The 57,671-nt window shown below is 69.5% G+C and carries 47 protein-coding genes (1 of these 47 only partly in view); 36 read left to right on the plus strand and 11 right to left on the minus strand.

All coding sequences use genetic code 11. From position 1 onward, the window contains the following. Positions 1-328: 328 nt before the first annotated feature. Entirely contained in the window at positions 329-3,286 is a 2,958-nt protein-coding gene (locus IPK27_22805) for an EAL domain-containing protein (protein ID MBK8070333.1), read from the minus strand. Between the two features lie 191 nt (positions 3,287-3,477). Between IPK27_22805 and cysK the strand changes: the two genes are divergently transcribed. Then, positions 3,478-4,443, plus strand: coding sequence for a cysteine synthase A (cysK, locus tag IPK27_22810; protein MBK8070334.1), 966 nt, complete (start codon positions 3,478-3,480; stop codon positions 4,441-4,443). Positions 4,444-4,698: 255 nt separating this feature from the next. Here the strand turns inward: cysK and IPK27_22815 are convergent, their stop codons facing one another. From IPK27_22815 to IPK27_22825, 3 genes are all read right to left on the minus strand, one after another. After that, on the minus strand, positions 4,699-6,081 hold the full coding sequence (locus IPK27_22815) for a two-component sensor histidine kinase (protein ID MBK8070335.1): 1,383 nt from the start codon (positions 6,079-6,081) through the stop codon (positions 4,699-4,701). 208 nt (positions 6,082-6,289) lie between these two features. After that, a complete protein-coding gene (locus tag IPK27_22820; protein ID MBK8070336.1) occupies positions 6,290-6,970 on the minus strand; it encodes a response regulator transcription factor in 681 nt (226 codons plus the stop codon). A gap of 22 nt (positions 6,971-6,992) precedes the next feature. Continuing rightward, a complete protein-coding gene (locus IPK27_22825; protein MBK8070337.1) occupies positions 6,993-7,214 on the minus strand; it encodes a hypothetical protein in 222 nt (73 codons plus the stop codon). Between the two features lie 136 nt (positions 7,215-7,350). Here IPK27_22825 and IPK27_22830 point away from each other — a divergent pair, with 136 nt between their 5' ends. Next, positions 7,351-7,893, plus strand: coding sequence for a GNAT family N-acetyltransferase (locus IPK27_22830; protein MBK8070338.1), 543 nt, complete (start codon positions 7,351-7,353; stop codon positions 7,891-7,893). Here IPK27_22830 and IPK27_22835 read toward each other — a convergent pair. Beyond that, positions 7,887-8,525, minus strand: a complete 639-nt coding sequence (locus tag IPK27_22835; GenBank protein ID MBK8070339.1) for a rhomboid family intramembrane serine protease — start codon at positions 8,523-8,525, stop codon at positions 7,887-7,889. The two genes, IPK27_22830 and IPK27_22835, sit on opposite strands and share 7 nt — an antisense overlap. Then, a complete protein-coding gene (locus tag IPK27_22840) occupies positions 8,522-8,878 on the minus strand; it encodes an MGMT family protein (GenBank protein MBK8070340.1) in 357 nt (118 codons plus the stop codon). Before IPK27_22840 ends, IPK27_22835 begins: the two co-directional genes overlap by 4 nt. A gap of 63 nt (positions 8,879-8,941) precedes the next feature. Between IPK27_22840 and IPK27_22845 the strand changes: the two genes are divergently transcribed. After that, positions 8,942-9,346, plus strand: coding sequence for a hypothetical protein (locus IPK27_22845; protein ID MBK8070341.1), 405 nt, complete (start codon positions 8,942-8,944; stop codon positions 9,344-9,346). Between the two features lie 1,261 nt (positions 9,347-10,607). Continuing rightward, entirely contained in the window at positions 10,608-11,921 is a 1,314-nt protein-coding gene (locus IPK27_22850) for an HlyC/CorC family transporter (GenBank protein MBK8070342.1), read from the plus strand. A 16-nt stretch (positions 11,922-11,937) separates the two neighbouring features. On the opposite strand, the gene IPK27_22855 is transcribed toward IPK27_22850, so the two are convergent. Next, positions 11,938-13,008 carry an SAM-dependent methyltransferase gene (locus IPK27_22855; GenBank protein MBK8070343.1) on the minus strand — a complete coding sequence of 357 codons (1,071 nt, stop codon included), beginning with the start codon at positions 13,006-13,008 and terminating at the stop codon, positions 11,938-11,940. Between the two features lie 247 nt (positions 13,009-13,255). Here IPK27_22855 and IPK27_22860 point away from each other — a divergent pair, with 247 nt between their 5' ends. The 22 genes from IPK27_22860 to IPK27_22965 all read left to right on the plus strand — a co-directional run bounded on the left by IPK27_22860 (position 13,256) and on the right by IPK27_22965 (position 36,067). Beyond that, positions 13,256-14,053 carry a beta-ketoacyl synthase chain length factor gene (locus IPK27_22860; GenBank protein MBK8070344.1) on the plus strand — a complete coding sequence of 266 codons (798 nt, stop codon included), beginning with the start codon at positions 13,256-13,258 and terminating at the stop codon, positions 14,051-14,053. Between the two features lie 39 nt (positions 14,054-14,092). Further along, complete coding sequence (locus tag IPK27_22865) at positions 14,093-14,872, plus strand: 1-acyl-sn-glycerol-3-phosphate acyltransferase (GenBank protein MBK8070345.1); 780 nt, start codon at positions 14,093-14,095, stop codon at positions 14,870-14,872. After that, positions 14,859-15,134: an acyl carrier protein gene (locus IPK27_22870; GenBank protein MBK8070346.1), complete on the plus strand. Its 276-nt coding sequence runs from the start codon at positions 14,859-14,861 to the stop codon at positions 15,132-15,134. Before IPK27_22865 ends, IPK27_22870 begins: the two co-directional genes overlap by 14 nt. Next, positions 15,134-15,379, plus strand: a complete 246-nt coding sequence (locus tag IPK27_22875) for an acyl carrier protein (protein ID MBK8070347.1) — start codon at positions 15,134-15,136, stop codon at positions 15,377-15,379. The genes IPK27_22870 and IPK27_22875 overlap by 1 nt, the downstream gene beginning before the upstream one ends. Continuing rightward, entirely contained in the window at positions 15,376-15,936 is a 561-nt protein-coding gene (locus IPK27_22880) for a hypothetical protein (protein MBK8070348.1), read from the plus strand. Before IPK27_22875 ends, IPK27_22880 begins: the two co-directional genes overlap by 4 nt. Continuing rightward, positions 15,929-17,662, plus strand: coding sequence for an AMP-binding protein (locus IPK27_22885; protein ID MBK8070349.1), 1,734 nt, complete (start codon positions 15,929-15,931; stop codon positions 17,660-17,662). The genes IPK27_22880 and IPK27_22885 overlap by 8 nt, the downstream gene beginning before the upstream one ends. Before the next feature lie 192 nt (positions 17,663-17,854). Then, positions 17,855-18,598 carry a glycosyltransferase family 2 protein gene (locus IPK27_22890; protein MBK8070350.1) on the plus strand — a complete coding sequence of 248 codons (744 nt, stop codon included), beginning with the start codon at positions 17,855-17,857 and terminating at the stop codon, positions 18,596-18,598. Next, positions 18,595-19,641, plus strand: a complete 1,047-nt coding sequence (locus tag IPK27_22895; GenBank protein ID MBK8070351.1) for an acyltransferase — start codon at positions 18,595-18,597, stop codon at positions 19,639-19,641. Before IPK27_22890 ends, IPK27_22895 begins: the two co-directional genes overlap by 4 nt. Beyond that, positions 19,593-21,137 carry an aromatic amino acid lyase gene (locus IPK27_22900; protein MBK8070352.1) on the plus strand — a complete coding sequence of 515 codons (1,545 nt, stop codon included), beginning with the start codon at positions 19,593-19,595 and terminating at the stop codon, positions 21,135-21,137. The genes IPK27_22895 and IPK27_22900 overlap by 49 nt, the downstream gene beginning before the upstream one ends. Continuing rightward, complete coding sequence (locus IPK27_22905) at positions 21,130-21,552, plus strand: acyl-CoA thioesterase (GenBank protein ID MBK8070353.1); 423 nt, start codon at positions 21,130-21,132, stop codon at positions 21,550-21,552. Before IPK27_22900 ends, IPK27_22905 begins: the two co-directional genes overlap by 8 nt. A gap of 362 nt (positions 21,553-21,914) precedes the next feature. Then, positions 21,915-22,412, plus strand: a complete 498-nt coding sequence (locus tag IPK27_22910) for an outer membrane lipoprotein carrier protein LolA (protein ID MBK8070354.1) — start codon at positions 21,915-21,917, stop codon at positions 22,410-22,412. Then, positions 22,405-24,726 carry an MMPL family transporter gene (locus tag IPK27_22915; protein MBK8070355.1) on the plus strand — a complete coding sequence of 774 codons (2,322 nt, stop codon included), beginning with the start codon at positions 22,405-22,407 and terminating at the stop codon, positions 24,724-24,726. The genes IPK27_22910 and IPK27_22915 overlap by 8 nt, the downstream gene beginning before the upstream one ends. Before the next feature lie 69 nt (positions 24,727-24,795). Next, positions 24,796-26,028, plus strand: a complete 1,233-nt coding sequence (locus IPK27_22920; GenBank protein MBK8070356.1) for a tryptophan 7-halogenase — start codon at positions 24,796-24,798, stop codon at positions 26,026-26,028. Next, positions 26,025-26,567 carry a DUF3261 domain-containing protein gene (locus IPK27_22925; GenBank protein MBK8070357.1) on the plus strand — a complete coding sequence of 181 codons (543 nt, stop codon included), beginning with the start codon at positions 26,025-26,027 and terminating at the stop codon, positions 26,565-26,567. The genes IPK27_22920 and IPK27_22925 overlap by 4 nt, the downstream gene beginning before the upstream one ends. Beyond that, on the plus strand, positions 26,564-27,751 hold the full coding sequence (locus IPK27_22930; GenBank protein MBK8070358.1) for a beta-ketoacyl-ACP synthase: 1,188 nt from the start codon (positions 26,564-26,566) through the stop codon (positions 27,749-27,751). Before IPK27_22925 ends, IPK27_22930 begins: the two co-directional genes overlap by 4 nt. A 2-nt stretch (positions 27,752-27,753) precedes the next feature. Beyond that, positions 27,754-28,188: a hotdog family protein gene (locus tag IPK27_22935; GenBank protein MBK8070359.1), complete on the plus strand. Its 435-nt coding sequence runs from the start codon at positions 27,754-27,756 to the stop codon at positions 28,186-28,188. A 393-nt stretch (positions 28,189-28,581) separates the two neighbouring features. Beyond that, positions 28,582-29,316 (plus strand): 3-oxoacyl-ACP reductase FabG, encoded by a 735-nt coding sequence (gene fabG / locus IPK27_22940; protein ID MBK8070360.1) that lies wholly within the window; start codon positions 28,582-28,584, stop codon positions 29,314-29,316. Further along, positions 29,313-30,536 (plus strand): beta-ketoacyl-ACP synthase, encoded by a 1,224-nt coding sequence (locus IPK27_22945; protein ID MBK8070361.1) that lies wholly within the window; start codon positions 29,313-29,315, stop codon positions 30,534-30,536. Before fabG ends, IPK27_22945 begins: the two co-directional genes overlap by 4 nt. A 134-nt stretch (positions 30,537-30,670) precedes the next feature. Continuing rightward, a complete protein-coding gene (locus IPK27_22950; GenBank protein MBK8070362.1) occupies positions 30,671-31,105 on the plus strand; it encodes an excinuclease ABC subunit A in 435 nt (144 codons plus the stop codon). Positions 31,106-31,116: 11 nt separating this feature from the next. After that, positions 31,117-32,592 (plus strand): polyphosphate:AMP phosphotransferase, encoded by a 1,476-nt coding sequence (gene pap / locus IPK27_22955; GenBank protein ID MBK8070363.1) that lies wholly within the window; start codon positions 31,117-31,119, stop codon positions 32,590-32,592. A 66-nt stretch (positions 32,593-32,658) separates the two neighbouring features. Further along, complete coding sequence (locus tag IPK27_22960) at positions 32,659-35,133, plus strand: zinc-dependent metalloprotease (protein MBK8070364.1); 2,475 nt, start codon at positions 32,659-32,661, stop codon at positions 35,131-35,133. A 28-nt stretch (positions 35,134-35,161) separates the two neighbouring features. Further along, positions 35,162-36,067, plus strand: coding sequence for a haloalkane dehalogenase (locus tag IPK27_22965; GenBank protein ID MBK8070365.1), 906 nt, complete (start codon positions 35,162-35,164; stop codon positions 36,065-36,067). A gap of 55 nt (positions 36,068-36,122) precedes the next feature. Here IPK27_22965 and IPK27_22970 read toward each other — a convergent pair whose 3' ends face one another. After that, positions 36,123-36,788: a hypothetical protein gene (locus tag IPK27_22970; protein MBK8070366.1), complete on the minus strand. Its 666-nt coding sequence runs from the start codon at positions 36,786-36,788 to the stop codon at positions 36,123-36,125. 794 nt (positions 36,789-37,582) lie between these two features. Here IPK27_22970 and IPK27_22975 point away from each other — a divergent pair. From IPK27_22975 to IPK27_22990, 4 genes are all read left to right on the plus strand, one after another. Further along, positions 37,583-40,030 carry a right-handed parallel beta-helix repeat-containing protein gene (locus tag IPK27_22975; GenBank protein ID MBK8070367.1) on the plus strand — a complete coding sequence of 816 codons (2,448 nt, stop codon included), beginning with the start codon at positions 37,583-37,585 and terminating at the stop codon, positions 40,028-40,030. Between the two features lie 108 nt (positions 40,031-40,138). Beyond that, positions 40,139-41,662, plus strand: a complete 1,524-nt coding sequence (locus IPK27_22980) for an aminotransferase class V-fold PLP-dependent enzyme (GenBank protein ID MBK8070368.1) — start codon at positions 40,139-40,141, stop codon at positions 41,660-41,662. A gap of 204 nt (positions 41,663-41,866) precedes the next feature. Beyond that, positions 41,867-42,400 (plus strand): hypothetical protein, encoded by a 534-nt coding sequence (locus IPK27_22985; protein MBK8070369.1) that lies wholly within the window; start codon positions 41,867-41,869, stop codon positions 42,398-42,400. Positions 42,401-42,594: 194 nt separating this feature from the next. After that, a complete protein-coding gene (locus tag IPK27_22990; protein MBK8070370.1) occupies positions 42,595-43,905 on the plus strand; it encodes a M48 family metallopeptidase in 1,311 nt (436 codons plus the stop codon). A 17-nt stretch (positions 43,906-43,922) separates the two neighbouring features. Here IPK27_22990 and IPK27_22995 read toward each other — a convergent pair whose 3' ends face one another. Next, complete coding sequence (locus IPK27_22995; protein ID MBK8070371.1) at positions 43,923-44,771, minus strand: helix-turn-helix transcriptional regulator; 849 nt, start codon at positions 44,769-44,771, stop codon at positions 43,923-43,925. Between the two features lie 98 nt (positions 44,772-44,869). Between IPK27_22995 and IPK27_23000 the strand changes: the two genes are divergently transcribed. The 5 genes from IPK27_23000 (at position 44,870) to recD (ending at position 55,081) form a co-directional block, all read left to right on the plus strand. Next, a complete protein-coding gene (locus tag IPK27_23000) occupies positions 44,870-45,331 on the plus strand; it encodes a hypothetical protein (GenBank protein MBK8070372.1) in 462 nt (153 codons plus the stop codon). A 69-nt stretch (positions 45,332-45,400) separates the two neighbouring features. Continuing rightward, on the plus strand, positions 45,401-46,273 hold the full coding sequence (locus IPK27_23005; GenBank protein MBK8070373.1) for a zinc metallopeptidase: 873 nt from the start codon (positions 45,401-45,403) through the stop codon (positions 46,271-46,273). Positions 46,274-46,536: 263 nt separating this feature from the next. Continuing rightward, positions 46,537-49,878, plus strand: coding sequence for an exodeoxyribonuclease V subunit gamma (recC, locus tag IPK27_23010; GenBank protein ID MBK8070374.1), 3,342 nt, complete (start codon positions 46,537-46,539; stop codon positions 49,876-49,878). Next, complete coding sequence (locus IPK27_23015; GenBank protein ID MBK8070375.1) at positions 49,875-53,384, plus strand: UvrD-helicase domain-containing protein; 3,510 nt, start codon at positions 49,875-49,877, stop codon at positions 53,382-53,384. The genes recC and IPK27_23015 overlap by 4 nt, the downstream gene beginning before the upstream one ends. Then, complete coding sequence (gene recD, locus IPK27_23020) at positions 53,375-55,081, plus strand: exodeoxyribonuclease V subunit alpha (protein ID MBK8070376.1); 1,707 nt, start codon at positions 53,375-53,377, stop codon at positions 55,079-55,081. The genes IPK27_23015 and recD overlap by 10 nt, the downstream gene beginning before the upstream one ends. 300 nt (positions 55,082-55,381) lie before the next feature. Here the strand turns inward: recD and IPK27_23025 are convergent, their stop codons facing one another. Then, positions 55,382-56,512, minus strand: a complete 1,131-nt coding sequence (locus IPK27_23025; protein ID MBK8070377.1) for a hypothetical protein — start codon at positions 56,510-56,512, stop codon at positions 55,382-55,384. A gap of 152 nt (positions 56,513-56,664) precedes the next feature. Here IPK27_23025 and IPK27_23030 point away from each other — a divergent pair, with 152 nt between their 5' ends. Beyond that, positions 56,665-57,378: a MerR family transcriptional regulator gene (locus IPK27_23030; protein ID MBK8070378.1), complete on the plus strand. Its 714-nt coding sequence runs from the start codon at positions 56,665-56,667 to the stop codon at positions 57,376-57,378. Between the two features lie 40 nt (positions 57,379-57,418). On the opposite strand, the gene IPK27_23035 is transcribed toward IPK27_23030, so the two are convergent. After that, positions 57,419-57,671 carry the 3' end of an MFS transporter gene (locus IPK27_23035; protein MBK8070379.1) on the minus strand. 1,298 nt of this gene lie beyond the right edge of the window, so only the last 253 of its 1,551 coding nucleotides appear in the window; its start codon lies off the right edge, out of view — the gene reads right to left on this strand; the stop codon is at positions 57,419-57,421.

A 57,671-nucleotide genomic window follows, 5' to 3' on the forward strand; every position in this document is an offset into this window, starting at 1 on the left:
TGTTGCGGTGTTGCAACTAGTTCTTGATGCCAGTTGGCAGCTCAACCACAACATCTAGTGGTGCGACGGGCGCGAAGTTTGGAATCGCCGGGGCGGGACGTCAAGCGACTTCGTGCCGGAAGTGTGACCCATTGCTGCGCGAGCCGATGAGCGGATGGTTGTGGGTTGTGGGTTGTGGGTTGTGGGTTGTGGGTTGTGGGTTCTGGGTTCTGGGTTGTGGGTTCTGGGTTGTGGGTTCTGGGTTGTGGGCAGAAAAGCCGGCCGCCGACTGCATTCGCTTCGGCCTTTGCCGCCCACAACCCAGAACTCACAACCCCAGAACCGTGACTCAAACGATCTCCCCCACCGGCAGCGGCCGGCTGAACAAGAAGCCCTGACCGAGCTTGCAGCCGAGCTCGCGCAGGGCCTGGCACTGAATGTGGGTCTCGATGCCCTCGCCGATGACCTCGATGCCGAGCGAGTCGGACAGGGCATGGATCGCGCGCACGACGGCGGCGCTGCCGCCTTCCTGGCCGGGTTTCAGGTCGGAGACGAAGGAGCGGTCGATCTTCAGCGAGTGGATCGGAAAGCGGTGCAGGTAGGACAGCGAGGAGTACCCGGTGCCGAAATCGTCCAGTTGCACCCGTACGCCATCTTCGCGCAGGCGCTCCAGCAGGCGCCGCACGTGGTCCGGGTTCTCCAGCAGCGCGCCCTCGGTGACTTCCAGGCGCACGCGCTGCGGCGCCAGGCCGTGGGCATCGATCAGGCGCATCACCGAGCGGTCGAAGTCGCCCGCGCGCAACTGGCGCGCGGAAACATTGATGCTGACGTAGGCGTCCGGTTGCGGCAGGCGCTGGGCGTCGCGACAGGCGAGCGCGAACATCTGCCAGTCGATCTGCTCGATCGAGCCGTTGTCTTCGGCGACGTTGAGGAAATCCCCCGGCAGCAGCAGGCCGCGCTCGCCATGGCGCCAGCGCAGCAGCGCCTCGTAGCCGACCACCGCTGCGTCTTCCAGGCGCACGATCGCCTGGAAGTGCGGCTCGAACTCGCCGCGCGCCAGAGCGCGTCGCAGGTCGCCCTCGAGATCCAGCACGCGCAAGGCTTCGGCGCGCAGCTGCTCGTCGAACAGCTCGAAGCGCTGGCGCCCCTGAGCCTTGGCGCGGTACATCGCCACGTCGGCATCGCGCAGCAGTTCCTCGGCGCGGGTGTAGCGCGGATGCGAGAAGGCAATGCCGATGCTGGCCGAGGTGAACAGCTCCTTGCCGCCGATGCGCATCGGCTCGGCGAGGGCCGAAATGACGCGGTCGGCGATGAAGGTGGCGCGGTCCGGGTGGTGCAGGTCGTCGAGCAGGATGGCGAATTCGTCGCCGCCCAGACGCGCGACGGTATCCGGCTCGCGTACCGCCGCGGCGATCCGGGTGGCCGCTTGTTTCAGCAACTCATCGCCCACCAGGTGGCCGACACTGTCGTTGACCACCTTGAAGCGGTCGAGATCGAGGAACAGCACGGCGAAGCCGCGCGATTCGCCGCGGCGGAAACGGGTCAGCGCGCGCGCCAGGCGGTCGAGCAGGAAAGCGCGGTTGGGCAGCCCGGTCAGGGTGTCGTGCAGGGCCTGGTGCTTGAGGGTGTCCTCGACCCGCTCGCGCTCGACGATCTCATTGGTCAGTTCGCGGTTGGCGACGGCCAGTTCGTGCGTGCGGTCGGCCACGCGCCGTTCCAGATCGGCATAGGCCGCGCGCAGTCCATCCTGCGCGCGCTTGCGCTCCAGCCCGTTGGCGATGTGGTAGCCGACAAAAGTCAGCAGTTCCTGGTCGCGCTCGGTGAACGGGATGTCGGCCGAATAACTCTGCACCGCAACCACGCCGACGGTGCGTTCGTCGCAGATCAGCGGGACGCCGAGCCAGTAGACCGAGCGCGAACCGAAGCTCGCCACCTCTCCTGCGTGCGCCAGCGACTCGATGGCGTCGCGGTCGGCCAACAGCGCCTGCCCGGTGCGCAACACATATTCGGTCAGGCCCTTGGCCAGCTTGCGCCGCTGGCGCACCGGGTCGCGCTCGTCCACCGAATACGGAAACTCCAGCTCGCTGCCGTCATCGCTGACCAGCGCGATGTAGAAATTGCGCGCGTACAGCAGCTGGTCGACGATCCCGTGCACCGCCGCGTAGAACTCCTCCAGCGACTCGGCGGTGCTGGACTTCTCCGCGATCCGGTAGAGCGCCGCCTGCAGGCGTTCGCTGCGCTGGCGCTCCAGGACCTCCTGGCGCAGTTCGCGATTGGCCGCGGCCAGTTCGCGCGTGCGCTCGTCCACCCTACGCTCCATTTCCTCCTGCGCCTGCTTGCGATCCAGCGCGGTGAGGATGTGCTGCGCGACATAGGTCAGCAGGGTGCGGTCCTCGGCGCTGAATCGATGCTCCTCGCGGTAGCTCTGGACCACGATCGCGCCGCGAACCTCGCCCGCTCCGACCAGCGGCACGCCCAGCCAATCGACGCTGTCCGGGCCCAGGCTGTCGTCGCGCGCCACGCCCAGGCGCTCACGCAGCGTATCGGAAGGACCCATCTGCGCCTGGCCGCTCGCGAGCATCGCGAGCGTCAGGCTGTTCGGGATGCTGCTGACCGGGATCGCGGCGCCCGGGACCGGGCGGTCGGTGTCCTCGGTATCGGCGAAGTAGAGGAAGCGCAGGGAGTCGGGATCGTGCTCGCGCAGCACGATGAAGAAGTTCTCGGCGTACATCAGCTCGCCGACGACGCCGTGCACGCTCTGCATCATCTCCGGCATGTCCAGTTCGGAGCTGGCCATCTCGGCAATCGCATACAGCGCGCGCTGCAGGCGCTCGGCGCGCTCCAGTCGCAGCACGGCCTGGGTCAGCGTGTCGAGTTCGACCAACCGCCCCGCCACGGCGGCGATATCGTCGACGAAGCGCTGCCACTCGCTGTCTACCGGCTGCGCGTGCGCAGCTGGCCAGGCCAGCGCGGCACGGCCCATGACGCCGGAGACCAGTTCGCGACAGGCGAAGGGTCCGTCGCCGCGCGGTCCGGCGTTTCCCGCCCATTGCTCCAGCCAGGCGCGTTCTTCATTGCTGGCCGCGGCGGCAGGGGCCACCAGTTGCCTCGCCGGCTCGCCCGACAGTGCGCTGCGCGACCACCAGACCAGCATCAGTCGCGGTATGCCGAAGCGGCGGTGGGCCTCGCGCGCGGCGACATGCGCGAGGGTTTCCAGGTCAGAGGTCCGCAGCAATTCGCGCACGAATCCGCCATGTCCGCCGTTGCCGCCGGTGGTGGCCATCGCTTCGACTGCTTGCGGATTCATCGGCCTCCCTGCTCCGGCCCCGAGGATGCCCCAGCGGAGTCTCCGCCCGCTGCAAGTGTATGCCGATGCGCACCGTTTTTGCCGACCTCGCGCCGGCGACATGTCGATATGACGACGGCGACTGGTGTCGCCCCCGTCCGCTGGGGCACCATGCGGGTCCAATCTTCGATCGCACCGGTCCGGAGCGCGCCATGATCCACGCCAGCATCCTCGACACCATCGGCAACACGCCGATCGTCCGCATCAATCGCCTCGCGCCGCCGGGCGTCGAGATGTACGTCAAGGTCGAGGCCTTCAACCCGGGATCCTCGGTCAAGGACCGCCTGGCACTGGCGATCATCCAGGACGCCGAGGCGCGCGGAGAACTGAAACCGGGACAGACCGTGGTCGAAGCCACCAGCGGCAACACCGGCATCGCGCTGGCGATGGTCTGCGCCGCGCGCGGCTATCCCTTCGTCTCGGTGATGGTCGAGACCTTCTCGATCGAGCGGCGCAAGATCATGCGCGGCTACGGTGCCAAGGTGATCCTGACGCCGGCGGCCGAGCGCGGCTCGGGCATGGTGCGCCGCGCCGAGGAACTGGCGAAGAAGCACGGCTGGTTCCTCGCCCGCCAGTTCGAGAACGAGGCAAACCCGGCCTACCACCGCAGCACCACCGGCCCCGAGATCCTGCGCGACTTCGCCAACCGCCGGCTCGACTACTTCGTCAGCGGCTGGGGCACCGGCGGCACACTGACCGGCGTCGGCCAGATGCTCAAGCTCGCCCGCCCGGGCGTCCGGATCGTCACCACCGAACCCGCCGCGGCGCCGCTGCTGGCCGGCAAGCCCTGGTCGCCGCACAAGATCCAGGGCTGGACCCCGGATTTCGTGCCTGCAGTGCTGGACCGCACGGTGTTCGACGACAACATCGCCATCGACGATGTCACCGCGCGCGACACCGCGCGCCTGCTGGCGCACCAGGAGGGCGTCTTCGTCGGCATCTCCGCCGGCGCCACCTTCGCCGCCGCGCTCGAAGTGGCGCGCCAGGCCGCACCCGGCAGCGTCATCCTTGCCATGCTCCCCGACACCGGCGAGCGCTACCTGTCCACCTTCCTGTTCGAAGGCGTCTCCGAAGGCTCGGACGACGAGTGGCTCTCTGCTCTGGACGCAGCCAGTTGAACGCGACGGGGCCGGTTAAACGCGGAGACGCAGAGAGCACGGAGGAAAGCCGCAGAGAAGGAGCGAGAGTGTTTCCGGGGAGACTCGAGCCTGCAGCACCTGCCGCGAACCCCGCCCACGTCTCTTGCTCGTCTCTGCGTCCTCCGCGTCTCTGCGTTGAATGGCCCCCGGCACTCCCGAGCCAAAACCTGACGCTCCTCCGCGGCTTTTCTCCGCGTCCTCCGCGTCTCCGCGTTTGACCGGCCCGGCCGCGCCTCACCCGCCGAGCGGCGGGAGGCGGACTTCGAAGGACGCGCCACCCAGCGAAGATGAACGGCTGACCTTCATCTCGCCGCCATAAGACGCGACGATGTCGCCGATGATCGACAGGCCGATGCCGTGGCCCTGGACGCGCTCGTCGCCGCGCACACCGCGCTTGAGCACTTCGCTGATCTTGTCATCCGGGATTCCTGGGCCGTCGTCCTCGACGCGCAAGAGCAGGCCGGGGCGACGGGCTTTGGGCAAGCCGAGCGGTTCGGCGGTCAGCAGCACGCGGCCCTTGCACCACTTGAAGGCGTTGTCGAGCAGATTGCCCATCAGCTCCATCAGATCGCCCTTGTCGCCATGGAACATGCTGCGCGGGTCGACTTCGAACTCGGCCAGTGCGCCCTTGCGGGCATAGACCTTCTCCAGCGTCAGCGCAATCTCCTCGGCGTGCGGCTGGATCGCCAGCGGGGCGGCATAGGTCTGGTGCCCGCTCTTGGCCGCGCGCGCCAGCTGGTAGGCGACGATCTCGTCCATCCGCACGACCTGCTCCAGGCCGCCGGCGCGCATCTTTGCGGGGTCAGACTCGTTCTCGAACAGGCCGCGCATCACCGCCAGCGGCGTCTTCAGGCTGTGCGCCAGATCGCCCAGGGTATTGCGGTAGCGCCGCAGGTGCTCGCGCTCGCTCTTGATGAAGTCGTTGAGTCCACGGGTCAGCGCCGACAGTTCCAGCGGATAGTGCCCCGGGAGCTGTTCGGACTCGCCGCGCTCGACCAACGCCAGGTCGCGCGCGACCGCGCGCAGCGGGCGCAGGCTCCATACCAGCAGCAGCGCCTGGAACAGCAACAGCAGCAGGCCCAGACCACCGAGCACCACCCACATGGTTTCGCGGAAGGCGCGGATCTGGCGCCGCACCGAGGACTGGCGCTCGCCGACATTGATGGTCACGCGCACATCCTTGCCGGAGGGCGAACGCGCCTCGAACAGCACCCCCATGCTCAGCATGTAGAAGCCGCCGCGGGTGCTGGTGGGCACCTTGAAGCTCATCTCGCCGGGCTTGAGCGCGTCTTCGAAGGGCAACTCGCGATCCAGCGCGGACGGCGATTCCCAGCGGAAGTTCTCGGCGTAAATCGAGGCCACCAGGTCCGAGCCCGGACGGTCCAGCCGTGGTTCGGGCAGGAACTCCGGAACCAGCACCTCACCCCGCACCGAGGTGTCGGTCCGTGCGAGGAAGGAATAGGCCACCGACTGCAGGCGCTCGCGCAGCACCGAGTAGGCCCACTGCTCGAAGGCTCGCTCCAGCGCATAACCGGTCAGCCCGATGAAGGCCGCCAGCACCAGGCTCGCCGCCAGCAGCGAGCGCGCAGCCAGCGAGAACTGGCGGCGGGTGGTCATGGGGCGGCCAGCCCCGGAGCCAGGCCGCGGTCATGCGGCGCGGATATTGAGGGCACGAGGGCATGAGGGCACGAGGGCACGTGAAAGCCGGCGCTCGCACTGGGCGGCTCTTGCGTGCCCTCGTGCCCTCGTGCCCTCGTGCCCTCCAACGAAAAAGACGCGGCCGGCATCACACCATCCGTCGCTAGCCGCGTCCCCACGCCCGCCCTCAGGACGTCCGCGGGATCGAGAAGCGGTAGCCGCGGCCGCGCACGGTCTCGATCGGCTTCAGCTCGCCGTCCGGATCCAGCTTCTTGCGCAAGCGGCCGATGAAGACCTCGATGACATTGCTGTCGCGGTCGAAGTCCTGCTCGTAGATGTGCTCGGTCAGGTCGCTCTTCGAGACCAGCTCGCCGGCGTGCAGGATCAGGTACTCGAGCACCTTGTACTCGTAGCTGGTCAGGTCCACCGAGGTGTCGTTGACCGTCACCGATTGCGCCGTGGTGTCGAGCTTGACCGGACCGCATTCGAGCAGCGGCTTGCTCCAGCCGGCGCTGCGTCGCACCAGCGCGTTCATGCGCGCCAGCAACTCCTCGATGTGGAAGGGCTTGACCAGGTAGTCGTCGGCGCCGCACTTCAGGCCCTCGACCTTGTCCTCCCAGCTGCCGCGGGCAGTCAGGATCAGGATCGGGTAGCGGCGGCCGGACTCGCGCAGGCGCTTGACCACTTCCAGGCCGGGCAGCTTGGGCAGGCCGAGATCGACGATGGCGACGTCGAAAGGCACCTCCTTGCCCATGTACACGGCCTCGTCGCCGTCGGCCGCGGTGTCCACCGCGAATCCTTCGCGCTGCAGGCGCGCAGCCAGGGTTTCGCGCAACGGGGCTTCGTCTTCTACCAACAGCACGCGCATGATTGACTCCTCGTCGGGTGTCTCAGGCCGGGATCTGGAAAATGCGGACACGCCCGTCTGGCATCAGAACCTTGATGCGGTAGACGACCGTCCCGCGGGTACGGATGGTGTCGGCTGCCAGCACCTTGCCGCGGGTCTCGCGCTCCACCTGCTCGATCGCTTCCTTCAGCGTCGCGGCGGCGAGCGGCGAGGCCGACAGCCACAGGCAGGCAGCGATGAGGATGGGGCGGAAGATCGACTTCATGCGCTGCCGGGGCCGGGCTGATCCTGTTCATCATAGTCGGCACGCAGGGGAATGTTCAGCATTTCCCTTGGCGACGGGTGACGGTATCCGCATCCTTGCAGGCCGTGGTCTGACTGAACCTGAACGAGCAAGCTGAATGAATCCGGATTTCACCCTGCGCCTGGCCCAGCCGGACGAAGCGCCGATGCTGTCCGCGCTGATGACCGAGACCTTCCTGGCTGCCTACGGCCACGTCGCCCCGGCCGACAGCCTGGAGCGCCACATCGCGCGCAGCTACGCAGCATCGATGATCGGCGAGCGGATCGCGGCGAAGCAGATCGAGGTCCATGTGCTGGAAACCGGCGATGGCCGCGATGCCGGCTATGTGCAGCTCGGCCTGGCCGTGCCGGCGCCGCAGCAGCTGGCCGGCCGGCGGACGCTGGAAGTGCAGCGCTGCTACATGCGCCCCGAGTACATCGGCGCCGGCGGCTCCGGGCAATTGATCGCGCAGGCGCAGCAGCGCGCGGTGGCACTGGGCCGCGAAGCGGTGCACCTGTCGGTCTACCAGCTGGCGCCGCGCGCGGTGCGCTTCTACGAAAAACACGGATTCCGCCGCGCGGCGGCGATCAAGTACTACATCGACCACGTCGAGTTCGACGACTGGCTGATGGTGTGGGAATCCCCTGGGGAAGCTCAGTAGCGCAGCAATCGGCGCGGCTTCCACGGCAGCCGTCCGCGCCAGTACTGGATCATCATGAAGCCGGTGGCGAGGCCGCCCAGGTGCGCGAAATGCGCGACGCCGCTGGCGCTTGCGGCCACGCCCATGCTCAGTTCCAGCACCGCGAACAGGATCACCAGGGTGCGCGCCTTCATCGGGATCGGCGGGAACAGCGGCATCACGATGCGGTTGGGGAACATCATGCCGAAGCCCAGCAGCACGCCGTAGACGCCGCCGGAGATGCCGACCGTGGGATAGGGCTCGCCGCTCAAGGACGCGACCGCCAGCTGCGCGATGCCGGCGCCGACGATGGCCACCAGCACGTAGAGCAGGAAGGGCCGGCTGCCCCAGAAGCGCTCGAGGTCGCGCCCGAACATCCAAAGACCCAGCGAATTGAAGAACAGATGCTCCGGGCCGCCGTGCAGGAAGCCGTAGCTGAGCAGCTGCCAGGGCATGAAATCCGGCCAGCCGCCGAGCGTCTGCGGCAGCGCGTGGTTGCCCAGCGGCCACAGCGCCAGGTGGACCACCAGCCAGCCCTGGCTGTCGATCATCTGCAAACCGAACATCGCACCGCAAACGACCAGCAGCGCGTAGGTGACAGGCGAGCCGTTCATCCGGGTTCCTGGTCGAAGTAGTCGGCCCACAATGCCGCATCCAGCGTGTCTGGCGACTGACGAACGGTTACCCGGCCGTTGTCGGCCACCTGGCAGCCTTCGGCGAGCAGGCGCTCGCGCTGGCGCCCAAAGCCCTCGCTGCCGGGGGGAAACGCAATGCAGCCGTTCGCGCGCACCACGCGATGCCAGGGCACTTTGCTGCCGTCGGCCAGTTGCGACAGCACCCGTGCCACCAGACGCGCGCGCTTCGGCAGCCCGGCGCGCGCGGCGACGACCCCATAGCCGGCCACCGCGCCGCGCGGAATCGCGCGCACCGCGGCCAGGATCGCCTCGGCAGCCGGGTCGGCGCTCATGTCGGCGGCGCCCGGTGCAAGACTGCTAGCATGGATGGCAACTGCATCACCCGGAATCACCCCGTGCACAATTTCGAAGACATCCGTTCGCATCTGGCCAGCCGCCAGAAGCTGACCCAGAACCAGCCTTTCGTGCTGAGTTTCGACCTCAGCCTGCCAGGCGGCCGCGTGCAGAGTCTATTCCTCGCCGACATCGAAACCGAAGACGGCCGCCGCGTGCTGCGCATGTCGACCCCGGTGGCGCCGCTCGCGCGGCTGCCGGCCGAGAAGTGTCTGCGCTTCAACTGGGCCCAGCGCGTGGGCTTCCTCGCGGTGGACGACCTCGACGGCGTGGCCTATGTGCACCTGTGCGAGAACCGCAGCTACGGCACCCTCGGAACCCGCGAGTTGGATCGCGTGTTGAACGAACTCGGCGAGTTGGCTGATGGGCTGGAGTCGCTGGTGTCGGCGGGCGAGGATCGGCTCTGAAGCTGGTGTTGGTATTGGTTGGTGGTGTTGGATGAGAGTACCGGTCGCCCCTGGCGGTGCGCTTATTCGCGCATCGAACTTCTTCGCGACCCGCGCCACTTTTCTTGTCCGCAAAGGACGCAAAGAACGCAAAGGAAGCGAAAGCGGCTTCCGCTCTTCTTTGCGTCCTTCGCGTCCTTTGCGGACAAACTGCTCTTCAGATCAATGAGTTATCGGCTGTTTGGTGAGAGTCCCGGTCGCCCCTGGCGGTGCGCTTATTCGCGCATCAACTGAGGGCACAGGCCACGGGGCACGAGGGCACGCAAGAGCCAGTTCGGTGCGAAGGAGCGCCTTTGCGTGCCCTCGTGCCCTCTTGCCCTCGTGCCCTCCGAATTTACCTTTTCTAAATCAATGCCTTGCGACATGTTCGGTGAGAGTTCCGGTCGCCCCTGGCGGTGCGCTTATTCGCGCATCGAACTTCTTCGCGACCCGCGCCACTCTTCTTGTCCGCAAAGGACGCAAAGAACGCAAAGGAAGCGAAAGCGGCTTCCGCTTCTTGCGTCCTTTGCGTCCTTTGCGGACAAACTGCTCTTCAGATCAATGAGTTATCGGATGTTCGGTGGAGTCCCGGTCGCCCCTGGCCGGTGCGCTTATTCGCGCTCGAACTGGAGGGCCGAGGCCGAGGCAAGGGGGGGGCACGCAAGAGCCGGTTCGGTGCGAAGGCGCGCCTTTGCGTGCCCTCGTGCCCTCTTGCCCTCGTGCCCTCGCCCCCTTCGAATTTACCTTTTCTAAATCAATGCCTTGCGACATGTTCGGTGAGAGTCCCGGTCGCCCCTGGCGGTGCGCTTATTCGCGCATCGAACTGGAGGGCACGAGGCCACGAGGGCACGAGGGCACGCAAGAGCCAGTTCGGTGCGAAGGAGCGCCTTTGCGTGCCCTCGTGCCCTCTTGCCCTCGTGCCCTCCGAATTTACCTTTTCTAAATCAATGCCTTGCGACATGTTTGGTGAGAGCCGGCGCGGGAAACTCTTGCCACTCCGCTGGAACCAACACCAACAACCCACACCAAGCTATCGGTGTTGGAGGCAAGCAGGCATGAGGAAACTCGCCGTGCACTGCTTTGAACAACACCAACACCAACAACCAACACCAAGCTACTGGTGGGGGTTGGAAGCAGGCCTCGGGGATCCGGCCACCGCCGCTTGAACCAACACCAACAACCAATACCAACACCATGCTTTAATGCAAGGCCGATCCAGGACGCTCGAAAGCGCCACTGATCCATGCCTCTGGAACTCCTGCTGCTGTTGGGCCTGGTCCTGCTCAACGGCTTCTTCGCGCTCAGCGAGATGGCGATCGTCACCTCGCGCAAGGCTCGTCTCAAACATCAGGCCGACAAGAGCCGCGCTGCGCGTGCGGCGCTGACGCTGGCCGAGCACCCGGAGAATTTTCTCTCGGCGGTGCAGATCGGCATCACCCTGGTCGGCATCCTGACCGGCGTGTTCAGCGGCTCGGCGATCGGCGGCCATATCGCCGAAGTCCTGAACGATTTCCCGCTGCTGGCCAAGTACGCCGAGCCGCTGGGCCTGGGCATCGCCGTGGTCGGGATCACCATCCTCAGCATCATTCTGGGCGAGCTGATGCCCAAGCGCCTGGCGCTGCTGGCGCCGGAGAAGATCGCGGTGATCGTCGGCCTGCCGATGCTGATCTTCAGCCGGCTCACGCATCCCTTCGTGGTGGTGCTGGCGGTGACCACGCGCACCTGCCTGCGTCTGCTCGGTGCACGCGGAGACAATGAGTCGAAGGTGACGGAAGAGGAGATCCGCCTGCTGGTGGCCGAGAGCGCCGAGCAGGGCGAGATCGAGGACATCGAGCGCAGCATGATCAACCGCGCGCTGCGCCTGTCCGATCGCACCGCCGAAAGCCTGATGACCCCGCGTAACCGCATCGCCTGGCTGGATGCCGAGGCGCCGCTGGTGGAGAACCTCGCGGTGATGCGCACCACGCCCTACTCCAGCTACCCGGTGATGCGCGGCAGCGACAAGGAAGTGCTCGGCGTGCTCCCGGTCAAGTCGCTGATCGACCGTATCGGCGCCGGCGGCCAGTTCGACCTGTTCAAGAAGCTCGAGAAGCCGCTGTACGTGCCGGAGTCGACGCGCGCGCTGAACCTGCTCAATGAGTTCCGCGATGCCGAGGCGCGGGTTGCGCTGGTGGTCGACGAATACGGCGACCTGCAGGGCCTGGTGACGCGCAATGACGTGCTCGCCGCGATCATCGGCGCCGCCGTGCACGACGGCGCACCGGTGCACGACGACGCCAAGATCGTGCGCCGCGCGGACGGCAGCTACCTGCTCGACGGCGCGCTCAAGATCGAGGATTTGCGCGACTTGCTCGAACTCGGCGCGCTGCCGGGCGAGGACGAACACGACTACCAGACCTTGGCCGGCATGCTGATCGCGGTCCTCGGACACATTCCGCAAGTCGCCGAGACCTACGACTTCGACGGCTACCGCTTTGAAGTGGTCGATCTCGACGGCGCGCGCGTCGACAAGGTGCTGGTGATGGGGATCGACCGCAAGGCGCCGGAACTGGCCTGAGGGCAGCTGAATCAGCTCAGTTCGGCCGCAACCGCAGCAGACTGTGCCCGAGGCCGATGCGATCGACCTGTTCCACCAGTTGCAGCCCGGACTCGCGCACCAGACCGAGGAAGTCCTCGCAGCGGTAGAAGCGCGAGTTGCCGTTGGCGAGGCAGGTGAAATACAGCGAGGTCGCATTCAGGCTGTAGGCGGCGGATTCGAAGCGCTGGCGGTCCGGGAACAACTCGACGATGCACACGGTCGCCTGATCCGGCATCGCCGCGCGCACGCGGCGCAGGATGGCCACCACCTGTTCCGGCGAGAAGCAGTCGAGGAACTGGCTCATCCAGTAGACGTCGCCGTCGGATGGCAGTGGCTGGCCAGGATCGAGCAGGTCGGCCGGGTGCGGCGTCACGCGACTGTCCATTCCGGCCGCGCGCGCATTGGCCATGGCGACATCGAGCTGCGGCGGCAGGTCGACCAGGGTCAGGTGCACCTGCGGGTCGAAGCTGCAGCAGCGCAGCGCGAAGCGCGCGGTGTTGGCGCCGATGTCGACGATCCGCCGCGGCTTGCACGCGAACACGCGCGGCAGCAGCTCGCCGAACGCACGGTCGCTGTAGTAGTGATCGAAGGCGAACCAGGCGCGGCGCGCGGCTTCAGGCAGTTGCGACAGGCCAGGGTAGATCGTTGGCCAGGGACCGAACTCCGCCAGTCCCGCCGGCGCGCCGTCGCGGATCGCCCGGGAAAGGTGCGCCAGCGGCCGCCAGCAGACATCTGCGGTAAAATCCATGTTGGCGCGGGTCATTCCGTCGTGCAGCAGGAACTGGCCCATCCGCGTCAGGCGGAAGCTGCCGTCGCGCTGGCAGACCACGCGCGCGCTGAGGCCCATGTCGAGAAGCACGCCGCAGCCATACGACGAGACGCCGCTGCGTTCGGCGATCTGCTCCAGGTCCAGGCCCACGTCCCCCGCGCCACCCAGCGCAGCAAGCAGGCCCAGGTCGCGCAGCGCCAGCGCTGCCTGGAAGGCGATCGGTGCGAAGGCCAGCCGGGTGGCGGCCTCCTTCGCCTCCAACGCGGACATCGGATCATCCTGGTACCACGCGGTCATCACGATCCTTGGACGTACCACTGACGTCGGGCATGCTAGCCCGGACATTTCGCGAGGTCGCGAGGAAATGGCTCGAATGGATGGTGGGGGGGGGGGGGGTGTGTGCGTTGCGCCCTGCGGTGGACGCCTCTTCCGCTGCCTCTTTTCCCCAGGCCCCCCTCACCCTCTCGCCTCGATCCCGGCGCAAAGCCCTTCGCGATCATCCGCGTGCCCCCACGACATGGCCGGGCTGATTCCATCGCCGCAGATGCCCGTCCCGCAATCCCCACCGCCGATGCGCTTCACCGTCGATGCGTGGTCGGCGTGGGCGCCGGGGCTGGCGGATGCGGACGCCTGGCGCGCCTGGGCGCGCGCGCCGTGGCGGCCGGTGGGCGAGGAGCGCCCGGACTTGCCGCAGTACCCGATGATGCTGCGCCGGCGCGCCGAGCGGCTGGCGCGGATGGCGCTGCACACGGTGTCCGGGGTGCGCGGCACGGCGCCCTGCCCGATGGTCTGGGCCTCGCACCGCGGCGAGACCCAGCGCGCGGTGCCATTGCTGCGCGAGCTCGCCGAGAGCGGCAGCGTGGCCCCCGGCCCGTTCAGCCTCTCGGTGCACAACGCAGTGTCCGCGCTGGAGTCCATCGCGCATGGCGACACCGGCAACTACATTGCGCTGGCGGCCGCGGGCGAGAGCGCCGAGCTGGCCGTGGTCGAGGCGCTGGGCCTGCTCGCCGACGGCCACGACGCGGTCATTGTCACCGTGTACGACGAGACCGTGCCCGACTGCTATCGCCCCTATGTGGACGATGCCGACGCGCCGTTCGCGTGGTCGTGGCGGGTGCGTCCGCGGGCGACGGGGCGGGATTCGAACTGGGCTGGGGAGGGAAGGGGCGGGGGCCCGGGGGCCGGGGGGGGGGGGGGGGCCCGGGGCGGGGGGGGGGTTTTTGGGTCCGGGCCCCGCGCGCGCAGGGGCCCGCTGGATGAATCCCGGCGCCGCACGCCCCCGACCACCTCCCACCCGCGCTGCGCGTCCTCGCCTTCTTCCTTTCCGACGCAGATACCCTGAGCCATGACGGATCGCATTGCCGCTGGACCTGGCGTCGTACTGCCTGATCCGGTCGACCGGCCCTGGCGGGTTCTCGCCACCGGCTTCTGCTTCGCCATGTTCGGGCTGGGCGGACTGCTGCTGCGCTTGCTGGTGTTCCCACCGCTGGCGCTGGCGGTGCGCGATCGCCGGCGCCGCGCGGAGCTGGCGCGCGCCGCGGTGCATCGCTGTTTCCGCGGCTTCATCGAGTTGATGCGCCTGAGCGGCGTGCTGCGCTACGAGATCGTCGGCCGCGAGCGCCTGGACCGGCGCGGCCTGCTGGTGCTGGCCAATCACCCGACCCTGATCGACGTGGTGTTCCTGATCTCGCTGATCGAACACGCCGTGTGCGTGGTCAAGGCGCCGCTGAAACGCAATCCCTTCACCCGCGGGCCGGTGCTCGGCGCCGGCTACATCTGCAACGACGATCCCGAGGGTGTGATCGAGGACTGCCGGCGGGCGCTGGACGAGGGCGGCAACCTGCTGGTCTTCCCCGAAGGCACGCGGACCGCCGAAGATGGCATCATCCGCCTGCGTCGCGGCGCCGCCCAGATCGCAGTGCGCTGCCGCCGCGACATCACCCCGGTGACCATCTCGTGCGTGCCGCGCAGCCTGACGCGCGCGATCCCGTGGTACGTGGTGCCGATACGCCCGATGCATTTCCGCATCCACGTACTGGACGATATCCCGATCGCCGCATACACCGGCGGCGACGAACCCGAAGCGCTGGCGGCACGCCGCCTGACGCAGGACCTGACCGACTATTTCTCGCGGGAGACCCAAGCCCATGCAGGCGCTTGAACTGGAGATCAAGGCGTTGATCATCGAGACCCTCGGTCTCGAGGACATGAAGCCCGAAGACATCGATACCGAGGCCCCGCTGTTCGTCGATGGCCTGGGGCTGGATTCGATCGACGCGCTGGACCTGGGGCTGGCGATCCAGCGCCGCTACGGCATCCACATGTCGGCCGATGCCGAAGAGACGCGCGCGCACTTCCGCAGCGTGCGCGCGCTGGCATCGCTGGTGGCGGCGCACCGCGCCTCGCCGGCGGGAGCGGCCTGATGACTCGCGACGAACTCTACGCCAAGCTGGTGGAGGTGCTGGAGCGCACCTTCGACATCGCGCCCGAGCGCATCCACCTGGACGCCAGGCTGGGCGAGGACCTCGACATCGACAGCATCGATGCGGTCGACCTGCTGGTCGAACTGAAGCAGATCACCGGCGTGCGCCTGCAGCCGGAGGCCTTCAAGTCGGTGCGCACGCTGCGCGATGTGCTCGACGCACTGGTGGCGCTGCTGCCGCAATGAGCGCGCGGCGCGCCACGCTCGCGGCCCTGCTGCTGGGCCTGCTGACGCTGGCCTATCCGCTGCTGGTCTACGCCAGCCTGCGCTGGTTCGAGCCGCGCTGGCTGGGCTTGCTGCTGCTCGCCATCGCCATCGCGCGCCTGGGCGGCGGCCGGCGCGATCCGCTCGCCTGGGCCACGGCAGCCCTGGCGCTGGCGCTTGCGCTGGTCGCCGGCTGGCTCAACCAGGCCTTGCCGGTGAAGCTCTACCCGGTGGCCGTGAACGCGATCATGCTGGCGCTGTTCGGGCTCAGCCTGTGGCAGCCGCCGAGCATGATCGAGCGCCTCGCGCGCCTCAAGGAACCCGAGCTGCCGCCGCACGCGGTGGCCTACACCCGCCGCGTGACCCAGGTCTGGTGCGGATTCTTCATGGTCAACGGCGCCATCGCGCTGTGGACCGCGCTGGCCGCGAGCGACGCCCAGTGGGCGCTGTACAACGGACTCATCGCCTACCTGCTGATGGGTGCGTTGTTCGCCGGCGAATGGCTGGTGCGCCAGCGGGTGCGCGCCCGGCATGCCTGAGACCATCGCCCTCGATACTCTTCTGCCGGCGCTGGCCAATCGCCCGCTGCTGGCCTGGCGCGGCGCGCACAGTGTCGGCGGACCTGCTTTCCTGGCGCGCGTCGGCGCCTGGCATCGCGCGCTCGACCTGCCCGCCGGCAGCACCCTGGCGCTGGTGCATGGCGATGCGATCGAGTTCGCCGCAGCCCTGTACGCGGCCTGGCTGCGCCGGCTGGTGGTACTGGTGCCGGGCGACACCCTGCCGGCCACCGTCGCGACCGTCGCCGCCGACGTGGCCGCCCTGGCCGGCGAGTTCGGCGCGGCCACGACCCACCCGCAGCCGCCCACGGACGCCGAACCGCTGCCGGCCGCGCTGCCGCTCGGCCTGGCGAGCCCCCTGGTGCTGCAGACCTCGGGCTCGACCGGCACACCGCTGCGGGTGCCCAAGACCCTGCGCCAGCTGGACGCCGAAGTACGCACGCTGGAGGCTTGCTTCGGCCATGCGCTCGGCAGCGCGCGGATCGCCGCCACGGTGTCGCACCAGCACATCTACGGCCTGCTGTTCCGCCTGCTCTGGCCGCTCGCCAGCGGGCGCGCTTTCGAGGCGCACGCGCATCCCTACCTGGAGTCCGTGGCGCCGCTGCTGGGCGAGGGTGCGACCGCGCTGGTGTCCAGCCCGGCGCACCTGAAGCGGCTGCCGGCGGGCATCGACTGGCATCCGGGCGGGCGCACGCTGTCGGCGCTGTTCTCCTCCGGCGGTCCGCTGGATGCACCCGCGGCGCAGGCGCTGCAGGCGGCGACCGGCGTGTTGCCGATCGAGGTCTGGGGCAGCACCGAGACCGGCGGTATCGGCTGGCGCCAGCAAGCGAGCAGCGATACGCCGTTCGCGCCGCTGCCCGGCGTGTCGCTGTCCGCGGATGAGCACGGCGCGCTGGTCCTGCGCTCGCCGCACCTCGCCAGCGAGGACTGGCAAAGGCTGGCCGATCGCGGCGACCTGGATCCGGATGGGCGGGTGCGCCTGCGCGGGCGCGACGACCGCATCGTCAAGATCGGCGAGAAGCGTGTTTCGCTCAGCGCCATCGAGCGCGCGGCGGCGGGCGGTCCGTGGCTGAACGAGGTGCGCCTGGTGGCGCTGCCCGGGGACCGGCTGCAGCTTGGTCTGGTGGGCGTGCCCAACGCTGCTGCGCGCGAGGTCCTGCTCAAGGCCGGCCGGCGCGCGCTGGCGGATGCGCTGCGCGCCGGACTGGCCGCGCACTGCGAGCGCGTGGCGCTGCCGCGGCGCTTCCGCTTTGTCCATGCACTGCCGCAGAACAGCCAGGGCAAGACCACCGATGCCGCGCTGGCCGCGCTGTTCGCCGACACCGAAACGCGCCCGCTGCTGCCTTTCCACGACTGGCCTATGCGCGAAGCCTGTCGGGCGACCGCGGAGCTGTGGATAGGCCCGGACCTGTACCATTTCCAGGGCCATTTTCCGGGACAGCCGATCCTCCCCGGCGTGGCCCAGATCGACTGGGCAATCAGCCTGGCGCGCCAGATGTTCGCGCTGCCGCCGCACCTGGTGCGCATGGAGGCGCTCAAGTTCCAGGCACTGATCCAGCCCGGCACCCGCCTCACCCTGGACCTCGAATGGAAGCCAGACCGGCAGCAGTTGGAGTTCCGCGCGCACTCGGCGGCAGGGGCGCATGCGAGTGCCAGGCTCGTGTTCGATAGTGCGTGTTCTGGCGCAGAGGTGAGACGTGAAACGTGAAACGGAGGAAGTGAAACGTGAAACGTAAAACGTCAATGGGCGGCGGCTCTGATTGACGTTTTACGTTTGACGTTTGACCTTTTCGCACCGCAACGTCAAAGGACCGCGCCTCCGATTGACGTTTCACGTTTCACGTTTGACCTTTGATTCCTCACGTTTGAAATTCCCAGAGATTCCGAGCAGCCCCACCCCATGCCCATCCGCCCCCTGATCGTCATCCCGGTCTACAACCACGAACGCGGCCTGGCGACGATGCTCGACGGGCTGCGCGCGAGTGGGTTGCCATGCCTGCTGGTGGATGACGGCAGCGAGCCGGGCTGCGCGGCGGCGCTGGCGGAGATGGCGCGGACACACGCCGGCTGGCTGAGTCTGGTCAGCCGCGCCGAGAACGGCGGCAAGGGCGCGGCGCTGATGACCGGCTTTGCCGAGGCGGCGCGGCGCGGCTACAGCCATGTGCTGCAGATCGACGCCGATGGCCAGCACGACACCGCGGACATCCCGCGCTTCCTGGCCGCGGCGCAGGCCAATCCGCAGGCGCTGATCCTGGGCCAGCCGCGCTACGACCAGAGCGTGCCGACCGGGCGCCTGATCGGGCGCTACGTGACCCATGTCTGGGTCTGGATCAACACGCTGAGCCTGGCGATTGCCGACACCATGTGCGGCTTCCGCGTCTATCCGCTGGCGCCGGTGCAGGCCGTGCTGGCGCAGGAAAAGCTCGGCTCGCGGATGGATTTCGACACCGAGATCGTGGTCCGCCTGCATTGGCGCGGCGTGCGTGTGATCAATCTGCCCACGCCGGTGCGCTACCCTGCCGATGGCGTGTCGCACTTCAAGCTGTGGCTGGACAATTTGATGATCTCGCGCATGCATGCGCGACTTTTCTTCGGCATGTTGTGGCGTGCGCCGCGGCTGCTGTGGCGGCGGCTTGCCGGATGAGCGGGGAGCGCCACTGGGCCGACATCGGTGAGGCCGGCTTCGTCGGCGGCATGCGTTTCCTGGTGTGGACCTACCGCTGGTTCGGGCGGCTGCCGTTCCGCATCGCGCTGTACCCGGTGCTCGGCTACTTCTTCCTGGTGCGCGGCATCGCGCGGCGGGCGTCGCTGGAATACCTCGGGCGGCTGCAGGCGGCGCACGCGGTGTTCGTCCGGCCGCCCGGCCTAGGCACCGCCTGGCGCCACTTCCTGAGCTTCGCGGATGCCCTGCTCGACAAGGTGCTGGCGATGGGCGGCGCCTTCACCCTCGAGCAGATCACGATGGACAACCAGCAGGTGGTGCTGCCGCTGCTGGATGCCGGGCGCGGAGCGGTGATGCTGACCGCGCACGTGGGCAACCTCGAGGTCTGCCAAGCGCTGGCCGAACTGCAGCCCCGGCTGCTTCTGAACATCCTGGTGCACCACGTCAACGCGCAGAAGTTCAACCGCTTGCTGGAACGCCAGGGCGCCAGCCAGGTGCGCCTGATCGAGGTGACCGAGATCACGCCGGCCACGGCGATGGAGCTGGAGCGGCGCGTGGCCGCGGGCGAGATGCTGGTGATCGCCGCCGACCGCCTGACCCCGGGCAGCGCGCGGCGTTCGCTGGCGGTGCCTTTCCTCGGGCCACGCCGCGCACTTCCCGCAAGGCCCGTTCATCCTCGCCAGCCTGCTGCGCTGCCCGGTGTTCCTGGTTTTCTGCACCCGCCGCGCCGGCTGCTACCACATCGATTTCGAAACCTTCGCCGAGCGCATCGAGCGGGTCCGCGGCGCGCCGGACGCGGGCCTGCGTCCGTGGATCGAGCGTTACGCCGCACGCGTCGAGCAGCAATGCCGCCAGGCGCCGCTGCAGTGGTTCAATTTCTATCCCTTCTGGGCGCACCCCGGTTGACCGCTGCTTTCTCGCGCCACCGCCGCGCCCGGCTATCCTCCGTCCTTCACGCCGTGCCCACACCTCCCCGATGCCCGACCGCAACCCGACGCCTGTCCGCTTCGACGGCCAGCCATTGACCATCGAAGACATCGTCGCGCTGGCCCGCCGGCAACGCCCGGCGGTGCTCGACGACAGCGAGCCCCTGCGCCAGCGGATCCAGGCCGGCGCTGATTTCCTCGACCGCGTGCTGGCCGAGGACGGCGTGATCTACGGCGTGACCACCGGCTACGGCGATTCCTGCACCGTCAGCATCCCGACCGGCCTGGCGCTGGAGCTGCCGCAGCGGCTGTACACCTACCACGGTTGCGGCGCGGGGGCGCTGCTGACGCGCGAACAGACCCGCGCGGTGCTGGCCACGCGCCTGAATTCGCTGGTCCAGGGCTATTCCGGCGTGAGCTGGCGCCTGCTGCAGCAGCTCGCCGGCCTGCTCCGGCACGATGTGCTGCCGCGTATTCCGTCCGAAGGATCGGTCGGCGCCAGCGGCGACCTGACCCCACTCAGTTATGTCGCCGCCGTGCTGTGCGGCGAGCGTGAAGTGTGGAAGGGCGAAGGCGCCGAGCCGGCGGCCGATGCGCTCGCCGCTGCGGGCCTTGCGCCGTTGAAGCTGCGGCCGAAGGAAGGCCTGGCGGTGATGAACGGCACCGCGGTGATGACCGCGCTGGCCTGCCTGGCGCACGCGCGCGCCGACTACCTGTCGCGCCTGGCCACCCGCATCACCGCGCTGGCGGTGGTGGTGATCGACGGCAATCCGCACCACTACGACGAGCGCCTGTTCGCGGTGAAGCCGCATCCGGGACAGATGCGCGTGGCCGCGCGGCTGCGCGCGGACCTGGCCGCCGACCGCCCGCCGCGCAATGAGCAGCGCCTGCAGGATCGCTATTCGCTGCGCTGCGCGCCGCACGTGCTGGGCGCGCTGGAAGATGCGCTGCCCTGGCTGCGAACGCTGATCGAAACCGAGCTCAACAGCGCCAACGACAACCCGATCATCGATCCGGATGACCTGCGCGTGCTCCACGGCGGCCATTTCTACGGCGGTCACATCGCGATGGCGATGGACACCCTGAAGTGCCAGGTGGCCAACCTGGCCGATCTGCTCGACCGCCAGATGGCGCTGCTGGTGGATGCGCGCTACAACCACGGGTTACCGGCCAACTTGTCCGGCGCCAGCGGCAGCCGACGGCCGATCAACCACGGCCTGAAGGCGCTGCAGATCAGCGCCTCGGCCTGGACCGCCGAAGCGCTCAAACAGACCCTGCCGGCCTCGGTATTCAGCCGCTCCACCGAGTGCCACAACCAGGACAAGGTGAGCATGGGCACGATCGCCGCGCGCGACTGCCTGCGCGTGCTGGAACTGGCCGAGCAGGTCGCCGCGGCGCTGCTGGTCACGGTGCGCCAGGGCATCGAACTGCGCCTGAAACTGACGCCCGGCAGTACGCTGCCGACAGCGCTGGCGACGATGCAGCAGGATCTCGCGGCCCGGATCGGGTTCATTGACGAGGACCGCGCGCTCGACCGCACCCTGGTCGAACTGATGGCCGCGATCGATGCCCGCGCGTGGCCACTGTATGACTGAGACGCCCGCGGCCTGGCAGGCCGACACCCTGATCGACCCGGCCTTTTTCGATATCGACCCGATGGAGATCGTCTGGCACGGCAACTATGTGAAATACCTCGAGGTGGCGCGCTGCACCCTGCTCGACCAGATCGACTACAACTACTACCAGATGAAGGACTCCGGCTACGCCTGGCCGATCGTGGACCTGCACCTGCGCTACGTGCAGCCGGTGCGCTTCCGCCAGAAGATCCGCATCAACGCGAAGATCATCGAGTGGGAGCACCGCCTGAAGATCCACTACCGCATCTGCGACGACGCCAGCGGCCGCAAGCTCACCACCGGCCACACGGTGCAGGTGGCGGTGGACATCCGCAACGGCGAACTGCAGTTCGAGACCCCGCCGGTGTTGCGGCGGAAGCTGGGGCTGGCGTGAGCCGCATGGCGCCGGGCATCGCGCAGCGTGATCGACGCGCTCCGGGTTGCGCTGATGCACGCGCTGCAGGGTTGTGGGTTGTGGGTTGTGGGTTGTGGGCAGCGCGACCGGCGCGAGATCCCGGGCGCAGGGCAACTTGGCTGGCCGCCATCTTCGCACTCGCCAGTGCCCTTGCTCCTGCCTTTGCTGCCCAGAACCCAGAACCCACAACCCAGAACCCGCTTATCGCTGCCCACAACCCACAATCCACAACCCAGAACCCGCATATCGCTGCCCAGAACCCACAACCCACAACCCAGAACCCGCTGACCGCTGCCACGGACCTCCTCACCACCATCGCCGCCCGCATCCAGCCCGCCGCGGTGCTGCGCGGCGAGTTCGTGCAGGAGCGCACGCTGGTGGGCTTCGCCAAACCGCTGCGCTCCACCGGGCGCTTCGTGGCGGCGCGCGGGCGCGGGGTGCTGTGGATCACGCAATCGCCGTTTCCGGGAGAACTGGTGATCACCGAGGGCGCGATCCGCGAGCGGGTGGACGGCAGCGAGAGCGTGGTCGTCGATGCCAGCCGGGAACCTGCGCTGCAGCAAATCAATCGCGTGCTGCTGGCGCTGCTGCAGGGCGATCTCGCCACCCTGCGCGAGCAGTTCAGCGTGGCTGGCCAGGACGATTCCCAAGGTTGGGCGCTGACGCTGACGCCGCAGCCGCCGTTGAGCGAGGCCATCGGCCTGGTCGAACTGGCCGGAAACAGCCAGGTCGAAGTGGTCAGCATCCGTGAGCACAACGGCGATCTCAGCCGGGTCGAGTTCCATGCGCTGTCCGGCGGCGACGCGCTGACCGCCGACGAAGCGGCGCGCCTTGACTGAATCCGCGCCGCCGCGCCGCCACTGGCTCGCCTGGGCCTGGGCGCTGCTGGTGCTGGGTTGTGCGGCGCACCTGGCGCTGGTCGGATCGCGCGGCGAGTGGCCGGTCGACACCGACGTGATGGCGCTGCTACCGCAGGACACGCGCCACCCCGCGGCCGAACAGGCGCTGGCGCGCTTGAGCGATGCCGCCTCGCGACGGGTGGTCGTGGTCCTGGCCGCCGACGACTTTGCCCGCGTGCGCGCGGCGGCCAGCGAGATCCAGGTGTTACTCGCGGGCAGCGACAGCCCACTGCAGGCGGCGGCGGGCAACACCGGCGCCAGCCGCGAGTTGATCGAGTTCTACGCGCCCTGGCGCGACCGTCTGCTCGCCCGCAGCGACCGCGAGCGCCTGGCGCAGCAGAGTCCCGAGCAGATCGCGCGGGCCGCGGTGCAGCGGCTGTATCGCCCGGGGCCGGGCATGCGGGCGCTCGGGCCGCTGGAGGATCCGCTCGACAGCTACGCCGCCTGGCTCGCCGAGCGCGCCGGCGCCACCCGCTTGCGCCCGCGCGAAGGCTGGCTGTGGCAGCAGGCCGATGGGCACGAGTTGATCGTGCTGCCCTTCGAACTGCGCGCCACCGCGCTCAGCGTCGCGGCGCTGCAGCAGTTGCAGCCGCGCCTCACCGCCGCGCGCGCCGCGGCGGCGGCCCAGGGCGTGGAGATGCTCAGCGCCGGCGTGCCGGTGCATGCCGCCGCCGCCGCGCTGCAGGCCGAGCGCGAGATGAGCCTGATCGGTGCCGGCGCGGCGCTCGGGATCGTGGTGCTGATGCTGCTGTGTTTCCGCCGCCTGCGGCCGATGCTGCTGGTGCTGGGATCGGTGGGTGTCGGCCTGCTGGTCGCGCTGTCGCTCTGCCTGTTGCTGTTCGAGCGCGTGCACCTGCTGACGCTGGTGTTCGGCGCCAGCCTGGTCGGCGTCGCCGAGGACTACGCCATCCACTGGCTCAGCGCGCGGGCGCTGGCGCCGCCCGGCGAGGCCGAGCGCACGACGCGCGCGCTGGTGCCCGGGCTGTGGCTGGCCTTCGCCACCTCCGCGCTCGGCTACCTGGCGCTGGCGCTGGCGCCTTTCCCCGGCTTGCAGCAGATGGCGCTGTTCTCGATCGCAGGACTCGCCGGCGCGCTGGTCTCGGTGCTGCTGTGGATGCCGCAGCTGGTCGGCCGCGAACCGACGGCCACCGCGATCAGCGTGTGGCTGGCCGGCTCCTTCCGCCGCTGGCCCCGGCTGCGCGCCACGCCGACATCGCTCGGCATCCTCGGGCTGCTGCTCCTGCTGGCGTCAGCCGGCGCCGCGCGCCTGCGCAGCAGCGACGATTTGCGCGCGCTGCAATCCTCGCCGCCGGCGCTGGTTGCGGAGCAGGCGCGCATCGGCGCGTGGCTGGCCGAGCCCAGCCCGGTGCAGTTCTACCTGGTACAGGGGCGCGACCACGCCGAACTGTTGGCGCGCGAGGAAGCGCTGGTCGTGAAGCTGGACGCGCTGCGGCAGGAGGGCTTCATCGACGGTCATCGTGCGCTGTCCGACTGGGTCCCTTCGCCCACCCGGCAGGCGCAGGACCGCACCTTGTGGCAACCCGCGGCTGGCGCTGCGCGCGCCGCCATCGCAGCCGAGCTGGGCGGCAGCGGCGCAGCCGCGAGGCCGCTGGCCGACGCTCCGCTGACTCTCGACGAATGGCTCGCCAGCCCGGCGGCGCTGGCGCTCCGCCCGCTGTACCTCGGCCAGCTCGACGGCGCGTTCCAGAGCGTGGTCCAGGTCCATGGGCTCGACTCGGCGGCACAGCTGCCGCGCCTCGCTGCCCAGGCCCAGGCGCTGCCGGGCGTAACCTGGGTCGATCGCATCGGCGACTATTCGCGGCTGCTGCGCGAGTACCGGATCGCCATGATCCAGGTGCTCGGCGCCAGCATCGTGCTGGTCGCGGTCCTGCTGGCCTGGCGCTACCGACGCCAGGCCTGGCGGGTTTTGCTGCCGACGCTGGTCGCGATGCTCGCGGTGCTGGCCTGGCTCGGCTGGCGCGGCGAGCCGCTGCAACTGTTCCACGTGCTCGGCCTGATCGTGCTGCTCGGCATGGCCGACGACTACGGCATCTTCCTGCTCGAAGCGGATGCCGCCGGACCCGCGTGGCTCGGCGTGGTGCTCGGCGCGGTCAACACCCTGCTGGCCTTCGGCCTGCTCGCCTTCTCGGGCACGCCGGCGCTGGCGGCTTTCGGGTTGACGCTGCTGATCGGAATTGCCGTGGCCTGGTTGCTGGCGCCAACCGTGGCGCCCACTCCGCAGCGCCCGGGTTGATCGCACGACCGTGCTCCGGGCGGGCATCCAAGGCATCATCCTCACCCCGAATTCACACGCGCGCCGTCCATGACCCTGCCCCGGATCGACACCGAGTCCCTGATCATCGGCGCAGGTCCCTCGGGCGCGGTGGCGGCGGCAATGCTGCGGCGGGCCGGTCGCGAGGTGCTGGTGCTGGAGCGCGAGTCCTTCCCGCGCTTCTCGATCGGCGAGAGCCTGTTGCCGCAGAGCATGCAGTACATCGAGGAGGCCGGCCTGCTGCGCGACGTGGTCGAGGCCGGCTTCCAGTTCAAGAACGGCGCCAGCTTCGTCTGGGGCGAGCGCCAGACCGCCTTCGATTTCCGCGACAAGTTCTCCCAAGGCTGGGGCACCACCTACCAGGTGCAACGTGCGCGCTTCGACCAGGTGCTGGCGGATGGCGCCGCGCGGATGGGCGCCGACGTGCGCTATCGCCATGAGGTGCTGGCGCTGGCGCCCGCGCGCGGCGCCTCGCTGGCGCGCGTGCGTGGGCCCGACGGCAGCGAGTTCGAGGTGGCAGCGCGCTTCGTGCTGGATGCCAGTGGATTCGGCCGCACCCTACCGCGGTTACTGGGCCTGGAGCGCCCGAGCGACTTCCCGGCGCGCGGCGCGATCTTCACCCACATCCGCGACGGCGTGATGCCGGGCGCCTTCGACCGCGACAAGATCCGCATCACGGTGCACCCGCGCCATGTGGATGTGTGGTACTGGCTGATCCCCTTCTCGGACGGCCGATGCTCGATCGGCGTGGTTGCCCGCCGCGAGTTCCTCGAACAGTACGCCGGCAGCGAAACCGAACGCCTGCGCGCGCTGGTCGATGAGGATCCCGCGTTGCGCGCCCTGCTCGCCAACGCCGGATGGGACACGCCCGCGCGCCAGATCGTCGGCTACGCGAGCAATGTGTCCGCGCTGTGGGGACCGGGCTATGCCCTGCTCGGCAACGCCGGCGAGTTCCTCGACCCGGTGTTCTCCTCCGGCGTGACCATCGCGGTGAAGTCCGCCAGCCTCGCGGTGGCGGCGATCCGACGCGAGATCGCGGGCGAGACGGTGGATTGGGAAGCGGATTACGCGCGTCCGCTGCGCGCGGGTGTCGATTGCTTCCGCGCCTTCGTCGAAGCCTGGTACGCCGGCAGCTTCCAGAAAATCATCTTCCACGAACCGCAGCAGGCGGCGATCCGGCGGATGATCTCGTCGATCCTCGCCGGCTACGCCTGGGACAGCGCCAATCCCTATGTGGCCGAGCCGCAACGCCGGCTGCGGGTGCTCGAGGGCCTGTGCGAATGAGGGGGCCGACGCTGCTGGCCGCCACCCTGCTGCTTGCGGCCTGTGCAAACGCGCCGCGCCGGCCGTCGCCATCGCCGGCCCTGCGCCTGGCGCCGGCCGCGCTCGATGCCAGGCTGTCGCTGCAGCAGCGATTGACGGTCAGCCAAGGCGCGCGCGTCCAGCGCGCGGACGCGCTGCTGGAAGTCGATCGCGACGCCCTGCGCCTGGTTCTGCTGGTGGGACCCAGGCGCATGCTGACGCTGGTGTTCGACGGCGAGTCCATCGTGCAACAGCGCGATCCGGCCCTGCCCGAGGCCCTGGCGGGCGAGCGCTTCGTCGACGACATCCAGCTGGCCTACTGGCCCGCGGCGGCGATCCGCGCGGCCCTGCCGCCGGGATGGACTCTCGACGAATCGCCGCTGCGACGCACCCTGCGCCAGGCTGGCGCGGCGGCCGTCGAAGTGCGCTATTCGCAAACGCCGCGCTGGCTCGGGCACATCGAGATCCACCACCTGGGCCAGGACTACCGGCTCGCCATCGATTCGGCGGCGCAGCCATGAGCGCGCAGGTCTACCTGCACGGACTCGGGCTGGTGTGCGCGCTGGGCGCGGATGCCGCGAGTGCCCGACAGGGCTTGCTGCGCAGCGATACGCCCGGCGGTGTCGCGCCGACCGAGGCCTGCAGCCCCGGCCGCAGCCTGCACCTGGGCGTGGCTGCCGGCGCGTGGCGCGCACGCGAGGACTGGCCGCTGCCGCTGCGCAGCCGCAACAACGCCTTGCTCGATGGCGCGCTGGCAGGGCTGCAGCCAACCCTGGCGTGCGCGTTGCCAGGGGTGGATCCGGCGCGCGTAGGCGTGGTCATCGGCAGCAGCACCTCGGGGATCGCCGAGGGCGAGGACGCAGTGGCGGCGCTGGTGCGCGAGGGGCGGATGCCGCGCGGATTTCACTTCGGGCAGCAGGATTTGTCTTCGGCCGCGCGCTTCGTTGCGGCGCAAACCGGCGCGCGCGGGCCAGCGATGACTGTGTCGACCGCGTGCTCTTCCGGCGCGAAGGCGCTGGCGAGCGCCGCGCGCTGGCTGCGTACCGGCCTGTGCGACGCGGTCATCGCCGGCGGCGCAGACAGCCTGTGCGCCTTCACCGTGGCCGGTTTCGCCGCGCTGGAATCGGTCAGCGCCGAGCGCTGCAACCCGTCCAGCCGCAACCGCCGCGGCATCAACATCGGCGAAGGCGCCGCACTGTTCCTGCTGACGCGCAAGCCGGGCCCGGTGCGCCTGTCGGGCTGGGGCGAGAGCTCGGACGCGCACCATATCTCGGCGCCCGAGCCGCAGGGACGCGGGGCGGAAGCGGCGATGCGCGAGGCGCTCCGGCGCGCTGGCCTGGCGGCGGAGGACATCGATTACATCAACCTGCACGGCACCGCGACCGCGCACAACGACCTGGCCGAGAGCCTCGCCGTGCAGCGGGTCTTCGGCGAACGCCCGTGGTGCAGTTCGACCAAGCCACTGACCGGACACGCGCTCGGCGCCGCCGGCGCGATCGAGGCGGGCTTCTGCTGGATGCTGCTGCAGGACAATCCGGACGGCCGGCTACCGCCGCACTGGTGGGACGGCGCGGCCGACCCGGCGCTCGCGCCGCTGCGCCTGGTGCCGCCGGGCGCGCGCCTGGGGCGCGCACCGCGCCATCTGCTCAGCAACTCCTTCGCCTTCGGCGGCAACAACGCCTGCCTGCTGCTGTCCGCGGAATAGCCATGCGCGCCTGCGAGATCCCGATTGTCGAGCTTTTGCCGCATGCGCCACCGATGGTGTTGCTGGACCGCGTCGTCGACGCCGCCGACGAGCACCTGACCGCCTCCGTCACCCTGCGCAGCGACTCCGAGTTCTGCCGCGAGGGCCGCGTCGGCGCCTGGGTCGGCATCGAATACATGGCCCAGGCCGTCGCCGCCTGGTCGGGCTGGCAGGCCCGCCTGCGCGGGGAGCCGGTCAAGGTCGGCTTCCTGCTCGGCACCCGACGCTACGACGCCCTGCGCCCCGAGTTTCTGGTCGGCGAGACCCTGCTGGTATTCGTCGAGCGCGAATTCCAGGCCGACAACGGCCTCGCCCGCTTCCGCGCCGAGATCCGCTGCGGCGAGGAGCTGTGCGCGCAGGCCAGCATCAGCGTGTACGAGCCGGCCGGGGCCGGTTAAACGCGGAGACGCAGAGGGCGCGGAGAAAAGCGCCGAGAAGGCAGGAGGGTTCGGCGGCCGGAAACGGGTTGTCTCGCGGGCCGGACAAAGAGCAGGACGCAGAGAACGCAGAGGAGAAGCAGAGAGATCACAGAGGGAGCGGGCCATTCCTGTGCCCGCTGGAACGTCGTTCTTTGCCTTCTCCGCGATCTCTCTGCCTTTCCTCTGCGCTCTCTGCGTCCTGCTTCGTCCTCGGTCCCCGGCGATGCCCGACCGTGCCCTGCCGCACCCTCTGCTGCTCTTCTCCGCGCTCTCTGCGTCTCCGCGTTTAACCGGCATCGATCGCGCGCTGACCGGCATCCTCATTCGTCGCAGTCGTGAATAATGCGTGGACCTTTCCCTGCCTGCCGCACCATGCCCCAACGCCCATCCGTCCTCGTCACCGGTTCCTCGCGCGGTATCGGGCGCGCGATCGCCTTGCGCCTGGCGCGCGATGGCTACGATCCGGTGCTGCATTGCCGCTCGCGCATCGACGAGGCCGCGGCGGTGGCGGCCGAAATCGCCGGGCTGGGCGGGCGCAGCCGGATCCTGATCTTCGATGTGGCCGATCGCGCCGCCACGGCGCACTCGCTGCATGCCGACATCGAGGCCCACGGCTGCTACTACGGGGTGGTCTGCAACGCCGGCATCACGCGCGACAACGCCTTCCCGGCAATGCCGGGCAGCGACTGGGATGCGGTGATCCACACCAACCTGGACGCCTTCTACAACGTGCTGCACCCGCTGGTGATGCCGCTGGTGCGCCGGCGCGCGCCGGGGCGCATCGTGACCCTGGCCTCGGTGTCGGGGCAGATGGGCAATCGCGGCCAGGTCAACTACAGCGCCGCCAAGGCCGGCGTCATCGGCGCCACCAAGGCGCTGGCGGTGGAACTGGCCAAGCGCCAGATCACGGTCAATTGCGTCGCACCCGGGGTGATCGAGTCCGACATGATCACGCCCGAGATTCTCGAGCACGCGCTGCCGATCATCCCGGCACAGCGCGCCGGCAAGCCGGAGGAAGTCGCCGCGCTGGTCAGTTTCCTTCTGTCGCCTGATGCGGCATACATCACCCGCCAGGTCATCGCGGTCAACGGCGGGATGTATTCATGAAGCGCGTGGTCATCAGTGGCATCGGCGGCATCAGTCCGCTCGGCAACGACTGGCCGACGATCGCCGCGCGCCTGCGCGAGGTGCGCAATGCGGTGGCGCGGGTGCCGGACTGGGAACCCTACGACGGGCTCAACACCAAGCTCGGCGCGGCGGCCGCGGATTTCGAACTCCCGGCGCACTACAACCGCAAGACCATGCGCGCGATGGGCCGCGTGGCGCTGCTCGCCACCCGCAGCGCCGAGCTGGCGCTGGAGGACGCCGGCCTGCTCGGCGATCCCCTGCTCAAGAGCGGCCGCGTGGGCATCTCCTACGGCTCCTCGGCGGGCTCGCCCAAGGCGATCGGGGACTTCGGCCGGATGCTGCAGAACAAGTCCACCGAGGGCATCAACGCCACCACCTACATCCGCATGATGAGCCACACCACGGTGGCCAACATCAGCGTGTTCTTCGGCATCTGCGGGCGGGTGATCACCACGTCCAGCGCCTGCACCTCGTCGAGCCAGGGCATCGGCTATGCCTATGAGGCGATCCGCCAGGGCAAGCAAGTGGCGATGGTCGCCGGCGGCGCGGAGGAGCTCGACCCCACCGCGGCGGCGGTGTTCGACACCCTGTTCGCCACCAGCACGCGCAATGACACGCCGCAGGCCACGCCACGCCCTTTCGACGCCGAGCGCGACGGCCTGGTGCTCGGCGAAGGCGGCTGCACCTTCATCCTGGAGGAACGCGAGCACGCGCTGGCGCGCGGCGCGAAGGTCTACGCCGAGATCATCGGCTACGGCACCAACTGCGATGGCTTGCACGTCACCCAGCCCAATCCGGACACCATGCAGGTCGCGATGCGCCTGGCGCTGGACGATGCCGGCCTGACGCCGGAAGAGATCGGCTACGTCAACGCGCATGGCACCGCCACCGACCATGGCGATGTCGCGGAATCCCAGGCCACCGCCGGCCTGTTCGGCCCGCGCATGCCGATCAGCTCGCTCAAGAGCTACATGGGCCACACGCTCGGCGCCTGCGGCGCGCTGGAAGCGTGGATGACGGTGATGATGATGAACGAGGGCTGGTTCGCGCCCACCGCCAACCTCCAGCGCATCGACCCGCGCTGCGCCGAGCTCGATTACATCCGCGACCGACCGCGGGTGCTCGATACCGAGTTTGTCATGAGCAACAACTTCGCATTCGGCGGAATCAACACCTCGCTGGTGTTCCGGCGCGTCTGAGGCGGCGCGGATTGCGGGCGGTGACTGCCGCCTGCCGCGCCTTGCCACCCCGGTGCGGCTGCGGCAACATCGGGTTACACACGGTTGCAGCGCTTGCACCCGGTATTCACTCAAGACAGCACGGAGCCAGGGCCATGAACAAAGCCATCCTGATCGTCGCGGCAACCTGGGCTTGTGCCCTGGCCGGACAGGCGCAGGCGCGCGACACCCGCCTGCTGCTGCCGGTCGATGACGCCATCAAGCAGGGCCGCAGCGAGGGCATCATCGGCGACGACATCGCCTTCCGCTTCGGCAACGGCAACCGCGGCGGGCACGCCAAGACCATCGGCACCGAGGTCGCCAACCGCAAGACCAATGCACTCAACAAGAGCGATGTGGAGGCCTGCAACTGGGTCTTCCTGTCCTCCCTCAAGGCGCTGCAGGAAGGTGCCCGCGGGGTCAATGCCAAGGCCGTGGTCGAGATCGTCAGCTATTACAAGAAGCGCGAGTTCTCCAGTGCCACCGAATTCGAGTGCCATGTCGGCACCCTGATGGCGGGTGTGGCGCTGAAGGGCAGTTACGCGAAGTAGCCGGACAGCTCATGTTCGAATCCGCCGAAGTCGGCCATCGCATCGGCAAAGTTGAATACGCGCGCCAGGAACCGCTGCTGCGCGAAGCTTTGCTGAAGGCGCAATACCGCCTGCTCGAGGACGCGAGCTTCCCGGTGGTGATCGTCATCGGCGGGGTCGATGGCGCCGGCAAGGGCGAGACCGTCAACCTGCTCAACGAGTGGATGGACCCGCGCCACATCGTCACCCGCGCCTTCGGCACACCCACCGACGAGGAAGCGCAGCGGCCACCAATGTGGCGTTTCTGGCGCGCGCTGCCGCCGAAGGGGCGCATCGGCATCCTGTTCGGGTCCTGGTACACCGAGCCGATCGTGCGCCGCGCCGAGGGTGAGATCGGCAAGTCGGAGTTGGTCGAACACATCGAGCAGATCCGCCACTTCGAACGCATGCTGGTCGCCGAAGGCGCGCTGGTGCTGAAGTTCTGGTTCCACCTGTCGCACGCTGCGCAGAAGAAGCGCCTGCAGGCTTTGTCCGATGACCCGGACACGCGCTGGCGCGTGACCGACACCGACTGGCACCGCTTCCGCCGTTACCAGCGCTATCGCAAGGTGTCCGAACTGACCCTGCGCGAGACCAGCACTGGCGATGCGCCGTGGGTGATCGTCGAGGGTCACGATCCGGGCTACCGCTCGCTGACCGTCGGCCAGCACCTGCTCGACGCACTGAATGAGCGACTGGCGCATCCGGCGCCGAAGCTCACCGCAGCGCCCGCTCCACTGTCGCCGCAGCTCGACCCGCGCAATGTGCTGAATGCGCTCGACTACACGAAATCGCTGGCACGCAAGGCCTACAAGCGGCAACTGGAGAAGTACCAGGGCCGGCTCAACCTGCTGACCCGCGACCGCGCCTTCCGCGGGCGCTCGCTGATCGTGGTGTTCGAAGGCCAGGACGCCGCCGGCAAGGGCAGCAGCATCCGGCGCATCACCGGGGCGCTCGACGCGCGGCACTACCAGGTGATCCCGATCGCCGCGCCGACCCAGGAGGAACGCGCGCAACCCTACCTGTGGCGCTTCTGGCGCCATTTGCCGCTGCGCGGGCGAGTCACGATCTTCGACCGCTCGTGGTACGGACGGGTGCTGGTCGAGCGGGTCGAAGGCTATTGCGCCGAGGCCGACTGGATGCGCGCCTATCACGAGATCAACGAGTTCGAGGAACAGCTGGCGCGCAGCGGCGCGATCGTCGTCAAGTTCTGGCTCGCGATCACGCCGGAAGAGCAGCTCAAGCGCTTCAACGCGCGTGCGGAGATTCCGTTCAAGAGCTTCAAGATCACAAGCGAGGACTGGCGCAACCGCGACCGCTGGGGCGCCTACGAACAGGCGGTGTGCGACATGGTCGAGCGCACCAGCACCGACACCGCGCCCTGGCACCTGATTCCGGCCAACGACAAGCTGCACGCGCGCATCGCGATCCTCAAGCGCCTGTGCGCCGCGATTGAGGCCGGCGACTGACGCGCTCTGCCCTGACGCTGCGGGCTGCGCTATGTTGCGGGCTCCTTCCCGACGGGTATCGACGCGATGGCGCTGCGGCAACTGATCCTATGGACGGCGCTGCTGGCGCCGACAGCGCCGGCACTGGCGGCCGACAAGCCGGTCGACCCGCGCTGCGGCACCACCTTGGAACGCGGATTCGTCGATGTCTACCGTGATGCCGACAGCGGCCGCGTGCTGATCGGCGTGCACCAGCTGGACACCCCGTTCCTGCTGGTGACCTCGCTGCCCGGCGGCCTGGGGTCGAATGATGTCGGACTCGATCGTGGCCAGGTCGGGCGCCAGCAGATGGCGCATTTCCGCCGCGTGGGCGGGCGCCTGCTGCTGGTCGCGGACAACACGCGTTTCGTCGCCGACTCCGCCGATGAGGACGAGCGCCGCGCCGCGACCGATGCCTTCGCGCCCTCGGTCCTGTGGGCCGGGAGCATCCTCGCGCGTCCGCCCAAACCCGGCTGCAAAGCGCACTGGAAGACGCGCGACGACGACGCGCTGCTGTTCGACGCCGGCAGCCTGCTGACCGCCGACCTGCACGGCATCGCCCCGGCGATGGGCGGCGGTCCGGGCATCGCCGGGGCGCTGAAGGCCGCCGGCCAGGGCGACTACGCGCTGGATCCGGCGCGCAGCGCGGTGCTGCCCGAGGCCGCGCGCAGCTTCCCCGACAACAGCGAGTTCGAGGCGCTGCTGACCTTCGCCGGCGAGGGCGCGGGCGAATTCGTGAACCAGGTCGCGGTGGATGCCTCGGCGCTGTCGCTGCGCCAGCACCTGTCCTTCGTGCGCCTGCCGCCGCCGGGCTACGTCCCGCGCGCCTACCACCCGGCCTCGGGCGGTTTCAGCATCGGTCAGTTCGACTTCGCGCAGCCGCTCGGCGCCAGTCTGGACGTGCGCCGGCAAGTCCGTTTCCGGCTGGAACTGGATGCCGCCGGCAAGGTGGTCAAGCCGATCGTCTTCCACCTCGACCGCGGCACCCCCGAGCCGGTACGCGCGGCCCTGCTGGACGGCGCACGCTGGTGGTCGCGCGCCTTCGACGAGGCCGGTTTTCCGGGCGGCTTCCACGTGGAACTGATGCCGGAGGGCGCCGATCCGATGGACATCCGCTACAACACGATCACCTGGACCCACCGCGCCACGCGCGGATGGTCCTATGGCCTGGTGATCACCGACCCGCGCACCGGCGAGATCATCAAGGGCGCGGTCAACCTGGGCTCGCAGCGCGTGCGCCAGGACATCCTGATCGCCGAAGCATTGCTCGCGCCGTACGACAAGCCAGACGCCGACGCGCGCCGCGAGGAAGCGCTCAAGATGGCGCTCGCGCGCCTGCGCCAGCTGTCCGCGCACGAGGTGGGCCACACGCTCGGCTTCAACCACAACTTCGCCGCCAGCCGCACGGGCAACGGCTCGGTGATGGACTATCCGCACCCGCTGATCGCACTCGACGAGCGTGGCACGCCGCGGCTGGCGGATGCCTATGGTGTCGGCGTCGGCGACTGGGATCTGTACCTGGTCCGGCACGCCTATGCGGACCTCGATGACGCAGGGCTCTCGCAGCTGCGGGCGCAGATCGCCCAAGCGGGATTCGAGTACGCCGACGACGCCGATGCGCGCGGCGTCGGCGACGCCCACGCGGCCGGCGCCACCTGGGACCTGGCCGGCATGGATGCACTCGCCGGCTTCGACCGCATCGCCGAGGCGCGCGCCCACGCGCTCGCGCACTTCACGCGCGGCGTCGTGCCGCCGGCGCGCCAGCACGGAGAACTGGAAGCACGCCTGGTGCCGGTGTACCTGCTGCATCGCTACCAGGTCGACGCGCTCGCGCACCTGCTCGGCGGTGTGCGCTACCGGCATGCGCAGGCAGGCGACGGGCTCACCGGCACGGAAATGGTCGATGCGGCCGCCCAGCGCGCCGCGCGCGATCGCCTGCTCGGCACGCTGTCCGCGCAATTCCTCGCGATTCCACCCGCAGTGCTCGACCTGCTTTCGCCGCCTGGCGCGGACTACCGCCGCGACCGCGAGTACTTCGCCGGCCGCGCGGGCCAGCCCTTCGACCCTCTCGCCGCTGCCGACGCCGCCGCCACGTTGACGCTGCAGGCCCTGCTCGCGCCGCCGCGGCTGCATCGCCTCGCGCTGCAGCATGCGCGCGATCCGGCACAGCCTGGCCTGCGCGAAAGCCTGGATGCGCTGCTCACGGCCACCTGGAAGGCGCCGGCCGCGTCCGATGCACGCATGCGCCAGATCCAGCGCAGCGTCGCCTGGGTGACCCTCGACGCGCTGCTGGCCACGCACAATGGCGGAGCCCCGGTGCCCGATGCGAAACTCGCGCTGCATCCGGTGGTGGCAGCCGATGTGCGCGCGGCGCTCGTGGCGCTGCAGGCGTGGGCGCAGGCGCGGGCTGGCGAAGACGCCGACTGCGCCGCAGCCTCGGACCGCATCGCTCGCTTTCTCGCCGACCCGGCCTCGGTGCCCCTGCGCCCGCTGCCGCCGGCCCCACCCGGGGCACCGATCTGAACCGCGTTCCCGGAACAAGATTTCGCCGATGGACATCCTGCGCACCCCCGACGAGTGCTTCGTCGACCTGCCACAGTTCCCCTGGGCGCCGAACTACGTCGAGATCGACGCCGGCGTCGACGCCACCCGCTTGCGCATGCATCACGTGGATGCCGGCCCGCGCGATGCACCGCCGGTGCTGATGCTGCACGGCGAGCCGTCGTGGTCCTACCTGTACCGCAAGATGATCCCGGTGGTCGCTGCAGCCGGACACCGCGTCGTCGCACCCGATCTCGTCGGCTTCGGTCGCTCGGACAAACCCGCGGCGATCGCCGACTACAGCTACCAGCGCCACGTGGACTGGCTCGCCGCCTTCGTCGAGTCGCTGGACCTGCGCGACATCACGCTGGTCTGCCAGGACTGGGGCGGACTGCTCGGCCTGCGCCTGGTCGCGCAGATGCCCGAGCGCTTCGCGCGCGTGCTCGCCGCCAACACTTTCCTGCCGACGGGTGACAGCGCACCGGGCAAGGCCTTCCTCGACTGGCGCGCCTACTCGCAGAGCGTGCCGGTATTCCCCACCGGCCAGATCGTCGCGCGCGGCTGCGTGCAGCCATTGACCGCCGCCGAGCAGGCCGCCTACGACGCGCCCTTCCCGGACGAGCGCTACAAGGCCGGCGCGCGCGCCTTTCCGCTACTGGTGCCGGCCGCGCCCGACGACCCGGCGGCGCAACCCAACCGCGAGGCCTGGGCGCGTTTGATGCAGTTCGAGCGGCCCTTCCTGACCGCCTTCAGCGACCGCGACCCGATCACCCGCGGCGCCGACGCGATCCTGCAGAAACTGATTCCGGGCGCGCGCAGCCAGCCGCACACCACGCTCGCCGGCGGCGGGCACTTCCTGCAGGAAGATGTCGGCGAGGAACTGGCTGGGCTGTTGGTACGCTTCATCGCCGCCTGAGTCGCGCTGTTCGCGAGACCGCAGTCTCGGCTGGCCCGGGTGCCGGACCCACGGATCAAGCCGGGCGTTTGGCGTGCACGCTCCATTTCTGAAAGGCAAGGCCTTCGAGCACGAGTTCCAGATCATGTTCGAAATACACGGTCAGTGTGCTGAACTCCTCAGTCTCGTAATTCACGCCGATCACGGGATTTTCGAGCAGCCTGCCGAGCTCCGGCAGCCGGCAAGTCCTGAAACACACGAATTGAATCAAGGCGTAGCTGCCGTCGGCGAGCGTCCACTCGGTGACGATTCCGGACACCCATTCCCGCAACAGGCGAATACCGGAGAAATGCGCGCCGACCAGATCCTCGAAGGAGGTCAATCCGCTGCGCTTGGCCCCGCGTTTCAGGTCGCGATTGTCGAATCCGGCGTCCTGCGGGTCTGCACACACCATGTCCTGGTCGTGGAACCAGTCCACGATGTCGCGAATCGGGGACTCGTCGGTCACGCCGTGCAGCGACCAGGACAGGAATCCGGGGGTCAGCGTCAGTTCGCCGAGTCCAAAGTTGGCCACGCGTCCCTGCATCGGGTCGCCTTCGATAGTGGAACCCGGGTGTGCCTCCAGCAGCTTCGCGAGGAGCTTCTTGCGCGCGCGGATGCTGGCGGGCGTCGGCACGAAGTCACTCGACCGCACCTCTTCGATCGACAGCTTGCGCGGGAGGAAGAACAGGTCGAGGGCCATGTGCGTCCTTGATAGGGGAAACCGCGACACTAGTGTGGTGTTCCGTAATTAAGTTGAAGAAATTTCCGATGAATTTTGCGGCGAGGCAAGGCGAGAGGAGGAGTCATAGCAGTTGGCGCGACGAGCAACGCGCGGCGCAAAGGGCGGAAATAATTCAAGGTAATTGCGGAACACCACACTAGCCCGGATGTTTCATGAAGTCGCGTGGAAATGGATCGACTTCTATGTTGTGACACGGGAATCGCCGTGTTTTGCGCGCTCTCGGACCGGACGCACCATTTCCTCGCTCACGCGGCCCTCGCTCGTTCTTTGCGCCGGACTCATCGTTGCTCGTCGTCGCAATGGAACAACCATTCCTCCTCCTCGCGCCTCGATCCCGGCGCAAAGCCCTTCGCGATCATCCGCGTGCCTTCATGAAACATCCGGGCTAGATGTTATGGCAGGCAAGTATCCAGCGGCGTTCTCAGGGGCATTACCGAGGCACGGGATGGTCGCAACGCTGCTCCGCGCGCGCACCAAGACCCGACGCCGGGGCGCTGCAGCAAAGGCTGGCACTGCGCTCGGCCAGCGCATCGCGATCTGGAGGATCCGGCGTCGGTGAAACTGCGCCCGCTGCCGATGGTGCCGCCAGGGGCGCCGATTCGAGCCGCAGCTCCAGACCGGGCGCGCGCGCAGACAGCACGGATTGACCCGCATCAAGGCAAGGAGGCGACACCGGTCCAAGCTGGAAGCATCGGGCAAGTCGCGGGTGCCTCGGCACTCGCGAGACGCTCTCCAGCATGGGAGTCCGGGTCATGCTCAAGCGATTCGTGTCGTTCGGCCTTGCGTTGGCGTTGCTGCCTGGCGGCGCAGCTGCCGCCACCTTTACGGTCACCAGCACCGCGGCGAGTGGCGCCGGGAGCCTGGAGACGATGATCGTGGCCGCCAACGGCGCGCCTGGCACCGACACCATCAACTTCGGCATCCCCGGGACAGGCATCAAGACGCTGCTGGCACCGCCTGGTGGCTACACGACGATCAGCGAGAGCCTGATCATCGACGGTGGAACCCAGGCCGGGGCGGCGCTCAACACGCTGCCGAACGACGCGACCAATGCGGTGATCCGGATCGAGATCGACGCCAGCGCGGTGACCACGCCGTTTTCGCGGGTGTTCGCGGTCGACACCGGCACCGCAATCTTTCGCAGCCTGGCACTGAAGAACCTCGCCAACAACGTCTGGGGCATCCGCCAGGGCAGCGCGGCGGGCAACCTGGCGGTGTACGGTTGCTTCCTGGGCACCGACGCCAGCGGCAATAACGATCTCTCGTCGGGCAATGCGATCGAGGTCGCCGCCAACGCCAACATCGGCAGCAGCAATCCGGCTGATCGCAACCTGATTTCGGGCAATTTCTTCGCGCTGGTGATCCAACCCACGTCGGCCGCCGCATTCATCCAGGGCAACCTGTTCGGCACGAATGCCGGCGGCAGCGCTTCGCTGCCCAATGCCCGGGCCATCGACGTCAGCGCCGGCTCCTCCAGTGCTCACATGATCGGCGGGATCGGCGCATCCGACGGCAACCGTATCGTGGGATCCACCCTGAGCTCGCTGCGGCTCTACGGCGGCAGCACCACCACCTGGCTGCGTAACCGCATTTACGCCAACGAGGGGCTCGGCGTCGACATCGGCGGCGACGGCATCGACGCGAACGATCCTGGCGACGGCGACAGCGGCCCGAACGGCCGCGAAAACGCGCCAGTGATGTATTCCGCTCACATCACCGGGGGCGTCCTGCGGCTCAATGGAAGCCTGGATGGCGACTTCACTGGCGGCGCCAAGCGGATCGAGTTTTACGCCAGCGCGCTGGCGGATCAGAGCGGCTATGGCGAGGGCGATGTGTTCCTCGGCGCCGGCACGTTGTTCCCCGGCGCGTCGGTCAGCGTCCTCGAGTTCAAGACCGCGATCACGCCGGCCAGCATGCCCGCGCTGCCCTTCGTGGTCTCGGCCATCGTCACCTCGGCGCAAGGCGCCAGCTCCGAGTTCTCCAACGTGGTCAGCGCCTTCGATGCCGGCACCCTGCACACGGTCGTCAACACCGCGGACTCGGGTGCCGGCTCCTTGCGCCAGGCGTTGCTGGACGCGAACGCCAACCCGGGTCCCGACCTGATTCACTTCAACATCCCGGGGTCCGGCCCGCACACCATCGCACCCCTGTCGGGTCTGAATGCCCTCAACGACACCACGGTCATCGACGGCTATTCGCAACCAGGCGCGCTGCACAACACCACGGAGAGCGGCTGGAACGGGGCGATCAAGATCGTGATCGATGGCGCCACCGCGGGCGCGGTCGACGCCTTCCTGCTGAATGGCGGCAGCTCCCGCATCCACGGTCTGGCGATCGGCAACTACTTCGGAGTGGCGATCGGGCAGTTCGGCGGCGCTTCCCACCTGATCACCGGCAACCTGATCGGCACCGATGCCAGTGGCCTGCTCGACCGCGGGAATGGCATCGGCATCAGTGCCGGGAGTGTTCCGGGCGGGGCGATCGGCGGCTCGCGCGCCTATCAACGCAATGTGGTGTCCGGCAACGGTGCGGGGATCATCACCGGCGGCAGCAACGCCACGGTCTGGGGCAACTACGTGGGCGTGGCGGCCGACGGCGTCACCAGCCTGGGCAACGACGGCAGCGGCATCCTGGTGTCGGGCTCCGGCACGCGCGTGTACCAGAACCTGGTGCGCAACAATCTGGCTCGCGGTGTCAGTGTTGCCACCGATTCGGCGCGGGTCGAGATCCGCAACAACCGCATCTGGGGCAACGGGCTGCTGGGCATCGACCTCAACAACGACGGCGTCACGCCGAACGACGCGGACGACAGCGACACCGGTCCGAATCTGCGGCAGAACTATCCGGTGCTGACGCGCGCACGTTCGATCGACGGTGCCGGCACGCTGGTCGAAGGCACGCTGGATCGCCCGGCCACTGCCGGCGCGCTGAGTTATCTGCTTGAGTTTGCATCGAACGCGAGTTGCGATCCGTCCGGCTTCGGCGAAGGCGAAGCGCCATTCGCCACGCACGCACTGACGCTGGCGACGCCGGCGGACGAGAGCTTCAGCATCTGGCTCCCGGGATACGTCGCGCCACCGGGGCGAGCGATCACGGCAACGGCGACCGCGACCGATGGCATCGATGTCACCAGCGAGTACTCGCCGTGCGTCACCAGCACCCTGGTCGGCCAGACAGTGTTCGCCAACGGCTTCGAATGAGGGCCGACTCGCGCGCGGCGCCGGCCAGCCGGCGCCGCGTCGCGGGCGTATGATCCGCGCCGCAAGTGGCGCCTGCCCGGCGCCGCTGCGAGCGCAGCGAGGCCCGTCATGTCCGCCGTCCATCCCCTGCCCTGTCCCGAGGCCGCGCCGCAGTCGCTGCAGGCTTGGTTCGAGCGCTTCCGCGCCAACACCATCGGCATCGACCAGCCCTTCGACAGCCCCTACGGGCGCCAGCGCGTGATCTACGCCGACTGGATCGCCAGCGGCCGGATGTATGCGCCGATCGAGGAACTGATGCGCCACCGCATCGCGCCCTTCGTCGGCAACACGCACACCGAGACCAGCGAGACCGGCAGCACGATGACGCGCGCGTATCACCACGCGTTCAAGCTCATCAAGCGCCACGTCAACGCCTGTCGCGACGACGCGGTGGTCAGTTATGGCTCGGGCATGACCGCGGTGGTCAACAAGTTCCAGCGCATCCTGGGCCTGCGCGTGCACGAGAACTACCTGGCGCGGGTGACCCCGCCCGACCACGAGCGGCCGATCGTGTTCGTCACCCACATGGAGCACCACTCGAACCAGACCTCGTGGCTGGAAACCCTGTGCGAGGTGCGCGTGATCCCGGCCACCGACGACGGCCTGGTGGACCTCGCCGGCCTCGATGCACTGCTCGCCGAATACCGCGAACGCCCGGTCAAGATCGCCAGCGTGACCAGTTGTTCGAACGTCACCGGCATCATCACGCCCTACCACGACATCGCCGAGCGCATGCACCGGGCCGGCGGACTGTGCTTTGTCGATTTCGCCGCCAGCGCGCCCTACATCGACATCGACATGCACCCGGCCGGGCGCCCCGACGCGGGCCTGGACGCGATCTTCTTCTCGCCGCACAAATTCCTCGGCGGCCCGGGCACCGGCGGCATCCTGATCTTCAACAAGCGCCTGTACCGCAACCGCATCCCCGACAACCCGGGCGGCGGCACGGTCGATTGGACCAACCCCTGGGGCCAGCACAAATACGTGGACGACGTCGAGGCGCGCGAGGATGGCGGCACGCCCGGCTTCCTGCAGGCGATCCGCACCGCGCTGTGCATCCAGCTCAAGGAAGCGATGGGCACCGGGCGCATCCTCGCCCGCGAGCACGAGTTGCTGGACATCGTCTGGCCACAGCTGATGGCGATTCCCGGCCTGCATATCCTGGCGGCCAACCAGCGCCAGCGCATCGGCTGCATCAGCTTCTACATCGACGGCCTGCACTACAACCTGGCGGTCAAGCTGCTGAACGACCGCTACGGCATCCAGGTGCGCGGCGGCTGCTCCTGCGCCGGCACCTACGGCCATTATTTGCTGCACGTCAGCTATGAGCACAGCAAGTCGATCACCGACCAGATCAGCTGCGGCATCCTGTCCGACAAGCCCGGCTGGGTGCGCCTGTCGCTGCACCCCACGATGAGCGACCGCGAGGCGCAAACCATCGTCGACGCCATCCGCACGCTGGCCGAAAACCACGCCGAGTGGGCGCGCGACTACCGCTATTGCAGCCGCAGCAACGAGTTCACCCACACCAGCGCCTGCGAGCGCGACGGCGCGGATGCGCGGGTGGAGGGCTGGTTCGCGGCGATCGGCTGAAAGTTTCGTGGGAATGAAACTCAGGCTCACCAGAACCACAAGAAGCGCTGGACGCAGGACAGTCCAGCGAGCCAACCGCAGGAGTCACCGGCCGGCGTCCCGGGCTTCAGAACACGCGCGCGAGCACCGTTGGCAAGCCAGCCGGAGTCCCGCGACGGAGAAGGCCAACTCCGCCATCGGAGCGTGCCAATGCCATCACGCCCCATGAACGACTCAACGGACATGGCCAGTGACGATCAACGGGACCCTGCGCGCGCGCTGCGGGATTGGCATCCGGCGCCGCGCATTTCCGCGACCGAACCGGTCGCCGACTGGTCGCGCCGACGCGTGGCGATGATTATCGTGCTGGTTGCGCTGATCTATCCCTTTTATGCGACAGGCATCGAGCGAATGCTGCTGAGAATCGAGCTGGAGCGCATCGCGACTGAGGCGCGGGAGCAGATGGCCCAGCAACAGCAGGCCCTGGCGGAGGAAGCGCGCGTACTTGCGGCACGCGCTGCCGAGCGGGATCTGCGCACGCGAGTCGCCGCAGTCCGCGTAACCGGGGCAGTGGACGGCTCGCCACCCTCCGTGGTGGTCGATCGAATTCCGCCGGAGGGCGCCGCAGAAGCAGCGGCTTTCATCTGCCGCCAGGCATCCGCATTGCTGCGCAGGCCGCTGTCGGGAAAGACCCTGAGGGTGATGCGCGACCTGGGCGCGCGCCCGGTCGCGGACGCTGGCGAGGTCGTCTGTCCCTGAGATGAGCGACTGGACCGTGCAGCGGTCGGCGGCGGTGCACTGGTGCCGCTGGCGAGCGCCGCGGGCGATTGGGCCCGGCGCGGGCCTGCCGCTCTTGGTCGCAAGCGCATCCCGCCGACTGGCGCCAACCGGCGCACGCGCTCAGACTCCAGCCGGCGCGCCGACCGGCGCGCCCCGCCATCCTGGAGGTTCCGATGCTGCGCCTGTTGCTGCTGGCCATCTTGTGGATCGCGCACGCGCCCGCGCTCGCGGCGGCGGAAGCGCCACTGGAAGCACAAATTGAGCTGGCGGTGCCGCCGGGCGCGCAGGCGGGGCCGGACTTCGATGTAGAGCGCGCGACCCAGGCATGGATCGAAACCCTGTCGCCGGAGCAGCGGGCAAAATCCGATGCCTACTTCGAGGGCGGCTACTGGCTGCAGTTGTGGAGCTTCCTCTACGGCCTGGCCACCGCCTGGCTGCTGCTGCGGCTGCGCTGGTCGGCGTGGATGCGCGACCGCGCCCAGGCCTGGTCCCGCCGCGGCTTCGGCCGCACCGCGATCTACGCCCTGATGTACGTGCCGGTCTCCACCCTGCTGGCGCTGCCGCTGGCCTGGTACGCGGGCTTCTTCCGCGAGCACCAGTACGGGATGGCCACCCAGACGCTCGCCGAATGGCTGGGCGACCAGGGCAAGGGGCTGTTCGTGTCGATGATCCTCGGTGCGCTGTTCCTGTCGCTGCTCTACTGGGTATTCCGGCGCGCGCCGCGCACCTGGTGGGTCTGGGGCACCGGGGTCTCGATGGCCTTCCTGGTGTTCGTGATGACCCTGGCGCCGGTGCTGATCGATCCCTTGTTCAACGACTACAAGGCGCTGCCCGCCGGCCCGCTGCGCGACAACATCCTCGGCGTGGCGCACGCCACCGGAGTGCCGGCCAGCGAGGTCTGGTGGTTCGACGCCAGCCGCCAGACCACGCGCATCTCGGCGAATGTGGCGGGCTTTGGCGAGACCACCCGGATTGCGCTCAACGACAACCTGCTGTACCGCTCATCGCAGCCCTCGATCGAGGCGGTGATGGGCCACGAACTGGGCCATTACGTGCTCAATCACATCTACGAGATGCTGGTCTATTTCGCCGCCATCCTGCTCGTCGGCTTCGCCCTGGTGGCGTGGAGCTTCGAGCGCGTGGTCGCGCGCTGGGGCGGCAACTGGGGTGTGCGCGGCATCGCCGATCCGGCCGGCCTGCCTTTGCTCGGCGCGCTGTTCTCGATCTACCTGTTCGCGCTGACGCCGGTGATGAACACCATCGTGCGCACCAACGAGGCGGAGGCTGACCGCTTCGGCATCGCGGTGTCGGGCCAGGCGGATGGCTTCGCCCAGGTGGCGATGCAGCTGTCCGAGTACCGCAAGATCTCGCCGGGCGAATGGGAGGAGTGGCTGTTCTACGACCACCCGTCGGGCCGCAACCGGGTGCGCGCGGCGATGGAATGGAAAGCGGAGCAGTTGCGCAAGCAGGCCATAGCGCGCTGAGGCCCGCCGACGCGGGCTCAGCCGCGCCCGCGCACGAAGGCCGCCGCCAGCGCGATCGCGGTATCGCCTTCGCGGTTGGCTTTCAGCGCGCGCAGCAGCCGCGCGGGCGGCAAGCCCGTGATCCGACGCAGCTCGCGGGTGGCATGCGCCTGGTCGCTGAAACCGCGGTCGATGGACAGGGTCGCCAGGTCCTCAGCGCCGGCGTCGAGCGCACGCAAGGTGGCCTGCAGCCGCAGCAGGCGCGCGTATTCCTTGGCCGACAGCCCCACCCAGCGCAGGAACTGCGCCTGCAGCGTACGCAACGGCACGCCACAGGCCTGCGCCAGCGCGTCGATGCGCGTGATACCGGCCTGCGCCTCCAGCCGTTCGACCGCGCGGCGCACGGGCGTCGGCGCATCACAGGGGCCGAGCGCATCGTCCAGCGCGGCCCAGGCGCGGGCCGCATCGTCGTCCAGCCGCGGCAGATGCTCGGCCAGGACCTGCGCCAGCGGCGCGGCGATCCCCGCCAGCGGCAGGATCTCGTCGCGCAGTTCCGGCAGGCGCGTGCCGGTCGCCAGCGATGAGGCCCAGGGCTGCAGTCGCAGGGCGATGCAATCCAGCGGCCCGGCCGCGCGCAGACGCACCGCGCTGCGCTGTTGCGCCGCGTACAGGCAGGCCGATTGCGGTTGCCAGTCGTCCACCGGCCGCCAGCGCTGCATCGGCGTGCCCAGGTGCAGGATCAGCTCGCAGCAGCCGTCCGGGTAGATCGTCTGCGCCGCTTCCTGGGGGTTCTCGTCGCGCAGGCGCCAGGCACAGCGCACGCGGTCGCGCAGCGATGCCGGCGGCTCCCATTCGCGATAGTCCACGCTCATCGTCTGCTTGCGCATTCCTTCAAGGCGGGCGAAAGCGCGAGGGCTAGGCTCGCGCTTCCGGGGTCGATGATGCATCGACCCAGTCGTCTGGAAGATCCAGAAAGGAGACATCGATGATCAGGCACGTGTTCGGGTTGGCGGGACTGTGGCTGGCTGGCCAGGGTGTGGGCATTGCGGCGGCACCGCTGGATTGGCTGGGCGGTCACTGGTGCGGGCAAATGGGGGATTCCAGGATCGAGGAATTCTGGACCGCGCCGGTGGGCGGAACGCTGGTGGGAATGTCGCGCACCACGGGTGCGGGTGGCATGGAGAGTTTCGAATACATGCGCATCGAGATCCGCGAGGGCAAGCTGCATTTCCTTGCCCAGCCGGGCGGCTCACCGCCGACCGCCTTCGCGCTCGACGCGCAGGCGGCGCAGTCCGCCACTTTCCGCAATCCGGCCCATGATTTCCCGCAGACCGTGCGTTACTGGCGCGAGGGCGCGGCACTGCGCGCCGAAATCGCCGGACCGGACGGCAAGGGCGGAGAACAAGCCATCGGCTTCACTTACCAGCGCTGCCCGGCGTCCGGTTGACCGCGGCCGGGGGACGGCCCGCCCGCGGGCGTCTATGCTCCCGGCTTCAGGATCGACCAGGAGCCAGGCATGAAATGGGAACGCGCACGCCAGAGCCAGAACATCGAGGACCGCCGCGGCCGCGGGCCGGTCAAGGCCGGCGGCGTGGGGATCGGCGCGATCCTGATCGCCCTGATCGGCGGCTGGCTCTTCGGCATCGACCCTTCGCAGATCCTCGGCGTCATCGGCGGCATGCAGGGTACCCAGCAAAGCCAGGCGCCGGCGCCGACGCCCGAGGAAGAGGCTGCGCGCGCGAATGATCCCCGGCGCCAGTTCGTGGCCAGTATCCTTGGCGAGACCGAGGATGTCTGGAGCACGATCTTCCAGCAGGCCGGCAAGCAATACCCGGCGCCCACCCTGGTGCTGTACGAGAACGCGGTCACCTCGGCCTGCGGCCAGGCCAGCTCCGCGGTCGGCCCCTTCTACTGCCCGGGCGACCAGCAGGTCTACATCGACCTGTCCTTCTTTCGCGAGATGCAGCGCCGCCTGGGCGGCGGCGGCGACTTCGCCGAGGCCTATGTGATCGCACACGAAGTGGGTCACCACATCCAGACGCTGACGGGCGTGTCGCAACGGGTCAACGACGCACGCCGCCGCCGCGAGAACGTGGAGGGCGACAACGGCCTGCTGGTGCGCCAGGAACTGCAGGCCGACTGCTACGCCGGCGTGTGGGCGCACCATGCTCAGGCGCGCCACGCCTGGCTGGAGGAGGGCGACATCGAGGAGGCGCTGAACACCGCCAGCGCGATTGGCGACGATGTGCTGCAGAAGCAGTCCGGCGGCCGCGTGGTCCCCGACGCCTTCACCCACGGCACCGCGCAGCAGCGCGTGCGCTGGTTCACCCAAGGCTTCCGCGCGGGGAAACTGGGGGTCTGCGACACCTTCGCCGCGGCCACGCTCTGAGGGAGTTCCGGACGTCCTTGTCGGTGCGCTGGTTCGCGGATTGAACTGTCGCGTGCCCTTGCCTGCATTTTTTGTCCTTTGCGTCCTTTGCGGACAATATGTCTTTTGTTTCATTAACTTGGATCGTTCTCGACGAGAGCCTCCCGGCATCCCGCGCGAGTGTCGGTCTCAATCCCTGAGACGCAGGGCTGGACAAATCCCGGCCACACGCCGCCGATGGCATAGTCGGCCGGTGTCGCCCGTGGACCGGACCCCTGCCCCGCATGCTCGAGATCTACCGCAGCAGCCGCATCGAGAAGCTCGGCGATTTGCTGGCCGAGCACCTGCGCCAGCAGGCGCCGGCATCGGTGCTGGCGCCGCAGACGGTGGTGGTCGGGCACCTCGGGATGAAGCGCTGGCTGATGCAGCGGCTGGCCGAGTGGCAGCCGGAGCGCGGCCGGCGGATCGCCGCGAACCTGGAGATGCTGCTGCCCAGCGAGTGGCTGGACGGCCTGGCGCTGAAGGTGCTGGGGCGGCAGTCGATCGCCATCGCGCCCTACCGCCGCCAGGCGCTGCGCTGGCGCATCCATGCCTTGCTGCCGCGCATCGACCATCCGGAACTCAGGAACTACCTGGAGGGCGAGGACGCGCCGCGACGGCACTTCCAGCTCGCCGATCGCCTGGCGGGCCTTTACGGCCAGTACCTGGTCTATCGCCGCGACTGGCTGGCCGCCTGGGAGCGCGGCGAGAGCGCGGGCGTGCCGCACTGGCAGAACACCCTGTGGCGACGCCTGGTGGCCGAGATCGGCCTGGACCACCGGGGACGGCGCATGTCCGAACTGGCGGCGAAGCTGCCGGCGCTGGCGCCCGATGCCGACGAGCCGGCGCTGCATGTGTTCGGCGTCTCGCACCTGCCGCCAGATGCGCTCTCCGCGCTGGATGCGCTGTCGCGCTCGCGCCGCGTGGTGGTGTACTTCCCGGATCCCTGCCGCGAGTTGTGGGAGCACCTGCGCTCCCGCCGCGCGGTCTACGCGGCCTCGCTGCGCGGCGAGGCCTTCCTCGAGATCGGCCATCCGCTGCTCGGTGCGCTCGGGCGCATCGGGCAGCATTTCACCCTGCTGCTGAACGGGCTGGACGCCGGCTGCGATCTGCGCCACGAGGACGATGAACGCGCGCAGGGACTGCTGCCGCAAGGCAGTCCGCTGCTGCAGCGAGTGCAGCACAGCATCCGCACGCTGCAGCCCGAGTGGGTGCGGCGCGCGCCCGGCGACCATGGCGATCCGCGCGCCGACACCTCGCTGCGGGTGCATGCCTGCCACACGCGTTTGCGCGAGCTGGAGGTGCTCAAGGACGCCCTGCTCGACCAGCTGGACGCGCATCCATCGCTGAACCCACGCGACATCGTGGTGATGGCGCCGAACATGGCGTTGTATGCGCCGCTGCTGCCGGTGGTCTTCGGCGCGCCGGCGCGGCGCGACAGCGTGCTGCCCTGGCGCCTGGCGGACGTGGCGCTGGCGCGCACGCATCCGCTGCTCGGCGCGGTGCGCGAGCTGCTGGACCTGCCGACCCAGCGGATCACGCGCTCGCAGGTGCTCGCACTGCTGGCGCTGCCGGCGGTCGCGCGACGCTTCGGCCTGGACGCGTCCGGGCATGCGGCGCTGGCGCGCTGGCTGGAGCGCGCGCATGTCGCCTGGGGCCTGGACGGCGAGATGAAGCGCGATTTCGGCGCCGCGCCGGTCGACGACCACAGCTTCGCCTTCGGCTGCGACCGCATGTTTGCCGGTTACATCCTCGGCGAGGTGCCGGACGACACGCTGCTCGAGCTGCAGATCCTGCCGGCACACCCGGTGACCGGCCCGGATGCGGCCTGCCTCGGCGCGCTCTGGGGGCTGCTCGACATCCTGCGCGAGTGGCGTGCGGCGATGCGCCGACGGCGCAGCCTGGCGGACTGGTCGACCCTGCTGCGCGAGTGGCTGGAGCGGCTGTTCGCGGTGGATCCGCGCGAGGACGGCGAGCGCGAGGCGCTGGCCGCGGTGCTCGCGCTCGCTGCGGACCTCGCCACCCAGCAGGCGGATGCCGGGGTGGTGCCCGAAGTCGAATGGAGCGTGGTCCGCGAGGTGCTGTGGCAGGGCCTGGAAGGTATCCCGGAGCGCCAGCCGTTCCTCGCCGGCGGCATCACCTTCTGCGGCATGGTGCCGCAGCGCTCGATTCCCTTCGAGGTGATCGCGCTGCTCGGCCTGAACAACGGCGAGTATCCGCGCGCGCGGCCGGACAGCGGGCTCGATCTGATGCAGAGCCACCCGCGGCTGGGCGACCGCGACAACCGCGCGGACGATCGTTACCTGTTCCTGGAAGCGCTGATGAGCGCGCGCCGCACGCTGCACCTGAGCTATCTCGGCGAGGGCGCGCAGGATGGCAAGCCGCGCAATCCCGCGCTGCCGCTCCTCGAATTGCTGGGCTTCCTAGACACCCATGCGCAGGCCGATACGGCCGGCGAGCGCCCCTGGCTGATGCGCCACGCGCTGCAGCCCTTCGACGCGCGCTATTTCGGCGGCGTACCCGACGATCCGCGCTGGTTTTCCTACTCGGAGGAGTTCAGTCGCGTGGTCGCAGCCGGCCAGGCGGGTGAATGGCGTTTCCTCGAAGGCACCGCGCTCGACGGCGGGCCGGCGCCAGCGAATACGATCGAGCTGCGCGCGCTCGCCAGTTTTTTCCGCGATCCGGCGGGCTGGGTCTGTCGCCAGGCGCTCAAGCTCTCGCGCGCGGCGCTGGAGGAATCGGCGCCCAGCGACGATGAACCGCTGGCGGTGTCGCGCGATCGCCGCGACCGCATCCACATCGACCTTTGCTGGCAAGCGCTGCGCGAGGGCAGTGCGCAGCTGCCGCTGCAGCCGCCGCCCGAGTTCGCCCGCTCCGGGCGCTACGCCAGCGGCCGCCTTGGCGAGCGCGCCTGGCAGGAGACGCGCGCGGAAGCGCAGGCCTGGCTGGACCTGGCGCGCAGCCTGCCACCCTTCGACCGCACCGCGCCCAGCGTGGTGGCGCAGGCAATCGACCTCGACCTCGGCGGAGTCCGCCTGGTCGGGAGCGTCGACCAGGTTTATCGCAGTGGTGACCAGACCTGGCTGGTATCGATCAGTCCGGCGGCAACCGATTTCCGCCATCTGCTCCCGGTGTACCTGGAATGGGCCGCGCTGCGGCTCGCCCTGCCGCAAGCTGACCTGCACCTGCGGGTGATTCACCGCGATCGCAATCACCTGCCGGAACTCGGTCCGGTGCCGCCGTTCGCGGACGATGCAGGTCCCCTGCGCGAGGGCCTCGCACGACTGCTGGCGCTGTACCGGGATGCCTGCCGCACCGCCGCCGCCTACCACCCGCGCAGCAGCTACGCGCTGGCCGACAAGGCCGCCGCCGGCGAACCGGACCGGGCCCTGGACGCCAGCCGGCGCGCCTGGCAAGGAAAGCATCAGAGCGTTGGGGAGCGCGACTACGCGCCCGGCTACAACCGCCTGATTGCCGGCGACGACGCCTTCCTGCACGCCGGTCGCGCCGAGCACGCGCGCTTCGACCGTCTGGCGCGCGAGCTATACGATCTGCTGCGCGGCGTCGTGCCGGAGCGCATCGCATGAGCGCGCCCGCCGAACTCGACTGGCGCCGCCTGGCGCTGACCGGGACCTCGCTGATCGAGGCCAGTGCCGGCACCGGCAAGACCTGGAACATCGCCCTGCTGTACCTGCGCCTGGTGCTGGAGCGGGAACTGGACGCGCGCCAGGTGGTGGTCACCACTTTCACCGAAGCCGCCGCGCAGGAGCTGCGCGCGCGGGTGCGCCAGCGCCTGGCCGACGCTGAAGCCGCCCTGGCGGCGCCGGAACTCCCGGCCAACGAGTTGCAGGAGTACCTCGAAGCGCTGGTGGCCCGCGGCGGGCGCACGCCGCTGCTGACCCGCGTGCGCCTGGCACTGGCGGAGATCGACCTGGCGCCGATCACCACCATCCACGGCCTGTGCCGGCGCATCCTCGGCGACTTTCCCTTCGACACCGGGATGCCTTTCGCGCTCGGCGAGATCGTCGACACGCCGAAACTGGTGCGCGAATGCGTCGAGGATTTCTGGCGCGCGCGCTTCCTCGGCGATCACATCGATCCCTGGGAGGCCGCCTATGCGCTGACCGGTGGCGTCGAAGCCCTGGCCGAGGTGGTGCGCGAGATCCTCGCCGTGGACGAGGACGCCATCGACCTCGAGCCCAGCTCCGGGCTGCGCGCATGGTGGCAGGCATTCTGCGCGCGCGACCTGGCGCAGTTGCGCGCCAAGGTGGACAGCGGTGACGGTTTCGCGCGCATGGACGTCAGCGTGCTGCGCAAGCAGCTGCGCATCCTGCTGCAGGCCGCCGCCAGCGGCGACCCCGCCGGGGTGGACTGGGACAAGCTGCAGCTCCATCTCGCGCCGGACAAGGTGCGCACTGCCGGCCTGAAGAACCACCACCCGCCCCTGGCGGACTGGCCCACGATCCGGCTGCTGGTCGAGGCGCGCGGCATGTTCGAGCGCATCCCCGCGCGGGTGCGCCACGAGCTGGCGCTGGACTGCGCCCGTTTCGTCCGCGGCGAGCTGCGCCGGCGGTTGCTGCAGCGCGGCCAGGCGAGCTTCTCGCAGCTGATCGACGAAGTGCACGCGCGCCTGGCCGGCCCCGCCGGCGACCAGCTCGCCGCACGCCTGCAGCAGAGCTGGCCGGTGGCCCTGATCGACGAATTCCAGGACACCGACGCGCGCCAGTGGGCAATCTTTGACCGCGTCTGGCGCGGTGCCGGGCCGGGCGGGCGCGCGCTGCTGCTGATCGGCGATCCGAAGCAAGCGATCTACGGCTTCCGCGGCGGCGATGTGGCGAGCTACCTCAATGTGCGCGATGCGCTGCCGCCGCAGCGGATCCTGTCGATCAGCCGCAACTACCGTTCGCACCCGCGCCTGCTGCTGGCGCTGAACGCGCTCTACGACCGCGCCGGGGTGGCCGCCTTCGGCGACAGCGGGATCGACTATGTCGCGGTGGAGGCCGGCGAGCCCGCCCGCTGGCGCGGCACCGCGATCCGCCAGCCGCTACGCCTGCGCCTGATGCCGGCAGCGTCCGCGCGCAAGGGCGACCGCGACCAGGCGGCGCTGGAAGCCTGCGTCGACGACATCGCCGCGCTGCTGGAGGACCGCGTGCTCGGCTGCGGCGCGGGCGATGTGGCGGTGCTGCTCGACAGCAATGCGCGCATCCGCACGCTGCGGCGCATGCTTGCGGCGCGTGGCATTCCGGTGGCCGGCGCCGGGCGCGCGAACGTGCTCGACAGCGAGTGGGCCGAGGACGTCCAGCTGCTGCTCCACGCCCTGCTCGAGGCCGGCGACGAGTACGCCGTGCGCGGCGCCCTGGCCACCCGGCTGCTCGGGCGCACCGCGGCTGACCTGGCGCAGCTGGCCAGGGATGTCGCCGCCTGGGAGCGCACGCTCGAGTGGTTCGCCGCGCAACACGCGCGCTGGCAGCGCCAGGGTCCGCTGGCGGTGATCGAATCGGTCCTGCACCAGCACGCACCGCGCCTGCTGGCCGCGGCCGACGGCGAGCGTGCGCTCACCGATCTGCGCCACCTCGGCGAGCTGCTGCAGGAGGCCGCCGCGGAGTGCTACGGCCCGCAGGAACTGTATGCCTGGTATGTCGCCGAACGCGCCCGCAGCGGCACCGGGGAGGAGGCGCCGAAGGAGCGGCAGCTGCGCATCGAGAGCGAGCAGCAGCGGGTCCAGCTGATGACCCTGCACGCGAGCAAGGGCCTGGAGTTCCGCGCGGTGTTCGTGCCGATGGCCTGGCGCTCGCGCGAGGCGCGCGCCAGCGACCACGTCCGCTACCACGACAGCCAGCGCCGCCTGCGCCTGGACCTCGGCAGCCCGCGCCTCGGCGAGCACACTGCGATCGCCGCGATGGAAGACCTGCAGGAGCGGTTGCGCGGCCTGTATGTCGGCGTGACCCGCGCGGTGCAGCTGTGCACGCTGTATGCCTTCGACGACCTCGCACCGCAGGCGCATGTGGGCCCGGCCTGGCGCGCGGCACTGGATGTACTGCTCGGCGCCGCGCTGGCCAGCTTCGGACCGGCGGCCGGGGATCCCTGGGCAGCACTGGCCAAGGCCCTGCCCTCGCTGCGCATCGAGCGCGAACCGCGGGTCTCGCAGCTCTCGCTGCTGCCGCCGCTGCCGCAGCGCGCCCGCCGCGCGCGCAGCCCGCTGCCGCCGCTGCGCCCGCTGCATGGCCTGTACAGTTTCACCGCGCTGACGCGGATGCGCGAACTGGCGCTGAGCGAGGCCGCGCGCGCGGCCGAGGACGAGGGCGAAGACCTCGCAGACATGCCGGCGGAAGCGCCGCAACCGGAGCTGGGTGCCCTCGCCGGCCTGCGCGGCGCGCGCTTCGGCGATGCGATCCACGGGCTGCTGGAGGACGGGCGCCAGGGTGCGCGCTTCGAGACCCAGCCGGAGCGTATCCGCCGCGCGCTCGACCGCCACAGCGTGCGCAGCGGCCAGGCCGGCGATGACGCCGCGGCGATCGCGGCTGTCGCGCGCCTGCTCGACCGCACGCTGGATTGCGAACTGGCACCCGGCCTGTCGCTGGTCGGGCTGCCGGCGAACGCGCGCCGCGCCGAGTTCGAGTTCGCCTTCGTCCTCGACGACGCCCGCTGGTGGCGGCTGCACGCGCTGCTGGACGCGCATGGCCTCGGCCACTGGTGGCCGCCGGCCGGCGCGGGCGAATCGCTGCGCGGCTTGATGAAGGGCTACATCGACCTGGTGTTCGCCTGGGACGGCCGCTTCCACGTGCTCGACTACAAGAGCAACTGGCTGGGCGAGCGCCTGGCCGATTACGCACCCGACGCGCTCGATGGCGCCATCGCCGGGCACCACTATGGCCTGCAGGCGCTGATCTACACCGTGGCGCTGCAGCGCTACCTGGCGCGGCGCATCGCCGACTACCAGCCAGAGCGCCACCTCGGTGAGAGCTGGTACCTGTTCGTGCGCGCGCTCGGGCTGGCGCCGGGCGCCGGGCTGTGGCGCAAGCGCTTCCCGCAGGCCCTGGTCGATGCCCTGGATGCGCTGTTCGACGGTACGGAGGCCAGCGCATGCGCCTGAAGCCGCAAGTCGCACCGCCACCGTCGACACCGGTCGCGCTGGGCCGCTGGGCGCGCGCGCGCACCGGCAGCGAGGCGCTGGCGCGCGCGCTCGAAGCTGCGGCGCAGGCCGAATTCGAGGGCCATGCCTGCGCCCGGCTGGATCCGTCCTCCGCGCGCCTGGACGAGTTGCGCGCGCACCCCTGGGTGGGCGATGGCAGTCGAATGACGCCGCTGGTGCTCTCCGCCGACGGCGCCTGCTACCTCTGGCGCAACCATGTGCATGAGGCGCGCGTGGGCAGCGCGATCCTGGCCCGCGCCGGTCATCCCGCCCACACGGACGCGCAGGACCTGGCCGACCTCGACACGCTGTTCGCGCCGATGGATCCGGTGCGCGCGTCCGGCCAGCGCGAGGCAGTGCGGCGCAGCCTGGGCCGGCGCTTCCTGGTGATTTCCGGCGGGCCGGGCACCGGCAAGACCACCACGGTGCTGCGCCTGCTGCTGCTGCGCCTGCGCCAGGCCGCGCGTGCCGGGCGTGCGTGCGCGATCGCGCTGGCCGCGCCCACCGGCAAGGCGGCGCAGCGGCTGTCGCAGTCGCTGCGCTCGGGACTGGACCAATTGCGTGCGCAACTCGCGGGACAGCCGGGCGACTGGGACGCCGCGCTCGCCGGCGTGCCGGACGGCGCGCGCACCCTGCACCGGCTGCTCGGCGCCGATCCGCGTGCAGACCGCTTCCGGCACGACGCCGAAAACCCGCTGCCACACGACCTGGTGGTGGTCGACGAGGCCTCGATGGTCGATCTCGGCCTGATGCGCGCGCTGCTCGACGCGCTGCCGCCGCAGGCCACGCTGGTGCTGGTCGGCGACCCGGACCAGCTGGTCTCGGTCTCCGCCGGCTCGGTGCTGGCCGACGTGGTCGCGGCGGCCGCACAGGGCCCACTGGCGGACTGCCTGGCGCCGCTGGCGCATGGCTGGCGCAGCGGCGGCCGCCTGCCCGAGGTGAATGCCGCGGTGCGCGCGGGCGACCGCGCCGGGCTCGAACGTCTGATCGGCGACGGCGTGCTCGAACGGGCAGCCGTGACCGACGCCGCAAGCCTGGACCAGCGCCTGCGCCGGTGGCTGCAGCGCGGCGAGTGGCCGGCACTCGCGGCCTGCGCGGGCCAGCCCGACGCCGCCCCGGCGGAGGCCTTCGCGGCGCTGCGCCAAGTCCAGTTGCTGTGCGCGCTGCGCAGCGGACCCTTCGGCGCCGACGAGGTCAATCGCAGCCTGGATGCGCGCCTGCGCGAACAGCATGCCGGCGCGCAGTGGTATCCGGGGCGGCCAGTACTGGTGCGCCACAACGACTACGATCGCCGCCTCTACAACGGCGACGTCGGCCTCGCCCTGCGCGCCGACGGGCGCCTGATGGTCTGCTTCGAGAGCACCGATGCCGATGGCCGCACGCACCACCGCCTGCTGCTGCCGAACGAACTGCCGGAACAAGACCTCGGCTACGCGCTGACCATCCACCAGAGCCAGGGCTCCGAATACGAGCACGTGGCCGTGCTCCTGCCGCCAGACGGCGGTAACCGCGTGCTCTCGCGCCAGTTGCTCTACACCGGCGTCTCGCGCGCCCGCCGCGGCCTGGAGATCTGGGCCAGCGAATCCAGCCTCGCCGCCGCCCTCGCCCAACGCGCCGAGCGCAATGGGGGGTTGCGGGTGAGGTTGCAGGGGGCTTGACTGCCAGAAGCGGGGTAAGGGTCAGGGGGCAGGGGAACTGGCCTGCCGCATGGCCCGGCCGTGACCCAAGATGGAGCCCCTGGGGGCCAGCAGCAGGGCAAGGGACAGGGGAACTGGCTTTCCGCATGCTCTGACCGTGACGCAAGGCGGATCCCCTTGCCTTTGACCTCGAATCCGCTTCACCGCGCTGGGCAACTCGCCCGCCGCACAGGCCGGCCGTGACGCAGGGCAGGTCCCCTGCCCCCCGACCCCTGCCCCGCTTCTCCACGCAGTCCCAGGCCAACTCCGCCTACCCGACCCCTACTGCCCCACCCGCCGATACAACTGCAGGTTCGAATCCGCCGGGCTGTGGCGGTAGCCGATCCAGAACGGCAGCGGCGACGGCGGCGCGGCGGCGAAGCCGGCGCGCAGATCGGCCTGGGTGTGGCCGGTGAAGCCTTTCGCGGCGCCGGCGTACTGGCCATGCAGCGTGGCCTGCCAGCTTCCCGATTCGAACTGGCGGAAGGGGATGCCCGAATCGTCCTGCAGCACCGCCGGCGAGACCTCCAGCAGCAGGTCGCGGATAGCGCTGAACTCCGCGGTGTGCATCAGGTAGGACGCACTCTTGACGTAGCTCGCCTGGACTCCGAACTGGCGCGCGTAGGCGGCGTAACCGGGCATCGCCGCCAGCCCCTGGTTCGACAGGTCGACGCGCAGGTAGATCAGGCTGCGCGCCCGGGTGTCTTCCATCCGGCGGTAGCGGATCTCGACGCCCGCGTGGTCGACCCGCTCATCGAGCGCGCGCGCACACAGCTTGCCGTCCGCCGCGAGCACCACGCCGGTGACGCTCTCGATGGCGTAGCCGCTGCGCGCCAGCAGCAGCATCAGGATCGGGGTCACGCCGCGGAAGCGGTTCTGGTCGAACTGCGCCTGCATCTGCGCGGTGACGAAGAAACTCTGGCCCAGCAGGGTGACCAGCGAGCGCCGCAGTTCGCCGAGGCTGTCCGCCAGCTCAGGCGACTCGAAATCCTCCGCAGCCGGCGGCGCGCCGACCGGTTCCAGCCCGGTGAACAGCAGCTTGCGTGCACGCGGGAACAGCGCTGCCGGATACAGAACGTCGGGACCGCTGAAGGGGTAGTAGAGCACTTCCGCGGCGTGCACCTCGGGCGGCAGCACCTTGGCCGACCAGTCGCGGATGCGGCTGAGCTGCACCTGTTCCAGCCGCGCGAAGGAGCGATCGAGCTGCCGCGCGTGCGCCGCCACCGCCGGGTCCACATCCTCCATCGGCATGCCCGCGAGCATCCGCGCGTACAGGTCCAGACGGGCGTTGCGCTTGACCTCGGGCGCGGTGCAGGCGCCGGAAAGAGCGTCCGTTGGCGCCTGCGCCCATCCGCCTGGTCCTGCCAGCAGAGCCCAGAACAACGCGCAGACAAGCGCAACGCGCAAGGACATGCAGGGACTCCCGGAGACGGCTGCGTCTGCATCTTGCGACAAGCCCGGTGGCCGCGTCCACCCGGGCGATGCGTCGCAGGGCCAGGTCGCACTTGACCTTGCCCTTGGGGCAGGCTTCAGTCTTGCCATCGGTGGTTTGGAGGAGTGTGCAGATGCTGCGGATAGGCGCATTGGCCAGGCGTGCGGGAATCAGCGCCAAGGCGCTGCGGCTGTACGAAGAAGCAGGGCTGCTGCGACCTGACGCGCATTCGCCGTCCGGTTACCGGCTGTACGGTCCGAGCTCCCTGCGCCGCCTGTCGCAGATCCTGCTGCTGCGTCGGGCGGGATTTCCGCTCAGGCGTATCGGCGAACTGCTCGGCAACGAGGGCGCGGGCGTGCGCGAATTGATCGATGCCCAGATCCTGCGGCTGGAGCGGCAGGCGCAGGATGCGCAGGCCGCCCTCGCCCTGATGCAGCAATTGCGGGCGCACCTGTGGACCACCCAATCCCTGGAACAACTGATGGAGTGCATCACCATGACGCAGAAACTCGAGATCGACTTCACCCCGGAGGAACGCGCCGGGTTCGAACGGCGCGCGCGGGAGCTCGGCAGCGAAGCCCTCGCCGCCGCGCAAGAGGCCTGGCCGCGACTGATTGCCCAAGTGCGCGCCGCGATGGACGCCGGCCACCCGGTGGCCGCACCGGAAGTCCAGGCACTGGCGCGCCAGTGGCAGTCCCTGGTGCAGGCAGCAACCGGCGGCGACGCAGGCGTCGAACGCAAGATTGCCGGTGCATGGCAGGCGCAGCCACAGGCGATGGAGGCGATGGGCCTGGATCCGGCGATGTTCAGCTACGTCGGGCAGGCGATCCGGGCCGCGCAGGGCTGATCGTCGTGGGGGGGGGGCGCCGCGTCGCGGCGCCCTCTCCTCAGCCCGCTGGCCGATAGTTCTCCACCAGCGGGTAGCGCTTCGCGTATAGCCCGAACAACAGCGCGGCCACCAAGGCGAAGCTGGCGAAGAAGAACATCTGGAACGCGGCCACGCTGATCCCGGTGGACTCGATCCAGGCGGTGAAGCCGGCGTTGCGCACGCTGGCGTTGGCCAGCAGCACCCACAGGTTGCCGATGGTCACCGCGAGGTACCAGAACGCCATGATCACGCCCTTCATCGAGGCCGGCGCC

It is taken from the genome of Rhodanobacteraceae bacterium (assembly GCA_016713135.1).
In the GTDB taxonomy this organism is placed as follows: Bacteria; Pseudomonadota; Gammaproteobacteria; order Xanthomonadales; family SZUA-5; genus JADKFD01.

What these genes read in the sequence shown, in the direction of transcription:
- IPK27_22990 (MBK8070370.1), top strand. Translation starts at nt 42,595, where the DNA reads ATGCTGCGCCTGTTGCTGCTGGCCATCTTGTGGATCGCGCACGCGCCC.
- IPK27_22995 (MBK8070371.1), bottom strand. Translation starts at nt 44,771, where the DNA reads ATGCGCAAGCAGACGATGAGCGTGGACTATCGCGAATGGGAGCCGCCG.
- cysK (MBK8070334.1), top strand. Translation starts at nt 3,478, where the DNA reads ATGATCCACGCCAGCATCCTCGACACCATCGGCAACACGCCGATCGTC.
- IPK27_22870 (MBK8070346.1), top strand. Translation starts at nt 14,859, where the DNA reads ATGCAGGCGCTTGAACTGGAGATCAAGGCGTTGATCATCGAGACCCTC.
- IPK27_23005 (MBK8070373.1), top strand. Translation starts at nt 45,401, where the DNA reads ATGAAATGGGAACGCGCACGCCAGAGCCAGAACATCGAGGACCGCCGC.
- IPK27_23015 (MBK8070375.1), top strand. Translation starts at nt 49,875, where the DNA reads ATGAGCGCGCCCGCCGAACTCGACTGGCGCCGCCTGGCGCTGACCGGG.
- IPK27_22835 (MBK8070339.1), bottom strand. Translation starts at nt 8,525, where the DNA reads ATGAACGGCTCGCCTGTCACCTACGCGCTGCTGGTCGTTTGCGGTGCG.
- IPK27_22890 (MBK8070350.1), top strand. Translation starts at nt 17,855, where the DNA reads ATGCCCATCCGCCCCCTGATCGTCATCCCGGTCTACAACCACGAACGC.
- IPK27_22815 (MBK8070335.1), bottom strand. Translation starts at nt 6,081, where the DNA reads ATGACCACCCGCCGCCAGTTCTCGCTGGCTGCGCGCTCGCTGCTGGCG.
- IPK27_22805 (MBK8070333.1), bottom strand. Translation starts at nt 3,286, where the DNA reads ATGAATCCGCAAGCAGTCGAAGCGATGGCCACCACCGGCGGCAACGGC.
- IPK27_22875 (MBK8070347.1), top strand. Translation starts at nt 15,134, where the DNA reads ATGACTCGCGACGAACTCTACGCCAAGCTGGTGGAGGTGCTGGAGCGC.
- fabG (MBK8070360.1), top strand. Translation starts at nt 28,582, where the DNA reads ATGCCCCAACGCCCATCCGTCCTCGTCACCGGTTCCTCGCGCGGTATC.
- IPK27_22920 (MBK8070356.1), top strand. Translation starts at nt 24,796, where the DNA reads ATGACCCTGCCCCGGATCGACACCGAGTCCCTGATCATCGGCGCAGGT.
- IPK27_22950 (MBK8070362.1), top strand. Translation starts at nt 30,671, where the DNA reads ATGAACAAAGCCATCCTGATCGTCGCGGCAACCTGGGCTTGTGCCCTG.
- IPK27_22840 (MBK8070340.1), bottom strand. Translation starts at nt 8,878, where the DNA reads ATGAGCGCCGACCCGGCTGCCGAGGCGATCCTGGCCGCGGTGCGCGCG.
- IPK27_22905 (MBK8070353.1), top strand. Translation starts at nt 21,130, where the DNA reads ATGACTGAGACGCCCGCGGCCTGGCAGGCCGACACCCTGATCGACCCG.
- IPK27_22895 (MBK8070351.1), top strand. Translation starts at nt 18,595, where the DNA reads ATGAGCGGGGAGCGCCACTGGGCCGACATCGGTGAGGCCGGCTTCGTC.
- IPK27_22885 (MBK8070349.1), top strand. Translation starts at nt 15,929, where the DNA reads ATGCCTGAGACCATCGCCCTCGATACTCTTCTGCCGGCGCTGGCCAAT.
- IPK27_23000 (MBK8070372.1), top strand. Translation starts at nt 44,870, where the DNA reads ATGATCAGGCACGTGTTCGGGTTGGCGGGACTGTGGCTGGCTGGCCAG.
- IPK27_22925 (MBK8070357.1), top strand. Translation starts at nt 26,025, where the DNA reads ATGAGGGGGCCGACGCTGCTGGCCGCCACCCTGCTGCTTGCGGCCTGT.
- IPK27_22855 (MBK8070343.1), bottom strand. Translation starts at nt 13,008, where the DNA reads ATGACCGCGTGGTACCAGGATGATCCGATGTCCGCGTTGGAGGCGAAG.
- IPK27_23025 (MBK8070377.1), bottom strand. Translation starts at nt 56,512, where the DNA reads ATGTCCTTGCGCGTTGCGCTTGTCTGCGCGTTGTTCTGGGCTCTGCTG.
- IPK27_22825 (MBK8070337.1), bottom strand. Translation starts at nt 7,214, where the DNA reads ATGAAGTCGATCTTCCGCCCCATCCTCATCGCTGCCTGCCTGTGGCTG.
- IPK27_22975 (MBK8070367.1), top strand. Translation starts at nt 37,583, where the DNA reads ATGCTCAAGCGATTCGTGTCGTTCGGCCTTGCGTTGGCGTTGCTGCCT.
- recD (MBK8070376.1), top strand. Translation starts at nt 53,375, where the DNA reads ATGCGCCTGAAGCCGCAAGTCGCACCGCCACCGTCGACACCGGTCGCG.
- IPK27_22900 (MBK8070352.1), top strand. Translation starts at nt 19,593, where the DNA reads ATGCCCGACCGCAACCCGACGCCTGTCCGCTTCGACGGCCAGCCATTG.
- IPK27_22945 (MBK8070361.1), top strand. Translation starts at nt 29,313, where the DNA reads ATGAAGCGCGTGGTCATCAGTGGCATCGGCGGCATCAGTCCGCTCGGC.
- IPK27_22935 (MBK8070359.1), top strand. Translation starts at nt 27,754, where the DNA reads ATGCGCGCCTGCGAGATCCCGATTGTCGAGCTTTTGCCGCATGCGCCA.
- IPK27_22880 (MBK8070348.1), top strand. Translation starts at nt 15,376, where the DNA reads ATGAGCGCGCGGCGCGCCACGCTCGCGGCCCTGCTGCTGGGCCTGCTG.
- recC (MBK8070374.1), top strand. Translation starts at nt 46,537, where the DNA reads ATGCTCGAGATCTACCGCAGCAGCCGCATCGAGAAGCTCGGCGATTTG.
- IPK27_22850 (MBK8070342.1), top strand. Translation starts at nt 10,608, where the DNA reads ATGCCTCTGGAACTCCTGCTGCTGTTGGGCCTGGTCCTGCTCAACGGC.
- IPK27_22930 (MBK8070358.1), top strand. Translation starts at nt 26,564, where the DNA reads ATGAGCGCGCAGGTCTACCTGCACGGACTCGGGCTGGTGTGCGCGCTG.
- IPK27_22830 (MBK8070338.1), top strand. Translation starts at nt 7,351, where the DNA reads ATGAATCCGGATTTCACCCTGCGCCTGGCCCAGCCGGACGAAGCGCCG.
- IPK27_22860 (MBK8070344.1), top strand. Translation starts at nt 13,256, where the DNA reads ATGCCCGTCCCGCAATCCCCACCGCCGATGCGCTTCACCGTCGATGCG.
- IPK27_22960 (MBK8070364.1), top strand. Translation starts at nt 32,659, where the DNA reads ATGGCGCTGCGGCAACTGATCCTATGGACGGCGCTGCTGGCGCCGACA.
- IPK27_22820 (MBK8070336.1), bottom strand. Translation starts at nt 6,970, where the DNA reads ATGCGCGTGCTGTTGGTAGAAGACGAAGCCCCGTTGCGCGAAACCCTG.
- IPK27_22965 (MBK8070365.1), top strand. Translation starts at nt 35,162, where the DNA reads ATGGACATCCTGCGCACCCCCGACGAGTGCTTCGTCGACCTGCCACAG.
- IPK27_22970 (MBK8070366.1), bottom strand. Translation starts at nt 36,788, where the DNA reads ATGGCCCTCGACCTGTTCTTCCTCCCGCGCAAGCTGTCGATCGAAGAG.
- pap (MBK8070363.1), top strand. Translation starts at nt 31,117, where the DNA reads ATGTTCGAATCCGCCGAAGTCGGCCATCGCATCGGCAAAGTTGAATAC.
- IPK27_23030 (MBK8070378.1), top strand. Translation starts at nt 56,665, where the DNA reads ATGCTGCGGATAGGCGCATTGGCCAGGCGTGCGGGAATCAGCGCCAAG.
- IPK27_22980 (MBK8070368.1), top strand. Translation starts at nt 40,139, where the DNA reads ATGTCCGCCGTCCATCCCCTGCCCTGTCCCGAGGCCGCGCCGCAGTCG.
- IPK27_22985 (MBK8070369.1), top strand. Translation starts at nt 41,867, where the DNA reads ATGAACGACTCAACGGACATGGCCAGTGACGATCAACGGGACCCTGCG.